This window comes from Streptomyces sp. NPDC057424 (genome assembly GCF_042803315.1).
GTDB lineage: Bacteria > Actinomycetota > Actinomycetes > Streptomycetales > Streptomycetaceae > Streptomyces.
Window position 1 is genome coordinate 1 of record NZ_JBHVCP010000051.1, and the last position, 53575, is coordinate 53575.

Here is a 53575-nt window from a genome sequence, read left to right on the forward strand (position 1 = left end):
CGTGTACACGCGCGCCCCGGAGACGGCCGCCGGGGACCCCGCTCGGGTCCACGGCCACCGGCCGGGAGCCGTCCCTCCCGGCCGGAGTCATCGGGGTGTTCAGGCCTGGGCGGCGATCCTCGCCAGCCGCTGGGCCTCGTCCCGCGTGGCGCGGGCGATGGCGTCCTCGTCGGCCGTGAGCAGCCGCCCGTCCTCGACGATCTGCCGGCCGTTCACGAAGGACGCGGTGACCGGGGCCGCAGCGCCGAAGACCAGGGCGGTCACCGGGTCGGCGATGGAGGCGTGGGCAAGCGTGTCCAGCTTCCACAGCACGAGGTCGGCGAGCTTGCCGGGCTCGAGGGAGCCGGTCTCCGTGGCCCGGCCCAGGACCTGGGCGCCACCGTACGTGCCGAGGCGCAGGGCCTGGCGGGCGTTCAGGGCGGCCTCCCGGTGTGCGCCGAGGCGGTTGATGAGGAGGGCGTTGCGCAGCTCGGTGTGGAGTTCGCCGGACTCGTTGGAGGCGGTGCCGTCGACGCCGAGGCCGACCGGGACGCCGGCCGCGAGCATGTCGGGGACGCGGGCGATACCGGCGGCGAGGCGGGCGTTGGACGACGGGCAGTGCGCGACGCCGGTCTTCGTCCGGGCGAAGGCGGCGATGTCGGAGTCGTTCATGTGGACGCAGTGCGCCATCCACACGTCCTCGCCGAGCCAGCCGGTGGACTCGAAGTAGTCGGTCGGGCCCATGCCGAACAGTTCGTGGCAGAACTTCTCCTCCTCCACGGTCTCCGAGCCGTGGGTGTGCAGCCGGACCCCGAGGCGGCGGGCCAACTGGGCGCCGTCGCGGAGCAGTTCGGTGGAGACGGAGAAGGGCGAGCAGGGCGCGACGGCGACCTGGGTCATGGCGTCGAAGGAGGAGTCGTGGTGCTGCCGCACGGTCTCCTCGGTGGCGGCCAGCGCACCGTCCAGGGTCTCCACGGCGAAGTCCGGGGGCAGGCCGCCGTCCTTCTCGCTTCGGTCCATGGAGCCGCGGGCGAGGGTGAAGCGGACGCCCATGTCGCGGGCGGCGCCGATGATCGCGCCGGAGAGGTCGCCGGAGCCCTGCGGGAAGACGTAGTGGTGGTCCATGGCGGTGGTGACACCGCCGCGGGCCATCATCGCGAGCGAGCCCTGGGCCGCCGCGCGGACCATCGGCTCGTCGATGCGCGCCCAGGTGGGGTACAGCGCGACGAGCCAGTTGAAGAGGTTGTGGTCCGTGGCCAGGCCCCGGGTGATCCACTGATAGAAGTGGTGGTGGGTGTTGACCAGGCCGGGGGTCACGAGGTGGCCGGAGGCGTCGATACGGCGTGCGACGTTCTCCAGGCCCTCGGGGGCCCTGCCCGCGCCGAGCGACTCGATGCGGTTGCCGGCGAGGACGACGTACCCGGAGGCGTACTCGGTGTCGTTCGCGTCGACGGTCGCGATCGCACAGTTCTCGATGACGATGCGCCGCTCTGCTGCCATGGTTCGTCCTTTGCGCTGAGGTGGAGAGGGCACGGCAGGACCCTGGGGGTCTTGAGTGCCGTGACCGGGAGAAGGGTCCCCCGGCCACGGGTGCCGAAAGAGGGAACGTCAGAGGTTGGTGAGGTCCACGGGGATCCGCGCCTCGCAGCCGTCCCGCAGGATCGTCGCCTCGATCAGGCCGTAGGGGCGGTCGGCGGCGTAGTACACCTCATTGTCGTTCTCCAGTCCGAACGGTTCCAGGTCGACCAGGAAGTGGTGCTTGTTCGGGAGGGAGAAGCGGACCTCGTCGATCTCGCTGCGGTGGTTGATGATCCGCGAGCCCATGTGGTAGAGGGTCTGCTGGAGCGAGAGGGAGTACGTCTCGGCGAAGGCCTGGAGCATGTGCTTCTTCACCTGCTCGTAGGACTTCTCCCAGTGGGGCATGCGCTGCTCGTCGTCGGTCCAGCTGAACCGCCAGCGGCCGGAGACCTCGGTGGCCAGGATGCGGTCGTAGGCCTCCTTCAGCGTCGTGTACTTGTCCTTGACGTAGCCCCAGAACTCCGAGTTGGTCGAGTTCATCACGACGAGGTCCTTGAGGCCTGAGACGACCTCCCACTTCTCACCGTCGTAGGTGATCTGCGTGAGCCGCGTCTCCTGTCCCTTGCGGACGAAGGAGTGCTTGACCTCGTCGGCGCCGATGAACTGCGAGTTGGCGTCGGACGCCTCGATCCGCTCCCAGGCGTACTCCTCGATGCGGATCCGGGCGGTCCTGATCGGCCCCTGCGAGGTCACGAAGTGACGGGCGAGGTGGATGCCGAACTGCTCGGCCGACTCGACGCCGTGCTCCTTGGCGAACGCGTACACCGTGTTCTTGGTGGTGTCGGTGGGCAGGACGTTGGCGTTCGAGCCGGAGTAGTGGACCTCCTCCATGTCGCCGCTCAGCGCCACGGATACGTTGAGGTCCTTGATGTGGTGGGTGGCGCCGTCCCGCGTGATCTTGACGACTCGGTTCTCGGCCTTGCCGTACTGGTTCTGTCCCAGAATCACAGGGCGGGCAGGGCGGGAATTGACGGTCATTTAGCTAGCTCCCTCGGTATACGGAGTAGCCGAACGGGTTGAGCAGCAGCGGTACGTGGTAGTGCTCGCCCGGCACGACGGCGAACGTGATCGCCACCTCCGGGAAGAACGCACCGGCACCGCTGTCCCGATTCGCGGGGGCGTCCTGCTGCGCATCGGCTTGCTGGTTCGCGGATTTCTCGAAGTACCGCTCGACGGCGAAGTCGAGCCGTACGTGGGTGGTGCCCTCCGGCAGCGCCGGGAGGTCCTTGCACCGGCCGTCCGCGTCGGTCGCGGAGCCGCCGAGCTCCTGCCAGTCCGCCGCGCGCCCGGAGCGGGCGGAGAGCTGGACGGCGACGCCCTCGGCGGGGCGGCCGACGCTGGTGTCCAGGATGTGCGTGGACACGGATGCGGTGGCGGAGGTGCTCATGCTGTGGTCAGTCCTCTTCGACGAGTCGGGCCAGGCGGATGCGGTTGATCTTCCCCAGTTCGGTGCGGACCGTCTCCCGCTCCCGCTCCGGTGTGTTGCCGATCCGTTCCCTGACGGCGTCGCGCATCTGCTCGCCGGTCCGGCCGGTGGCGCAGATCAGGAAGACATGGCCGAATCTCTCCTGGTAGGCGAGGTTCAGTTCCAGCATCTCCGCCTTGAGCGCGTCGGAGGCGCCGGCCATGCCGCGCTGTTCCCGGGCCGAGACGGGGTCACCGGGTTCGGGGCGGCCGATGGGCGGGTGGCCGGCCATCGCCTCGTCGAGGTCCGCGGCCGTCAGCTCCGCCATCGCGGTGTCGCTCGCGGCGTACAGGTCCTCGCAGGTGGCGTAGGGGCGGGCGGCCAGCAGGCGCTTCGCCCACGCCGTGGAGGCGCACGCCTCGTGGAGCGCGGTGAACGCCGCGTGCTCCTCGAGGGTGTTGAACCGGGCCAGACCCGGCGGCGTGGAAGTGGACGTCACGGGAGCCTCCGTGGCCGGATGCGGCCTTCGTGCTGAACGGGCGTGCCGATAGCTAACGCCCTCCCGCGACAGCACGTCAACAGTTTGTTGAAAATTCGGTGACGCGAAACCGGGCCGCTGCGTCGCGGGTCCGGTCAGGCCCCCTTCTCGCGGTTGAGGTAGTTGTAGACGGTGAAGCGGCTGACGCCGAGGGCGCTCGCCACGGTCTCCACCCCGTGCCGCACGGAGAAGGCGCCGCGCGCCTCGAGTATCCGGACGACCTCCTGCTTGGCCCTGCGGTCCAGATCGGCCAGCGGCATGCCCTTGCGGCGCTCCATGGCGGCCAGGATGTGATCGAGGGAGTCGGCGAGCTGCGGCAGCCGTACGGCGACGGCGTCCCTGCCCTCCCAGGTCAGGACGACGTCGTCGGGACCGGCCTCGTCGGGCGGGATCATCTCGCCGCCCATCGCGTCGACCAGGGGTTTCACGGCCGCGATGAACGGCTCGCCCCCCACGCCGCTCATGCCTCGCCCTCCTCGACCACGTTGACCTGGAGCGAGACCCGGGTGGCACCGGCCTCCAGGGTCTTGCGGAGCAGGGCGTCCACGGCGGTGAGCACCGCGTCGGCACCGCCCTCCGCGGTGTTGCCGAACGGGCCCACGTCGACGGCATCCAGCTCGGCGGCCTCCACGACCTCGCGGGCCACCACGGCGTGCGCGGGCGCCTCGTCCAGGTCGAACGGCTCGGTCGTGAACTCCACTCTCAGTCGCACGCGCTCAACCTAACGCGCGGGGCGGACTTTCCGGCAGCCCCTCTTGACAGCCTTCGCACCCCACAGGCAATCTTCCGTTAGGCAGAAATGAGATTCCGCAATACGAAATATGCACCGGGAAACAAGGAAGGGAGCGCCGCCCCGATGGGATTCGCAGACCAGCGCTTCACCGTCAACCTGTCGATCCTCTTCACGGAGCTCCCCCTCCTGGAGCGCCCCGCGGCCGCCGCCGCGGCGGGCTTCACCGCGGTCGAGCTGTGGTGGCCCTGGGTCGACTCACCCGTCCCCGAGCGGTCCGAGCTCGACGCCCTGAAGCGCGCGGTCGAGGACGCCGGCGTCCGGCTCACCGGCCTGAACTTCTACGCCGGGCGGCTCCCGGGCCCGGACCGCGGCGCCCTGTCGATTCCCGGCGAGGAGTCGGAGCGGTTCCGCGCCAACATCGACGTGGCCGCCGGCTTCGCCGCCTCCCTGGGCTGCACGGCGCTCAACGCGCTGTACGGCAACCGCGTCGAGGGCGTGGACCCGGCCGAGCAGGACGCGCTCGCCCTGGAGAACCTGACCCTCGCCGCCCGGGCCGCCGACCGGATCGGCGCGATCCTGCTGATGGAGGCGCTGAACCGGCCCGAGTCCCCGCTGTACCCGCTGGTGTCGGCCCCGGCGGCCGTGGCCGTCGTGGACCAGGTCAACGAGGTGACGGGGCTGGGCAACGCCCGCTTCCTGATGGACCTCTACCACCTGTCCATGAACGGCGAGGACCTCCCGTCGGTGATCGAGCGGTTCGCGTCGAAGACCGGCCATGTGCAGATCGCCGACACCCCGGGCCGCGGGGCCCCCGGGACGGGCTCGCTGCCCCTCGAAGACCTCCTCGACCGACTGAACAAGGCGGGCTACGACGGCCGGGTCGGCCTCGAGTACAAGCCGGGCGAGCGCCCGAGCGCCGAGGCCTTCGACTGGCTGCCCCGCTGACCCCGTACCGAAAGGCACCTCATCATGAGCAACGCACTTCCGAAGGTCGCCTGGATCGGCCTCGGCATCATGGGCTCCCCCATGTCCGAGAACCTGATCAAGGCGGGTTACCCCGTCACCGGCTTCACGCTGGAGCAGGACAAGCTGGACCGCCTGGCCGCCGCCGGCGGCACCGCGGCCGGCTCGATCGCCGAGGCCGTGCAGGACGCCGACGTCGTCATCACGATGGTCCCGGCCTCCCCGCAGGTCGAGGCCATCGCCTACGGCCCGGACGGCATACTGGAGAACGCGAAGTCCGGCGCGCTGCTGATCGACATGTCCTCGATCACCCCGCAGACCTCGGTCGACCTGGCGAAGGCGGCCCGGGATCAGGGCATCCGCGTCCTGGACGCCCCGGTGTCCGGCGGCGAGGCCGGTGCCGTCGAGGCCGTGCTGTCCATCATGGCCGGCGGCGAGCAGGCCGACTTCGACCAGGCGAAGCCGATCTTCGAAGCCCTCGGCAAGACCATCGTGCTGTGCGGCCCGCACGGCTCGGGCCAGACCGTGAAGGCCGCCAACCAGCTGATCGTCGCCGTGAACATCCAGGCGTGCGCCGAGGCCGTGGTCTTCCTGGAGAAGTCCGGCGTGGACCTGAAGGCCGCCCTGGACGTGCTGGGCGGCGGGCTCGCCGGCTCGACCGTGCTGACCCGCAAGAAGGACAACTTCCTCGGCCGGGACTTCAAGCCGGGCTTCCGGATCGACCTGCACCACAAGGACATGGGCATCGTCACGGACGCCGCCCGCAATGTCGGCGCGGCCCTGCCCGTCGGTGCCGTGGTCGCCCAGCTGGTCGCGTCCCTGCGCGCGCAGGGCGACGGCGGCCTGGACCACTCGGCGCTGCTGCGGGCCGTGGAGCGGCTCTCCGGCGCCCAGGTCTGACCCTCGTGGCCCCGAGGGGCTCTCGTACCCCGGGCGGCGCCGCCGCTGACATCTGTCCTGTCGCGCCCAAAGGGGCGGCGCCGCCCGGAACCAGCCACGCCCACCACTTCAACAAACTGTTGACGCTCCGCTCGCCCCGACCCTAGGCTCCACAAAGCGGAAACATATTTCCGCTGCTCTCTCGTACGGAAGGTCACGATGTCGCAGCGCGTGCTCACCACCGAGTCCGGCGCCCCCGTCGCCGACAACCAGAACTCCGCCACCGCCGGCGTCGGCGGCCCGCTCCTGCTCCAGGACCAGCATCTGCTGGAGAAGCTGGCGCGCTTCAACCGTGAGCGCATCCCGGAGCGCGTGGTGCACGCCCGCGGCTCGGGCGCGTACGGCCACTTCGAGGTGACCGACGACGTCACCGACTTCACCCACGCCGACTTCCTCGGCAGCGTCGGCAAGCGCACCGAGGTGTTCCTGCGCTTCTCGACCGTGGCCGACTCGCTCGGCGGCGCGGACGCGGTGCGCGACCCGCGCGGTTTCGCGGTGAAGTTCTACACCGAGGAAGGCAACTACGACCTCGTCGGGAACAACACGCCGGTGTTCTTCATCAAGGACCCCATCAAGTTCCCGGACTTCATCCACTCGCAGAAGCGCGACCCGTTCACGGGCCGTCAGGAGCCGGACAACGTCTGGGACTTCTGGGCGCACTCCCCCGAGGCCACGCACCAGGTGACCTGGCTGATGGGCGACCGCGGCATCCCCGCCTCCTACCGGCACATGAACGGCTACGGCTCGCACACCTACCAGTGGACGAACAGCCGGGGCGAGGCGTACTTCGTCAAGTACCACTTCAAGACCAACCAGGGCATCCGCTGCCTGAGCAGCGAGCAGGCGGCCCAGCTCGCGGGCAAGGACCCGAACTCGCACCAGACGGACCTGCTCCAGGCCATCGAACGGGGCGTGCACCCGTCCTGGACGCTGTACGTCCAGCTGATGCCGGCGGCAGAGGCGGCGGACTACCGCTTCAACCCGTTCGACCTGACCAAGGTCTGGCCGCACCAGGACTACCCGCTGCGGCGGGTGGGACGGCTGGTGCTGGACCGCAACCCGGACAACGTCTTCGCCGAGGTCGAGCAGGCCGCGTTCTCGCCGAACAACTTCGTGCCGGGCATCGGCCCCTCGCCCGACAAGATGCTCCAGGGCCGGCTGTTCGCCTACGCGGACGCCCACCGCTACCGCCTGGGCGTCAACCACACGCTGCTGGCCGTCAACGCGCCCCGCGCCACGACCGCCGAGAACTACGGCCGGGACGGCTTCATGGCGTCCAACGCCCAGGGCCGGTACGCCAAGAACTACGAGCCGAACTCCTACGACGGTCCCGCCGAAACCGGCCGCCCGCTGTCGGCACCGCTCACGGTGAACGGCCGCACGGGCACCCACGAGGCGCCCCCGCACACCAAGGACGACGACTTCTTCCAGGCCGGTGAGCTGTACCGGCTGATGTCCGCCGAGGAGAGGTCCCGCCTGGTCGCGAACATCGCCGGGGGCCTCTCCCAGGTCTCCCGCGACGACGTGATCGAGAAGAACCTCGCACACTTCCACTCCGCCGACCCCGAGTACGGGCGGCGCGTGGAGGAGGCGGTCCACGCCCTGCGCGAGGACTGAACTCCCTGACCGTGTCCCGTTGCCCAGGGCGACCCGGATGAGGGGTGGCCCCCGGGCACGGCACGGTCAGGGCGCGGACCGCGGCGGCTGCGAGCCAGTGCGGTGGTGAAGGGCCCGGGCCGGCTTCTCGACCTGAGGGAAGCCCGCCCAGGAGCCCGTCGCACCCGCCGCGGTCCCCGTACCACCCCTCTCCCCGAAACCCCGTCCGGCGGCGCGAACGTCCTGTCGCGCCCAGCCTCGCGCCGCCGGACGGCCAGCCCTTTCAGGGTGCGGAACCGTCCCGGACGCAGCAGCCTGAAGGCATGGCACCTCCCACCGAACATCCGCACGTCGTGGTCCACGCCCCCGCCCTGGACGGCTCCCGCCGCGTCACCCTGGGCGAGGAGCCGCTGGGCGTCGCCACCCACACCGACGACGTCGCCGAGATCCTGCGCCTGGCCGACCTGTACGTCACCGACGTCGCGGAGAGCGACCTCGTCGAGTGGCAGGGCGGCGGGCCGGACGACTGGCCGGGGCTGTCGGAGCACCACGAGGCGTGAGCGCGCCGGCGGCACCGGGTCGCACACCCCGTACGGAACCCTCACATCAACCTGTCGACCACCCGTCGCCAAACGACGAGCTTGCACAACGCGCATCACTGGCCGTGTGATGCTGCGTTCGCGTCCCGCCCCGCCCCGCTGACGCGGTGGTGGGGCAGGGGCCGTTGACGGGGCCCCGCATCGCGACAACTCCCACGCGCGGGCGCGGATGCTGCGGGAGCAGTCGAGGTGCCCCCACTCGGCGCAGGTGCGCGGTTGTGGGTGCTCCGTACAAGGCCCGCAAGGCGGGAGTGCCGGTGCTGCACGGCGGGGGCGGCTTCTCTACCCGGAAGGGATCGCGCCGCACCGGAGGAGCCGGTACGCGCGGGGGCGGCCCGTCCCCCTGGACGGGCCGCCCCTTCGTTCGCGCGTGTCAGACCTTCAGCGGCCTGATCGAGGTCGGCGCGTGGCCGGGCTCGGTGGCGAGTTCCTCGAACTCCACCACGTTGCCGATGTCGTTGGTCGTCGACATGGAGATGTTGGTGACGCGCTCCAGGATCGCCTCGACGACGACCGGGACCCGGTACTCCGCGGCCAGCTTCCTGGCCCGCTCGAAGGCCTCGCCCAGCTCGGCGGGGTCGGTGACGCGGATCGCCTTGCAGCCGAGGCCCTCGGCGACCTTGACGTGGTCGACGCCGTAGACGCCGAGTTCGGGCGAGTTGAGGTTCTCGAACTCCAGGTTGACCTGGAAGTCGATGTCGAACGCCCGCTGCGCCTGCCGGATCAGTCCCAGGTACGAGTTGTTCACCAGGACATGCACGTACGGGATCCTGTGCTGCGCGCCGACGGCGAGTTCCTCCAGCATGAACTGGAAGTCGTAGTCGCCGGAGAGCGCGACGACGGACGCCTCCGGGTCGGCCTTGGCGACGCCGAGCGCGGCCGGGATGGTCCAGCCGAGCGGGCCGGCCTGGCCGCAGTTGATCCAGTGCCGGGGCCGGTAGACGTGCAGCATCTGGGCGCCGGCGATCTGCGAGAGGCCGATGGTGGAGACGTAGCGCGTCTCCGGGCCGAAGGCCTTGTTCATCTCCTCGTAGACACGCTGCGGCTTGATCGGGATGTCGTCGAAGTGCGTGCGGCGCTGGAGGGCCGCCTTGCGCTCCTGCGCGGCGTGGGCCCACACCGAGCGGTCGGGCAGCTCACCGGCGGCCTGCAGCTCGCGGGCGACCTCGACGAACAGCGTCAGGGCGGCCTTGGCGTCGGAGGCGATGCCGTAGTCCGGAGCGAAGATCTTGCCGATCTGGGTGGGCTCGATGTCGACGTGGACGAACGTCCGCCCGGCCGTGTAGACGTCGAGCTTGCCGGTGTGGCGGTTGGCCCAGCGGTTGCCGATGCCGAGGACGAAGTCGGACTCGAGGAACGTCGCGTTGCCGTAGCGGTGCGAGGTCTGCAGGCCGACCATGCCGGCGTTGAGCTCGTGGTCGTCGGGCAGCAGGCCCCAGCCCATCAGGGTCGGGACGACGGGGGTGCCGGTCAGTTCGGCGAACTCGACGAGGAGTTCGGCGGCGTCGGCGTTGATGATGCCGCCGCCCGCGACGATCAGCGGCCGCTCGGACGCGTTCAGCATCCCGATCGCCTTCTCGATCTGGGCGCGCGTCGCGGCGGGCTTGTAGACCGGGAGCGGCTCGTAGGTCTCCGGGTCGAACTCGATCTCCGTCAGCTGCACGTCGATCGGCAGGTCGATGAGGACCGGGCCGGGGCGGCCGGAACGCATCAGGTGGAAGGCCTGCTGGAACACGCCCGGGACCTGCGCGGCCTCCAGCACCGTGACGGCCATCTTCGTGACCGGCTTGGCGATGGAGGCGATGTCGACGGCCTGGAAGTCCTCCTTGTGGATCACGGCGGTCGGGGCCTGGCCCGTGATGCACAGGATCGGGATGGAGTCGCCGGTCGCGGAGTACAGACCCGTGATCATGTCGGTGCCGGCCGGGCCGGAGGTGCCGATGCAGACGCCGATGTTGCCCGGGTGGGTGCGGGTGTAGCCCTCGGCCATGTGCGAGGCGCCCTCGACGTGCCGGGCCAGGGTGTGGGCGATGCCGCCGGAAGCCTTGAGCGCCGCGTAGAAGGGGTTGATCGCCGCGCCGGGGACACCGAACGCGTCGGTGACGCCTTCGCGCTTGAGGATCTCAACTGCCGCGCGGGCAGCGGTCATTCGAGCCATCGAGTACTCCTGCTTCGGCTGTCGGATTCGCACTCCCGTCGCGCCCCGCGGTGAGCTCTTCCGTATGATGGAAATTGTTTTCTGCTATCTGGAATGAATGTATGTGGGGTGGGCGAAGGGCGTCAAGAGACGGCATCCACCGGACAGGGCAAGGCCTGAGGGGGCACGATGGGCCACGCTGTCCCGACGCGACACGGTTCTGGAGTGGCCATGGCCGAGACCGTTCCGGTGCGCTGCCCGGCATGCCGCCGCGAGCACCGCTACACGGCACCGGCGTACCCCTGCGTCTGCGGCGCGCCGGTCGCCCCGCGACTGGACCGCGACGGCACGGCGGCGCCCGTCCCGCACCGGGTCTGGCAGGACGACTGGGTGACGGTGCGCTGCGAGTCCTGCGGACGGCGCGGGGAGTGGCCGCGCCCGGAGGTGGGGTGCGCGTGCGGGGTGGTGCTGCGGGTGGCTGTGGTGGAGGGCGGCGGCGGAAGGGCCCAAACCGACACGGGCGACCAGGATGCCGCGCCCGGCCCCGGCACCGCGGTCGGCCGGCGCGAAACCGCCGCCGTTCCCGCCGATGCCACCACCCCCACCGACGCCGCCTCCACCTCCGCCAAGCCCCCCTTCCGGTCCGTCGCCATCCGCACCGCCCTCGACACCGTCACCGCCACCGCGCTGTATCTGCGCTGGCTCGGCTACCGGGATGTCCGCCGGGCGGACCAGCGGCCCCCGTCCGGCATAGGACTGGCCGCCCGCGGCGTCCTCGCGCAGGTCGACCCGGCCGTGCGCCCGGCGACACTGCGGGACGTGGAGTGCCTGTGGCTGACGGCCATGACCGAGTCCGCGGACTGCCTCTACTTCTCCCTCACCGGATACGCGGACGACGCCCGGGCCCGCGCCGACGCCCTGGGCGTCCCGCTGTTCGTCCTGGACCTCACCGGCACACCGAGGCCGGTGAACACCCCGGCCGAGGCGCTGGCCTCCGGCGGTGCCGAGCACCGGGCCCCCTGACCTCGGGCCGCGCCGCACCGCATACTCACCGCATGCGCATCCGCCCCGCCACCCCCGCCGAACTCCCGGCCCTCCAGGACATCGAACGGGCCGCCGGGGCCCCCTTCCGCGACCTCGGCATGCCCGAGATCGCCGACGACGAGCCGCCCGCGCTCGACGTCCTGGAGCGCTACCGCCGGGCGGGCCGCTGCTGGGTCGCGGCGGACGAGCGGGACCGGCCGGCCGCCTATCTCCTCGCCGAACCCGTGGACGGCGCCCTGCACATCGAGCAGGTCTCCGTCCACCCGCGCGCCGCACGCCGGGGCGTGGGCCGCGCCCTCCTGGCCCACTCCGCCGACCGCGCCCGCGAGGAGGGCCTGACCGCCCTGACGCTGACCACGTTCACGGAGGTTCCGTGGAACGCCCCCTACTACGCCCGCCTCGGCTTCCAGCCGCTCTCCGAGGCGGACCTCACGCCCGGCCTGCGCGAGATCCGCGCGACGGAGGCCGCGCACGGCCTGGACCGCCGGCCGCGGGTGTGCATGAGAAAGCGTTTGTGAACGGGGCTCCGCCGCTGCGACCATGCGCCCCATGGGCGACACAGACCCCGGCGCGCTCACACTGCGCCGAGCCGACCCGGCGGACTGGACCGCACTGGCCGGGACGGACCCGATCGCGGCCGGGGGCGACCAGGCCCGACGAGCGGGCATCCGGCGCTGGTGCGCAGCGGGCCTCGTCACGCTGGCAGAGGCCGCCCCCGGTCCCGTCGGCTACGCCGTACTGGAATACACCTTCTTCGAGCAGGGCTTCCTCACCCTGCTGACCGTCGCACCCGGCGCCCGCCGGCAAGGAGTGGCCACCCGGCTCCTCAGCGCCGTCGAGGCCGAGTGCGCCACCCCCAAGCTGTTCACCTCGGCCAACGTCTCCAACCAGCCCATGCAACGACTGCTTCTGTCAGCGGGCTGGCAACCGGCGGGCCTGGTGCACGGGCTGGACGAAGGCGATCCCGAACTCTTCTACCTCTGCCCGCCGGAGAACCTCTCCCGCAGCTCCACCTTGCGCACCTTCCCGGACACCGTCATCGGGAAGGAGTCGAGGATCCGCACCCGGGTCGGGACCTTGTAGTGCGCCAACTGCCCCTCGCAGAAGGACCGGAGTTCCTCCAGGGCCGGCGGGTCGTCCGGGTCGCGGGCGATGACGCAGGCCAGGACCTCCTCGCCGTAACGCTCGTGCGGGACGCCGACGACCTGGACGTCCTGGATCTTCGGGTGGCCGTAGAGGAACTCCTCGATCTCGCGGGGGTAGATGTTCTCCCCGCCCCGGATGATCATGTCCTTGATGCGGCCGACGATCTCGACGTACCCGTCCTCGCGCATCACGGCGAGGTCCCCGGTGTGCATCCAGCGGCCGGCGTCGACGGACTCGGCGGTCTTCTCCGGTTCGTTCCAGTAGCCGAGCATCACGCTGTAGCCGCGGGTGCACAACTCGCCTGCTGTGCCGCGCGGTCGGGTCACACCCGTCGCCGGGTCGACGACCTTGACCTCGATGTGCGGCAGGACCCGGCCGACCGTGCCGGTGCGGTGCTCCAGGTCGTCGTCCCTCCGGGTCTGGAGGGACACCGGGGACGTCTCGGTCATGCCGTAGCAGATGGAGACCTCCGCCATGTGCATCTCGGCGACCACCCGCTTCATCACCTCCACCGGGCAGGGCGAGCCCGCCATGATGCCGGTGCGCAGGGAGGAGAGGTCGTAGGAGGCGAAGTCGGGGAGGTTCAGCTCCGCGATGAACATCGTCGGGACGCCGTAGAGCGAGGTGCAGCGCTCCTGCTGGACCGCGTCCAGGGTCGCCTTCGGGTCGAAGGAGGGGGCGGGGATGACCACGCAGGCGCCGTGCGAGGTGGCGGCGAGGTTGCCCATGACCATGCCGAAGCAGTGGTAGAAGGGCACCGGGACGCAGATCCGGTCCTGCTCCGAGTAGGCGATCAGCTCACCCACGAAGTAGCCGTTGTTGAGGATGTTGTGGTGGGAGAGGGTCGCGCCCTTCGGGAAGCCCGTCGTGCCCGACGTGTACTGGATGTTGATCGGATCGTCGCAGGAGAGGTCGTCGTACGTCGCACCGGGGGCCGCCCGTCCCAGCAGCGACTCCCAGCTCGGGTCGCCGAAGTAGACCACTTCCCGCAACTCGCGGCAGCCGCCCCGTACGTGCTCGGCCATCGCCCGGTAGTCGCTCGTCTTGTGGCTGAGCGAGGCGAACAGCAGGGACACGCCCGCCTGCTTCAGGACGTACTCCACCTCGTGGGTGCGGTAGGCCGGGTTGATGTTCACCATGATCGCGCCGATGCGGGCGGTGGCGTACTGGACGAGCACCCACTCGGGGCAGTTGACCGCCCAGACGCCCACCCGGTCGCCCTTGGCCACGCCTGAGGCGTGCAGGGCGGAGGCGAGTTCGCCCACCGCCGCGCCGAACTCCGCGTACGTCCAGCGCCGTCCGGACGGCACGTCCACCAGTGCCTCGCGCTCCGGCCAGGTGGCCACCGCCCGGTCCAGGTTGGCCCCGATGGTGTCGCCGAGCAGCGCCGCCTCGCCGGTCCCGTGGCTGTACGAGCTCACCGGAAGTCCTCCTCGCGGTACTCGGCGTCCGACCCGGCCGCCGTGGCCTCGCGCAGCTCGATCCGGCGGATCTTGCCGGAGACGGTCTTGGGCAGGTCGCCGAACTCCAGACGGCGGATGCGCTTGTAGGGGGCCAGGACCTCGCGGGAGTGCTCGAACAGGACCTTGGCGGTGTCGCGGACCGGCTCCCAGCCCTCGGCCAGCACGACGTACGCCTTGGGGACGGCGAGCCGCAGCTCGTCCGGGGCGGGGACGACCGCCGCCTCCGCGACCGCCTCGTGCTCCAGCAGCGCGCTCTCCAGCTCGAACGGGCTGATCTTGTAGTCGGAGGCCTTGAAGACGTCGTCGCTCCGCCCGATGTACGTCAGGTACCCCTCGTCGTCCCTGGAGGCGACGTCCCCGGTGCGGTAATAGCCACCGGCCATCGCCTCCGCCGTGCGGTCCGCGTCGCCGTGGTAGCCGGTCATCAGGCCGACGGGGCGGCCCGACAGGTCGAGCGCGATCTCACCCTCGGCCGCGCCCGGCGCGCCGGAGACGGGGTCGAGGAGTTCGACCCGGTAGCCGGGGCTCGGCCGGCCCATCGAGCCCGTCTTGAGTGGCTGGCCGGGGGTGTTGGCGACCTGGACGGCCGTCTCGGTCTGGCCGAAACCGTCCCGGATGGTGAGGTTCCAGGCCCGGCGGACCTGCTCGATGACCTCCGGGTTGAGCGGCTCGCCGGCCGCGACGACCTCGCGGGGCGGGGTGCGCAGCTGCGTCAGGTCGGCCTGGATGAGCATCCGCCACACGGTCGGCGGGGCGCAGAAGGTGGTGACGCCCGCCCGGTCCATCTCGGTCATGAGACGGACGGCGTCGAAACGCGTGTAGTTGTGCAGGAAGACGGTCGCCTCGGCGTTCCACGGGGCGAAGAGATTGGACCATGCGTGCTTGGCCCAGCCGGGTGAGGAGATGTTCAGGTGTACGTCGCCGGGTTTCAGGCCGATCCAGTACATGGTCGACAGATGGCCGATCGGGTACGACGTGTGGGTGTGCTCCACGAGCTTGGGCCGGGCGGTGGTGCCCGAGGTGAAGTAGAGCATCAGCGGGTCGTCCGCCCGGGTCGGGCCGTCGGGGGTGAAGGCGGCGGAGGCGCCGTAGGCGTCGTCCAGCGGCAGCCAGCCGTCCGGTACGGCACCGGAGGGGCCCGCGGCGATGCGCGTGTAGGCGCCGGGGACCTCGGCGAACTTGCCGGTGTCCTCCGTGCGCACGATGACGTGCCGGACCCGGCCGCGCTCGACGCGGTCGCGCAGGTCGGCGGGGCCGAGCAGCGGGGTGGCCGGAATGACGACCGCGCGCAGCTTCATCGCGGCGAGGGCGGTGATCCACAGTTCGGCCTGGTTGCCGAGCATGACGAGGATCCGGTCCTCGGCGCGCACGCCCCGGGCGCGCAGCCAGGTGGCGAACCGGGCCGACCGTACGGACATCTCCCCGAAGGACAGCTGCGTCTCGCGGCCGTCCTCCTCGACGAGGTGCAGGGCGGTGCGGGCGTTGCCGTCGGCGATCTCGTCGAACCAGTCGAGCGCCCAGTTGAAGTACTCGGGGCGGGGCCAGCGGAAGCCCTCGTAGGCGGTCGGGTAGTCCTCGCGGTGTTCCAGCAGGAAATCCCGCGCGTCGCGGAACAGCTCCGTCGCCGATGTCATCTGTCCTCCTGGGGTGCCGGACCATTGCCGGGCGGCTCTGAGCCATCGTGTAATCCGTGATGCAGGTCTCACTACCCCCGAACGGGGGGTGCGCCCGCACAGGAGCCGTAGTGAAGGGGCGATCAGGTGACGGCAGACGCGTCCGACGCGGCCGAGGTACGGAATGCGCTGCTGCGTCTGCGGCGGGGCACCGGCCTTCCGGTCGCCTTCGGCGGCCTGACGGAGGCCGGGCAGCAGATGCGCATCAGCGAGCTGAGCGGCACGGCGACGCACGCCCTGCGCTCGCTGCTGGTGACGTCCGGCACCGGTCTTGGCGGCAAGACGGTGGCGTTGTCCCGGCCGTGCGTGGTGACCGACTACTCGGCGTCGCGGCAGATCAGCCACGAGTACGACGCCCCGGTGGCCGTGGAGGGGCTGCGCTCGGTGCTGGCCGTGCCGGTGGTGGTGCGGCACCGGGTGCGCGGGGTGCTGTACGGGGCGCTGCGTACGGCCCTGCCGCTGGGCGGGCGGATGCTGGACGCGGCCGTCGAGGCGGCGCGGGACGTGGAGCGGGCGCTGGTCGTCCGGGACGAGGCCCGCACGCTCGTCACCGGGGCCGGAGCGGGCCCGGGGTGGGAGCAGGTGCGGGAGGCGCACGCGGCGCTGCGGGCGCTGGCCCCGCGGATCACGGACCCGGAGTTGCGTGCGGAGCTGCTCGGCGCGTGTGCGCTGCTGACGGCGGAGTCCACCGGCCCGCCCCGGGTCCGGCTCGCGCCGCGCGAGGTGGACGTGCTGGCGTGTGTGGCGGAGGGGGCGACGAACGCGGTCGCCGCGGAGCGGCTGGGCGTGACGCCGGAGACCGTCAAGGGGTACCTGCGGTCGGCCATGCGGAAGCTGCGGGCCCGCACCCGTGGCGAAGCCGTGGTCGCCGCGCGCCGGGCGGGCTGGTTGCCGTAGGTTTGTGGTGCTTTCTGTTGTGCTTGCTCACTCGAGCTGCCGAGGGGTTCCCGACCGGGTGCCGGCCTCGCGGTCCGCCGCATTCGGGAGACCGGTGAATTCGCCCGCCCGCACCCGTTGTAATTTGCCTCACCACGCCGTCCCTCCGAAATTCAAAGAGCTGTTGCCTAATATTGGCCAGGACACGACACAGGGAGGGGAGCCGTGACCGCGCGACGGGACTTCCAGGAGCCTCCCAGGAGCCGCCCCGACCTGGTCATCGGCCGGGATGATGTGTTCACGTCAGCCCGCGAACAGCTCGGCCGAGGCGGCAGTGTGCTGCTCCACGGCCCCGCCGGAATTGGAAAGTCGACGGTCCTGCGGGCGCTGGCCGCGGATTACGGCGGTGCGGAGCGGACGGTGCTGCGCTGCTCGGCGACCGAGTCCGAATCCCACCTGCCCTTCCTGGCGCTGGCCGACCTCTTCGGGCTGGTGCTGGAGGACGTGTCCGACGCGCTGCCCGGCGCCCAGCGCACCGCCCTGGAGTCGGCGCTCACCGGCCGCGGCGAGTCCACGCTCCAGCGGGACGGGCTCGCACTGCGCCTGGCGGTGCTGTCGGCGCTGCGCGCCCTCGCCGCGAAGGGCCCGGTGCTGGTGGTCGCCGACGATCTCCAGTGGCTGGATGCCGCCAGTGCGGAACTGCTCGGCTTCGCGGCCCGCCGACTGGGCGACACACCCGTGCAGATGCTGTGCGCCGTGCGGACCGAGGGTCAGGAGTACGACCGCCATCTGCCGGCGTCCCCGCCCGACACGCTCGCCGTCCGGCTGGGCCCGCTGACCGGTACCCACGTCTCGGCGCTGCTCGACCACCGCGGCTACACACCCCTGTCCCGCTCCACGATCCGCGACATCCACCGCACCAGCGGCGGCAACCCGCTCTTCGCGCTGGAACTGGGCCGCGCCCTGGCCGAGAGCCCGGCACGTCCGCGCCCGGGCGAGCCGCTGCCGGTGCCCACCTCGCTGCGGGCCCTGGTGCTGAGCCGGCTGGAGATGCTGTCGGACGAGGCGCGCCGCACCCTCCTCGTCGCCAGTGCCGGTGCCCGTCCCACGCTGGCGCTGCTGCACGCGGCCGGCCGGGAGCACGCCGAGGCCGAGACGGCCCAGGCGGCTGCCCTGGGGCTGCTGGCCACGGACCCCGAGGCACCGGCCCTGCGGTTCGCGCACCCCCTGATCTCCGCCGCGCTCTATGCGGAGGCCCCGGCGCAGGAGCGGCGGGCGGTGCACGCCGCGCTGTCCACGGCGGCCTCCGACCCGATCGAGCGGGCCCGGCATCTGGCCCTGGCGACCACCGGCACCGACCCGGACGTGGCGACCCGGCTCGCCGAGGCCGGTGCGCTGGCCCGGGACCGCGGGGCCCCCTCCGTCGCCGCCTCGCTCGGCCTGCTCGCCGCCCGGCACACCCCGGGGGACAGCACCCCGGGCCCCGACGAGCGGCGGCTGCAGGCCGCGGAGGACGCGATCACCGCCGGCGAGGCCGATCTCGCCCGGGACATCGCCCGCGACGTACTGACGCGTGCCACCGTGCCCGCCGAACGGGTCCGGGCGTGGATGGTGGTCATCGAGGCGGCCGGGCAGGCCCTCGGCGAGGTCGACGCCGTCTTCCCGCAGGTCCTGGCCGACGCGGGCGACGACCCGGGCCTCCTCGGTCTGGTCCACTACCAGCTGGCCTGGCGCGGCCTGGTCGTCGAGGGCGACTTCGCCGAGGCCCGCCAGGAGGCCGCGCACGCGGCGGAGCTGGCCGCCCGGGGCGGGGACCGGCGCACCGAGCTGATGGCGCTGTCCTTCCAGGCCTCCACCGAGACCCTGATGGGCCACCCGGACGCCCCCATGACGGTGAAGCGGGCGTTGAAGGAGCCCCAGGACCCCTACGTGGCCTGCCACCACAACGGCGCCGGGTCGGCCCGGTTCCGCTGGCTGATCATGAGCGACCAGCTGCCCGAGGCGCGGGCGACGATCACCGCGCTGCTGCGCGAGGTGCGCCGGCGCGGCATGGTCGAGAGCGAGGTGCACTTCCTGCGCTTCCTCGCCGACACGGAACTGCGCTCCGGGCACTGCGGCCGGGCCCTGGACCTGGCCCGCGAGAGCCTGCGGCTGGCCCGGGACTCCGGGATCGGCGAGGGTGCCTCGGCCATGCTCGCCTCCCTGGCGGAGGCCTCCGCCGGGGACGTCGACCGGGCCCTGGCCCTCGCCCGGGAGGCGGCGGACCACGCCGAGGTCGACGGCGACCAGATGTACCTGTCCCGGGCCCTCGCGGCGCTGGGCTACGCCCAGTTGGTGGCCGGCGACCCCGCCGCCGCCGTCCGTTCGCTGCGCCGGGTGCGCGAGCTGGAGCAGGGCCTCGGCATCAACGACCCCGGGCGCGGCCGCTGGCACGGCGACCTCGCCGAGGCCCTGGTCCGCATCGGGGAGCCCGGCGAGGCCCAGGACGTCATCGACACGACCCGGGCGCACGCGCTGCGGCTGGGCCGGCAGAGCGTACTGGCCGTGCTGGACCGGGCGGAGGCGCTGGTACGGGCGGCACGCGGCGAACACGAGGCCGCCGTCGTCCGGTTGGCGTCCGTGCAGGACCGGCTCGGCCGGCTCGGCTACGGTCTGGAGGAGGCCCGGGCCGCCTTCGCGCTGGCCCGCCTGCGCGCCCAGGCCACCGCCCTGCCCCGCACCGGCGCCAGGCCCCTGCCGGGACCGGCGTCGTACGACGAGGCCGCCCGGTTGTTCCGGCGCTGCCGCGCGCTGCCGTGGCTGCGGCAGGTCGACGCGGCCGCCACGGCCGGCCCTGCGGCGGTGGAGCCGGCCGCCGCAGCCCCGGCCGTCGCCCTCGACGCGCTGGAGGGCCTCGCCGCGATGGAGCGTCAGGTCGCCTCGCTGGTGATGGAGGGCGCGACCAACCGGGAGATCGCGGCGCGCCTGTTCATCAGCGTCAAGACCGTCGAGGCGACTCTCACCCGGGTCTACCGCAAGCTCGGCATCCGCTCCCGGGTGGACATCGTCCGGCTGGCCGCGGGCCGCCGCACGACCTGACCCACCTGGGTTTACGGGGCCCGACCGAGGGTTTTCCCTGCCCAACTCCCTTAGGGGGTTCCCTCATTGGGGGCCTTCCCCGTCCGGGCCTAGCTTGGGGGCGTGCCGCTCGCCGGACACACGGAGATCCGAACAACGGCGTCAGGGTCCCCGTGCACGACCACCCGCGCGACCCCCCACCGGCAACTCCCCAAGGAGACCCATGTTCGGGCTCAACGCTGCCAAGAAGGCCGCCGCCGTCGCCGCGGCGACCGCTGCCGCCGCCGCGACCGCGCTGCTCGCCGCCCCCACGGCCGTCGCCGCGCCCCAGCCGATCGTCGGCGGTACCACGACCACGGCATCCGCGTACCCGTTCGTCATGCAGATCACGGACGCCTCGCAGACCCAGTTCTGCGGCGGCACACTGGTCTCGCCCACGAAGGTCGTCACCGCCGCGCACTGCATGGTCGGTGAGACCACCAGCAGCGTGCGGGTGGTCGGCGGCCGCACCTATCTCAACGGCACCAACGGCACGGTCAGCAGAGTCAGCGGGATATGGATCCACCCGAGCTACACCGACGTCTCCAACGGCGACGACGTGGCCGTGCTGACGCTGTCGACGTCGATGCCGTACACCCCGGCGAAGTACGTCTCCTCCTCCCAGACCTCGGTGTACGCGGCCGGCGCCACCGCCCGCATCCTCGGCTGGGGCGACACCTCGGAGAACGGCAGCGCCTCCAACCAGCTGCGCACCGCGACCGTACCGACCGTGTCCGACTCCAGTTGCGCGAGCTCCTACGGCTCCGACTTCGTGAAGAGCGACATGGTGTGCGCCGGAAAGACCTCCGGCGGCGTGGACACCTGCCAGGGCGACAGCGGCGGTCCCCTGCTCATCGGGGGCGTCCTGGCAGGCATCACTTCCTGGGGCGAAGGCTGCGCCCAGGCCGGTTTCCCGGGTGTCTACACCCGGCTGACCACCTTCTCCAACCTGGTCACGACGCAGGTCAACTCGTGATCAGCCGATAGCTCCTGAGTACCCCTCAGGTGAAATGCCAGGGGGCGTTGCGGGCCTCCACGAGCGGCCCGCAGCGCCCCCTCTCCATGTCGTGGGGCGGCTCCTCACGTCCGTACGGCACCGAAGCGGATGCCGTAGGACGACTCCGGGTGCATGACGCGCAGCATCCGCTCCGCCTCGGTGGTGACCTCGTCCCGCTGGGCCCGGGTGAGGCGGTCGAAGGGCTCGATCACGAGTGCGTCCTCCTCCAGCCGCCACAGCCCCGCGAGGAAGCCGTCGACAAGGAGCGTGCGGTAGGCCATGTTCCCCTTCCACGAACGGCCCCGGTGCCCGGGCGGGATGACGCGGCTGCGGTCGGCGTGCGAGAGCAGCAGGTTGTCGAACTCGGGGAGGAAGCGCGGCGGCGCCGGGGTGTCCGGGTCGGGGCGGGAGGCGTCCGGCAGGTCGAAGAGTTCGACGCCGCTTGCGTCCCGGAAGGTCACGAGCTGCGGGCGGAGGCGTTCGAAGGCGTCCCGCAGGCGGGTCATTCCGGCCCAGGCCTGCATGTCCCGCACGGAGGCCGGGCCGAAGGCGGCGAGGTAGCGCAGGACGACCGCGTCGGGCGTGGGGGCCGGTTCCGCGGGCCGGCCGAGCCAGTGCTCGGCGGTCGTGAGACTGACCTGCCCGCTCCGCCCCCACAGTCCGCGCGGCGTCACCTGCACCAGCGGGAGTCGGCAGCGGGCCGCGACGGCCAGGGCCTGCGGATCGGCGTCGGGCCACTCCTGGAGCAGGGCCTCACGCAGGTGCCTCATGGTGCGGGGCTCGGTCTCGACGAGGTCGCGGGCGAGCCCGGCGAGGCGGTCCAGGTCGACACCGGCGAGTCCCTTGCGGAAGGTGACGAGCTCACGGTCCCGGGCGGGCTGCACCAGCGGTCGCAGGGTCAGGCAGTCGTCCGCGGTGTGGGTGTGGATGGTGGAGCGCATCGTGACGATCCGGACGACCTCGCGGTCCGCCATCAGCCGGGACAGCGCCTCGGGGGTGAACCCGTCGAGGCGGGCGGCGAGCGCGTAGTACGGAGGCTTGACGTTCTGCGCCTGGAGCCCGAGCAGGTGCGCGACGGCCGCCGCGACGGAGAGCCGGGCGGGGCGCAGGAGCAGCTGCCGGTCCAGGGTCGCGCGGTTGAGGGCACGCGTGCCGAGCAGGGGTGCCGTGCCGGTGACGCTCCGCTTGGTGTTCGTCATACGAGGCACGGTAGCGGGGCTTGCGGACAGGTTCTGACCGTGACTCAGGCCGTGAGCTGCCGGGGTTTCCCGCTCTCGTCGGCCGCGCGTCCTGCGTCTGCCCCGCTGCGTGATCACGCGTACGTACACCCGGCCGAGGGGCAGCCGCGACGCGCCGCCCCGTCGGCGCCGTCCGGCCCGCGGCGCCGCCGCAGCCGGTGAACCACTCCCGCAAGCCGGTCACCGCGCCGAGCCCTGACCTCGTCGCGGCAGCCCGCTCCCCGGCCGCCCTCCACCGGCGCCCCGCCGGACCGGGGTGAACCCGCCGAGGCGGCGAGCGTCGCCGAGGCGGTCCTCCACCGCGACGAGTGTCCGCGTCTCCTCCGCCGCCACTCCGGCCGGCGTCTGCCACCGCGACTCAGTCGCCGGACGTCTGCTCCCTGCGCGGCGCCTGGGACGACATCGCGGCCGCGGCCTCCGCCTTGGCGTCGCTCACCGCGGCGGCAGCCTGCTTCTCGGCCTCGTCAGCGGCCGTCGCGGCAGCGAGCGGGACCGTCGAGCCCGCGTCGAGTTCCGGAGTCCGGCCTCCGTGCGAGGGGTCGTCGGCGGTGGCCGCCTCCTCGGTGTGCGCGGGTTGGGGGGATCCCGCGGTCGACTGGTCGCCGAACGCCCTGGTGACGGTCCGGACCGCTTCGGTCAGCTCCCCCGGGATCACCCAGAACGTGTTGTTGTCACTGCTCGCCAAGTGCGGGAGCGTCTCCAGGTACTTGTAGGCCAGGACCTTCGGGTCGGCGTTGTTGCGATGGACGGCCTGGAAGACGAGCTCCACGGCCTTTGCCTCGCCGTCCGCCCGCAGGATCGTGGCTTGTTGTGTGCCCTGTGCCTCCAGGATGTCCTTCTGCTTCGTGCCTTCCGCGGTGAGGATCTTGGCCTGCCGTTCCCCTTCGGCGTGCAGGATGGCCGCCCGCTTGTCACGCTCGGCCCGCATCTGCTTCTCCATCGCTTCCTTGATGGTGTGCGGTGGATCGATGGCCTTGATCTCCACGCGGTTGACGCGGATGCCCCACTTGCCGGTGGCGTCGTCGAGGACGGCGCGGAGCCGGGAGTTGATCTCCTCACGCGAGGTGAGCGTCTCCTCCAGGTCCATGCTGCCGATGACGTTGCGCAGCGTGGTCACGGTGAGCTGGTCGATCGCGTGCAGGTAGTCGGCGACCTCGTAGGCCGCCGCCCGTGGGTCGGTGATCTGGTAGTAGAGCACGGTGTCGATGTTCACCACGAGGTTGTCCTCGGTGATCACCGGCCTGGGGTCGGACGAATAGACCTGCTCGCGCACGTCGAGTTTGGTGTTGACGCGGTCCGCCACCGGCAGCACCAGATTCAGCCCCGGTTGCAGCGTCCGGCGATACCGGCCGAACCGTTCGATGTTGTAGCGGCGCGCCTGCGGCACGATGCGCACGGCGGAGGCCACGACGAAGACCACCACGAGGGCCGCCACGAGAATGAGGATGACAACTGGATCCACAGTGCCTCCGTTGCTGTGTGTTCAGCCGTTCACGGAAGGAGGTCGCGGGGGTAGACGATGGCCGTGGCGCCCTCGATCTCCATGACATCCACCAGCGCTCCCGCCGGGATCACGAGGCTCTCGTCGAGGGCACGGGCGGACCACTCCTCGCCGGAGAGCTTGATCAGGCCGCGCGTTGCGGTGACCTCCTGCATGACCTCGGCCCGCTTGCCGATCAGGGCATCACTGCCCTCGCGGGTGAGGGGTTGACGTGCCGTCTGCCGCAGCGCGACGGGACGGACGATGACGAGACCCGCTGCCGCTGCCACTCCGAAGGCCACGAGCTGGCCGAGAAGGCCGATGCCCACGCCGGCGACCACGGCGGCGACCACGGCGGCGCCCGCCAGCAGACCGAAGACCAGTGTCAGGGTGAGAAACTCCGCGGCACCCAGCGCCGCGGCGGTGAGCAGCCATACGAACCACGGCATTGAATCGCCCTCCTTCAGGGGCCTTCTCCTCCACGCTACCTCCAGTAATGCCGGGCAGGACAGGCACGGGAGCGTGGTTTGGAGACGGTGACGCCGGGAAACGCCCGGCACCCGCTGCCCGTCCGACCGCCGGCGCGGCCGTCAAGGCGTCGGCCGAGGCCCGGCTTCCGGAACGGAGAGCCGGCAGGAACGCACGACGGCGACCACGCACGCGGGCAGGAGCGCGGCCAGGAAGCCGCTCAACCCGCTCAAGGCGTTCAGGGCGGATCCGCTTCCCTCCGCACCGCGCGGCGGCACCAGCCCCTTCACGTCGGACACGACGGCGATCACGTCACCAGGCCGGGTGCTGTGCCGACAGCCCCGCCAGATACGGACCTCGACGGGAACGCCGTCCCGGTCGGTCACCTCGCAGAGGTAGCGGCCGCGGCCCGGGGCGCCGGCGGAGCCACCCTCGACCGAGGTCACCACCACCGACTCCACACGCCCCCGTTCCGCCAGTACGATCCCCGCTGCGGCCTGGGGCGTCTGAAGGGCCAGGCAGACCGCGAGCACCCCGACGATTCCGACCAGTGCGCGCCCCGCCCGCAGACCGCACAGGTACAGAACGAGCAGGGCGGCGCAGACCAGACCGCCCTCGCCGGCGGCCAGCCCGGTGATTCCGTACCAGGCGCCGACGACCGCGCTGCCGACGATCGCACCCGCCGCCAGACACCCGGCCAGGAGGCCCTTCACGGTCAGCCGGAACGGCGGCGGCCCGACGAACTCGGCCGGCCCCCACACGGTGCTGCGCAGACGCGCCATGAGGCGTGGCTCCGCCGCCACCACGGACTGCCGTTCTCGCCGCATTGCGTGGACCCCCTTTCGTGCCCGCCCCACGCCCGCGATCCTGGTCCGCCGGGCGAGCGCTGCGCACTGCCCGGGGCCGGACGGCCACGCACGGTCCGTCTTGCCGGGATCCGGCAGCGTGCCCTGCCCCCTCACCGTTCCCTTGCATTATGCAAAACAGTCGGGAGCGGAGAAGAGGGGGCTCGGGTGCCTCAGGCGCCGCCGGCGGCCGGAACGTCCGCCGCCCAGCCCAGCGGGTGCGGCTCCGTCTCGTCGTGGGCCGGGGCCAGAGGCTCGCCCCCGGCCTCGTTGAAGGCAGCCAGCGCCTCGATGAGGGCCAGTCGCTGGGTCGGGGTGAGCCGATCCACGATCGCGGCGATCTCGGCGCGGCGGCGGGCGGTGACGTCCGCGACGGTGCGCTGCCCCTCGTCCGTGAGCCGGAGCAGGGTCTCGCGGCGATTGCCGGGGTTGGCCTGCCGGTCGGCGAGCCCGGCGGCGATCAGCCGGTCGACCATCCGCATCGCCGTGGACGGTGCCACCTGGAGCAGATCGGCGAGCGTGACGAGCTTGGTGGCCCCGCGGGTGGACAGCACCACCAGCATCCTGAACTGCGGCAGCGTCACCCGTTCCTCCACCGCGCCGAGGGAACGCGCGGAGACCGCCACCAGCAGCCGGGACGCGGTCAGCACCGACCGGGTGACCACGTCCACATCGTCCAACGTCCCCACGGGGGTCTCACGCTCCGGCATGCATCCTTTCTACCGTGCGCAAGACCCTGCTCACTCACGTGAGGGGAGCGGATTTTCCTCCTTCATGACCGTGGTAGCGCAGCAGGAGCATCGCCGCGTCGTCATGGGGCGGCCCCGCGGAGTGCTGGGCGAGGTCCTCACGCAGGGTCTCCAGGGCGCGGTGCGCATCGGCGTCCTTCAGCAGGTGCGTCCGCTCACCGACCGGGTAGAAGCGGCCGGTTTCGTCGCGCGCCTCGGTGACGCCGTCGGTGTACAGCAGAAGCTGGTCACCGGGGGCGAAGGCCACTCGATAGGGCTTCGGGCTGTCGCTCCCGTGCACCCCCAGGCCCAGCGGCAGCGCGAAGGAGTGCGGCTGCGGGAAGTCGACGGTGCCGTCCCCGCGCACGACCATCGGGGCCGGATGCCCGTAGCTGAGCAGGACCGCCTCGTGAGCTGTGCCGATCTCGGCGAGAATCGCCGTGACGAACTTCTCCCCTTCCAGCTCCCGGGCCACGCTCCGCTCCAGGCGTTCGCCGAGCCCCGACAGGTCGGGCTCGTCGTACGCCGCCTCCCGGAAAGCGCCCAGGACCACAGCCGCCGTCTCCACCGCGGCCAGCCCCTTGCCCTGGACGTCTCCGACGATGACCCGTATGCCGTGGGGCGAGGCGACCACCTCGTACAGGTCCCCGCCGATCCGCGCCTCGGCGACTGCGGAGGTGTACGACACGGCCACTTGAAGCGGCCCCGCGGTGAGCGGCACGGGCCGCAACAGCACCCGCTGGGCGACCTCCGCGATCGACCGCACACTGGCCAGCTCGTGCTCCCGGTGCGAGCGCATCACCGCCGCCGCGACACCCACCCCGGTCACCCCCGCCACGGAGGCCAGCGCGGTGTAGCCCCGGCGTCCGTCGAACAGGCCGTCGTACAGCCCGAGCCCGACGCACAGCACGAGGGCCGCGAGACCGAACGCCACCGTACGGCGCCACCCGCCGACCAGCCCTGCGAAGGCCGGGCCGAGAGACACCAGGGGCAGGAACCCGACACCGGGCCCGGCAACGATGTCCGTCACCGCCACCACGGCCATCACCAAGACCGGCGTCCAGGACAGCAGTGTCCAGCTCGGCAGCGGCTTGCGGTCGGCCATGAGTCAACTCCTGCGGTGTTGCGGCTGTCGAGAGTCGCCGCTCCGCGGACGCCCCTCCCCCGCCTTTAGACTATGCAAAGGTGGCCTCCGCGAGGAGACTCTCGTCCGGTGCCCTTTGCCCGATCGAGCAAGCGGGTCCTGCCGCTGTGCCGGTCGGCAGGGTCACCGGTCGCACTCAGGAGGCTGGGGGCCGCCCCTTCGCCCGTCCGATTGCCGCCGAGACCGAGGACGGCCGAGGGCCCGGCCTCAGGCGGGTACGCGTGACGCCACGGTGGACCGGAACGCCCGGTCGCACCGCCTCCGGGGGACTTGCCGCCGGAGACCGGCGCGAACCACTGCCGATGATTTTTTGCACTGTGCAATAATCGGACCGGGGGCGAGCCGGCGGCCGGTCGCCGTCCGCGCCCGGGAGTGACGCAGCGGCATGGTCAGGCGGCAGGGGGCGGCGCCACGGCCGTCGGCGGGCTCCCCTGACAGGATTTCGCGGCCGCCTACCAGGCGACCTCCGAGGAGGGAATGGGACGTGACCATCCCGGGGCCGGACAGCGAAGGCACGCCGGACGGATCGGACGCCACTCCGTCCCTCACCGAGGAGGTCTGGCTGAAGTTCCTGGCGGACAACGAGCGTGCCATCCACGCGTCCGCCCCCAGGGAACCCTCCGCAGCGGAACGGGCATCCTCCCGGCACCCTCGTCGCCTCGGCCCGGACCGGACGGACCGGCGGTGTCCGGGTCCGCACGACGCACCCGCTGACGCGGTGGGTGACCTCTGGCAGCAGGACGGCCCGCCGCCGCCCTGGCGGGACCTCGACGGCCCCGCCAGACTCCGGCGCATCGGCCGCGTGATCGCCACGGTCGCCGCGATCGGTGTGGCCGTCGGGGCCTGGTCCCTGCTGTCCACCACGGCAGGCACACCGGGTGAGCAGCAGGACGTCAGCACCGTGCAGGAGCTGGAGAAGCTGCCGGACGCCGTGCCCACGGCGAACCCCGCACGGCCAGGGTCCACAGCGGCCGAGTCGGCTGTCCCCATCGGGTGAAGCGCCCGCTCTCGCCGCCCGGCGAGAGGCCGTCCCTCGCGGTCCCCGAGGCGGGCTCCGGGCCGCCGGACTCACCCGGGCACGCCTGCCCGGCTGCCCCAGAGCCGCGCACAGGGCACGTCTTCCCGCGGCGGTGACGACGCCGAGCCGTGCGCGGTGCCCGTCGCGGACGAGGAGGGCACGCCGCCGCACGCCGCCGCACGAGAAGGCCGTCCGTCCCCGGACCGAAGTGATCCGGGTCGGGCCGGGGCGGCGCGGGCCGGTCAGGGGTACGGGCGGTCGGCCGGGTCCGCGAGTGAGGTGCCGGAGGGCATTCCTGGCGCGGGGACGCAGGAAAGGCAGGGCAGCGAGGCCGGCCACGAGTCGTCGCGCCCGGCGCACCCGCCGCCGTGGGGGTCCGCCGACGGGTGATCGTGCCGGCCGGCGTGGGGCCGGGAGCGCCTGGTGGGGTGGACGCGGCGCACGTCAGTCCCCGCGGTGGGTGGACGCGGCGCACGTCAGTCCCCGCTTCCGTCCGGCGCCGGCCGTGCGGCGTGCCGGGCCGTGGAAGGGGCGATCGGGCTCCGCGGGTGGGTCGCCCGGGTGATCGCCGACTCGACGGATACGATCCGGTCGGCCAGCAGGCCGAGCGCGGAGACGGCACGCGCGAGCTGGTCGTCCCCGGGCCCGCCGAGGGCCTGAGTGCGGATGCAGGCCGCTTTCACCTCGGTCCAGCGGGTCGCCTGCTCAGCCGTGAGGGTGCCCCGCAGTTCGGCCAGCTTGAGCAGATTCGCCTCCGCGCCGCTGGTGAGGGTCTGGGCCTCCGCCGTGTAGTGGTCGTCGATCAGCGCGGACAGCTCGCTGTCGTTCATGACGGGCTGGATGCGCTGGGCGATCTTGTTCATGCTGCGGTAGGAGCCCTGGAGCCGGAAGGGCGGTTCCGTGCGGGTCGTGTCCGACTGGGCCGCCGAGGCGATGTAGGCCGCGTTCACGGCCAGGACCGTCTCCCGGACGGTGAGCAGATGACGCAGTACCGCCAGGATCCGCTCCAGCTCCAGAGGGCCGCAGGGGTGACTCAGACGGTCCGCGCGAGCTGCGGGGTCGCCCTGAGCGAGGCGGATCAGCAGGTCGAGGTCGGCGCGGTCCCGTCCGGCGAGCGGCGCGAGGACGGGGTGGGCGGTCAGGGCGTTCTCGATGAAGCTGAGCGCGAAGGCGTCGTCCTTGCCGGTCAGGACGTCGCCCAGGTTCCACACGTCGGCACGGTTGGCGAGCATGTCGGGCACCTGGAAGCGGCTGCCGGACTCGGTGTAGGGGTTGCCCGCCATGCAGACGGCGAACCGTTTGCCGCGCAGGTCGTAGGTGCGCGGCTCGCCGTCCCGCACCCCCTCGACTCGGCGGGTCGCGTCGCACAGCGGGATGAACCTCTGCAGCAGTTCCGGCGAGGTGTGCTGGATGTCGTCCAGGTAGAGGAGGGTGTTGTTGCCGGCCTGCAACGCGAAGTTGATCTTCTCGACCTCCCGGCGGGCGGTGGCGTTCGGTGCATCGGCGGGGTCGAGCGAGGTGACCGCGTGGCCGAGTGCCGGGCCGTCGACCCGCACGAGGAGCATGCCGAGCCGGTCCGCGACGTACTCCATGAGTGTCGTCTTGCCGTAGCCGGGCGGGGAGATGAGCAGGAGCAGGCCGCCGGTGTCGGTGCGTTTGGACTCACCGGTGGTGCCGAGCTGTTTGGCGAGGCTGTCGCCGACGAGCGGGAGGTACACCTCGTCGATGAGCCTGCTGCGTACGAACGCGGACATCACGCGGGGCTGGTGGTCGTGCAGGCGGAGGCGGGCGCGTCCGGCGTCCACCAGCGCGGTGCGGCGGCGCTGGTAGGCGCGGTGGCCGGGTACGTCGTGGGCGCCGAATCGCCGGGCCCGGGCGAGGAGTTCGTCGACCCGGACCGTGAGGGCGCCGCCGGTGACGCGGGGGTGGACGCCGAGGAGGCCCGTGACGGTTTCCGTGAGCGGTGCGTCGGACTCGTAGCGGGGCAGGCCGGGGCAGAGTTCGGCCGCCACCGCCTCGGCCAGGTCGCCGGGGGTGAGGACGGAGCCGGTGGCGGTGGTGTACGCCGTCAGCCACGCCTCGACGAGTTGCTCGCGGGCGGCCGGGTCGGTGAGGGCGGCGAGGTCGTCGTCGTACGCCGGCGTGTCCACCGTGTGGCGGAACTTGTCCAGCAGGGTGCGGGTACCGGCGCTGATGACGAAGCCGTCCGGGGCGCCGGTCAGTTCTTCGAAGAGGTACGCGGCGGCGGCCGGGCCGCCCGCGGCGGCCGCAAGCTCCCGCTGGAAGTCGGCGAGCGCGGGCGCCGGACCGAAGGTGTCGCGGGCCCGGGCGAGGGACACCGCGCGACGGGTCCAGCTCCGCCGCTCCTCGGCGGTCGTGCCGTGCGCCCAGAACAGCTGGGCGGCGGCTCGCGCGGCCGGCTCGTGGCGCAGCGGGCCGGCGCCCTCGTGCAGACGCAGCAGAGCGGTGAGGATCGCCGTCGCGTCGTGGTCGTGCACGCCCCGCTCGTAGCCCTCGTCGTACGCCGTCTCGGCGGCCTGCCGTACGAGGGCGGGCAGATCCGCCTCCGCCAGGGCCTGGGGGCCGTGCTCGTCCAGCAGGCGGACGGCGAGGTACTCGGCGCGGTAGGTCCCGGGCGACTCCGAGGGCAGGGGACGGTCCCAGTACGGGCGGGTGGCGGTGAAGTCGGGGTCGGTGACCGGGGAGCGGTAGTCGGTTCCGGTCAGGGCGAGGGCCAGGCCGTCGCCGTGCGGGACGAGGGTGAGGTCGAGCGGCTGGGTGCTGACGGCGAAGCGGTGGGTGCCGAGACGGATCGTGCGGCCGTCGTCGGCGTACAGGTCGGTGCGGTCGCGCAGGGCGCGCAGCGCCTCCTGGCGGGCGTCCTTGAGGTGGCCGTCCAGTTCCTCCGCCCTGACATGGTCGCCGAGTTCGCGCAGCTCGTCGGCGATGCGGCGCACCTTGGCGGGCATCGGGTCGGAGGTGAAGTACGTGGCGACGGCGTCCGAGTCCCTCTGGTCGACGGCCCGGCGGGCGACGGTGCGCAGGACGCGCGTCGCGGAGTCCACCAGGCGCTCGGCGCGGCGGGCGCGGGCGTCGGCGAGGGTCTGCTTGCGGGCGGAGAACGCCTCGTGTACCTCGTCGCGCTTGTCGGCGAGGAGGCCGAGGGCGTCGTCGGACTCGGCGAACCGGGACTCCAGGTTCTCCACCTGCACGAGCAGGCGGGCGAGTTGCTCGTCGCATGCCCCGGGGCTGTCCGCGGCGGCGAGGGCACCGGTGACGGACTGGCCGAGCAGGGCGAACTCGGCGGCGAACTCGGCTCGTCCCTCGTGGTCGAGGAGTTCGCGGCGCCGGGTGCCGAGAGCGGCGCGGGCGCGGTTGACGCCGCCGAGGACCTCGGCGACGCGCTCCAGGATCGCGGTGCGGACGGTGGTGTCGGCGATGTCGAGGCCGGCGACGAGCTCCGTCACCGTGCGCAGCCCGTCGGTGAGTTCGTCCAGGCGGGCGGCGACGGGCGCGGCATCGGCCACGGTGGCGATCGCCCCGGCGTCGGCCACGAGCCGCTCGACGTCAGCGTGGTGGCCGGCGAAGGCGTCCTCGCGGGCGAGGTGGGTGACGGCCCGTTGCCCGAAGTCGGTGAGGTGCGACTCGGCCTCGGCGGCGAGGTGGTCGATGCGGGCCGTGTCCGCGTACCGCGTGTCCTTGAGGGCGAGCAGATGGCCCTGCGCGTGGCGCAGTTCGGTCAGGCCTGTCACCCAGTCGGCAGCGCTGCGCGGGGCCTCGCCCCGCAGCCGTCGTACGGCCTCGGTGATCCGCGCGGCGGCCTCGGCGAGTGCGTCGGCGGCCTGCCGTGTGAGGCTCTGGACGTTCCGGAACTCGGCCAGGACCTGCTCCGCCGTGTCGCGCACCTGAGCCAGCGGGGTGTGCAGGTCGCCCAGTTCGGGATCGGCGAGCCAGTGGTGGGTGTCCGCCGCCCGGACACAGGCGGCCACCAGCGCCTCGTACATCTCGCTCGTGGGAGTCGTCCCCGCGACGGCGTCGGTGAGGGAGAGGCAGTCCGCGATGCCACGCACGAGGTCGGCGTTTCCGACGCGGGCCAGGGGGCCGGTTCCGGTGCGCCGGGCGGCGGCGTGGGTGTCGGAGACGTACGGGGAGCTCCACAGGTGGACGGGGTGGACGCGCTGCGGTTCGTCGGTGCCGAAGCGCAGGGTCACGAGGGCGCCGTCGTCGAAGAGCGCCCAGCCGCGGCAGGACAGCGGGGTGGCGGCCTCCTTGCGGATCGTGTTGTACGGCAGCAGCAGGCTGCGGCCCTGCCCGTGTGCGTGGAAGGCGTAGAGGACGTCCTCGCCGTTCGGTGAGCGGATCTCCCGCTCGAACTCCAGGCCCGTCGTGTCGAGTTCGTACGTCTTGTGGGCTCCTGTGGCCAGGCAGTAGCCGCCGGGGAAGACGATGCCCTGGTCCTCGGGCAGCCGGCGGCACGCCCGGCCGATGCCGTCGAGGCGGACGACGGTCCGGGTCAGGGTGTTGAAGACCAGGTGGCGGTCGGTGTCCTCCTTGTAGGGACGGACACGCAGCAGGACGAGGGGGCCCACGCGGGCGTACGCGATGTCCGCGTCGGCGAGGGACTGCAGCGGCTCGTCGACGGGCTCGGTGTGGACGCCCTCCGCCGACTCGGTGTCGTCGTCGACCTTGACGGTGAGGGCGCCGCCGACCGTGGAGACGAACACCTCGTCTCCGACGCGGACGTGCGGGTGCCGGCCGAGGACGTGGTCCTCGCGGGTGCTGTGCGTCCACACGACGTCGTGGGACGGTGGGAGGACGTGGTCGCGATCGCCCCGCGCGTCGAGGAACGTGACCTGCCCGTCGTCGGACAGGGCCCAGCGCAGCACCCTCGTGTCGTCCGCCTTCTCGCCGGTCTGGAAGACGGCGAGCAACTTGCCCTCGATGCGCCGGAGCCGGAGGAGCCGGGCCTGGCGGAAGTAGCGGTGCACGGCCGCGAACTCCCGGAGGAAGGCCGGGTCGTCCAGCAGACCGGGCACGGCGTCGTCGGGCAGCCTATTCAGGTCGCGGTCGTACAGGGCCAGGACGTCGCCCACGCTCGTGCCGGCCTCGCGGCCCGGGAACGCGGTGCTGCCGAAGAGCAGCGCCGCGCCCACGGCGACGACGTCCCGGGGCTTCGCGGCGCGCTCGGTGAGCAGGCGTTCGGTGCCGGCGAGTTCCACCCGTGTCGAGCCGAACTCCGTGGCGCGGCGGGCGTTGAGCGCCTCGGTGCGGCGGGCGAGTTCGGCGGTCTGCGCGGTGAGGCGGTCGCGCAGCACCTCGTACGTGCCGGTGTCCGGGCCGATCGTCATGGCATGCCTCTCAGGAAGTCGGTGAGCGCGGTCCGGAGCCGCCGTCCCCTGTGCGGCGGCTCCGGAGCGAGGGGGGGCGGGTCAGGCGTGGGCGGCACTGCCGTTGAGGGCGGTGAGCGGCTTGTCCGCCAGGCCCAGCTCGCCGGCCCGGTCGAGCAGCTGCTGGAGCTGCCCCGAGTCGGCCCCGCCGGTCTTCATCAGCTTCATCAGCAGGGCCGAGACGGTCAGGTTCTGCACGTCGGCCGTGGAGAGCGAGCCGAGCATGCGGCTCAGGTCGTCGGTGAAGCTGGAGGTTCCGTCCAGCCAGGGCCCGGCCAGCGCCTGCGCGGTCGCGGAGTGCTGGACGAAACCGTCGACGCCCTTGCCGAGCGCGATGGAGGACATCAGCCGGTCGAAGAAGACCGACTCGCCGCCGACGATGTTGATGTCGGCGCTCTCCAGCCCGGTGGCGAGCACCGTCGCCTGTGCCTCGGCGACCTGCCGCTGGACGTCGAGCCCGGCGAGGCGGATCTCCTTGTCCGCCTCGACGCGCAGCCGGTACTCCTCGTGGCCGCGGGAGGCGTCGTCGAGCGCGGCCATGGCGGAGGCCTTCTGGGTCAGGCCCTCCGCCTCGGCCTTGAGCTTCTCGCCGATGGCCGCCGCCTCCGCGAGCGCCCGGGCCTGTGCGCCTTCCGCTTCGGCCCGCAGCCGGGCCTCGGTGGCGGCGGCCTCCGCACGGCCGGCCTTCTCGATGACGTCCGCCTCCTTGTCGCGGACCTGGACGGCGGCGAGCCCCTCCGCGGCGGCCTCGGCCTGGATGCCCTCGGCGAGCCGGAGCTTGGCCTGCGCGTCGAGGTCGGCCGTCTTCAGCCGCGCCTCGGCCAGCGTCAGTTCCTCGGAGGCGCGGTGTGTGGCGGCTTGCTCGGCGGCCTCCGCCGCCTTGATGTCCTTGACCAGCTTCTCCTGCGCCTCCGCCTCGGCCGCGATGATCACGGCCTGCCGCTGCCGCTCCGCCTCCTCCACGGCCCGCAGCTTCTTGATGGACTCCTCCTGCTCGGCGACCGTGCGGTCCACGGCGACCCGCTCGCGGATGACCTCGGCGATGTCCCGCTTCTCCGCCTCGACCTCCTTCTCTGCGGAGATCCGGGTCAGCTGCGTCTCCCGTTCCCGTGCGATGACTTCGAGGAGCCGGTCCTTCTCGATGCGCTCGCTCTCGACGGCGATGACCCGCTCACGGTTCTTCGCGGCGACGGCGATCTCACGGGCCTGGTTCTCGCGCTGCACGCCGAGCTTCTCCTCGGTGGCCAGGAAGGCCGCCTGTGCCCGCAGCCTCTCCTCCTCCACCACCCGCGCCGTCTCGGCCTCTTCCCGGGCCCGTACGGTCGCGATCTCCCGCTGCTGCTTGATCTCCGCGTCCGTCTGCCGGCGTTCCAGTTCCAGGATGGCCTCGCGGGCGTCGACGTTCTGCTTTGTGATCTCCTTCTCCTCCGTGCGCTGCGCCTCGTTGGTGCGCACGTGCTCCACGGCCGTCAACTCGGTGATCTTGCGGATGCCCTGGGCGTCGAGGACGTTGGCCGGGTCGAGCTGGGAGACCGGCGTCTGCTCCAGGTAGTCGATCGCCGCGTCCTCCAGGTGATAGCCGTTGAGGTCGACGCCGATGACCTCGATGATCCGGTACCGCAGCTCCTCGCGCTTGGTGTACAGGTCGGTGAAGTCCAGTTGCTTGCCCACGGTCTTCAGCGCCTCGGAGAACTTCGCGTGGAACAGCTCCTGCAGCGTGTCCCGGTCGCTCGCCCGTGTGGTGCCGACGGCCTGCGCGACCTTGATGACGTCCTGGACGGTCTTGTTGACCTTCACGAAGAACGTGATCCGGATGTCGGCGCGGATGTTGTCGCGGCAGATCAGGCCGTCCTTGCCGGTGCGCGTGATCTCGATGGCCTTCACCGAGATGTCCATCACCTCGGCCTTGTGCAGCACGGGCAGGACGACCTGCCCGGTGAAGGTCACGTCGACCTTCCGCAGCTTGGAGACGATCAGCGCCTTGCCCTGCTCCACCTTGCGGAACAGCCGGGAGACGACGAGGAGGGTGAACAGGGAGACGGCGACGAGCACGCCGACGCCCAGGAGGATGGCATTCATGGCATACGTCCTTGAGGCGTGAAGAAGTTGACGCGTGAAGAGGAGGGCCGGCGAGGGCCGATGACTCCACCGCTCAGACGGCGTGGTCCAGGTGGTCACGTGCCCCGCCGCGATCGGGCGGCCCGGGTTCATCGGGGCAGAGGCGGTGCAGAGGGCGTACGAACAGGCGGGTCAGTCGCCATGCGGCGAGCAGCGCGGCGGCCGGCAGGGCCATGCGCAGCAGCCCGGTGGCGGGTGACGGTGGCGCGTACACGGTCAGCAGGAGGATGCCCCCGACGCTCAGCAACCAGGCCGCGACCGCCAGCAGGGAGACGGCGACCGCCACGGGGACGCCCCCCAGGCCCCAGGCGCCGAGGTCCGCGTCCGCATCGAAGCTTCCGGCCGAGGTGAGGCCCACGGCGACGAGGCCCCAGAAGCACATCGCGACGACGACGGCGGTGGTCAGGAGGATCGTGGGCGGGCCGGTGGCGACCGACAGCAACGTCCGCATGCCGTACCCCCTCTTCCGTCCGCACCGTCCGTGCACCCGCTCGGCGTCGCACCGCTCGCTCAGGGTCCTGGTGCCGGACACCTGCCGGTGTCCGGCACCGGAACTCCCCGTAGTGCTCCCCGCAACCCATGCTGCACTGCCCGTGCACGCCCGCGCATTGCCGGTTCCCGGCAGCATTGGCTAGGGTCTGTATGCCGGTCAGCCGCTGAGAGACCGTCAGCGGCGCGTCAAGAAGCGGGGGCGATGTGGTGGAGCGGGAGATTCCCGATCAGTATCTGGACGGCTATGCCCAGATCCTGGCCGAGGCCTCGGCCACCGGCCGCCGCCTCACGCGGGCGGAACTCGTCTCTCGCCGGACCCTCGGGGAACAGGCGGCCGACGCCGGCCACGGACTGCGCACCCTGATCAGCGCCCACCTGACCGCCACCCGCGCGGCCTGGCCGGCCGACCCCTCGTCGGCCGACGGCGTCCTGGCCGCGGTCCAGCAGGCCATCGACGCCTTCGCCGAAGGCTTCGAGCGCGCGCAGCGCCAGGCCGTGCGCCAGGAAGAGGCGGCACGCCGCGAGTTCATCGATGACCTCCTCTACGGCCGCAGCGACCTCGGACGCCTCGCGGAACGCGCGGAGCGCTTCGGTCTGCGTCTCTCGCACGCCCATGCCGTCGCCGTGGCCGAGGGTCCGGCCGCCTACGAGGAGGGCGATCCTGTTCCGCGCCAGGTGGAACGCGCCCTCATCTCGCGCTTCGGCGACCGCAGCATCCTGCTCACCACCAAGGACGGCCGGCTGCTGTGCGTCGCCCCCGGTCACCAGGACGAGGTCCTCACCCACTTCGCGAAGCAGGCCCATGCCGCCACCGACGGCGGCCGGGTGGCCATCGGCCGCCCGCAGTCCGGCCCCGGCGGGGTCGTCCACTCCTACGAGGAGGCACTCAACGCCCTGGAGCTCGCCGAGCGCCTGGAGCTGGAGGACCCGGTGCTGCGAGCCGCCGACCTGCTTGTCTATCCCGTCCTGACCCGGGACCGTCTGGCCATGGCCGAGCTCGTCCGCGAGGCCCTCGGCCCGCTCACCTCGGCCCGCGGTGGCGCCCTGCCGCTTCTGGAGACCCTGACCGTGTACTTCGACTCCGGCTGCGTGGCGGCCGAGGCGGCCCGCCGCCTCAGCCTCAGCGTGCGCGCGCTGACCTACCGGCTGGAGCGCATCCACAAGCTCACCGGCGCCAACCCGGCCGATCCGGCCCACCGGTACATGCTCCAGACCGCGGTGATCGGCGCACGGCTGCTGGACTGGCCGGCGCAGGAGCTCTGAGGTGACCGGACCCGCATGCTGACGAGCCCCCGGGAGCGCGGGCCCTCGACGACGCCCGACCTGGTTGTTAGGCCCATCGCGCCCCCGGGTACTCAGCAGGGCATTCCCGGAAATCGCACCACACGCTCCACTCGGGAGATTTCGATGCTCCGACTTCCTCCGCGACGACATCCCGCCGCACCCCACGCGTGACAGCACCGGAGGGACGGTGGAGGGAATGGAACGAGGTGCAGACCCGACGCGGTCGGCTCTGATCGTGATCGACATGATCAACACCTACGAGCACGAGGACGCCGAGCTCCTCGTGCCGTCCGTCGAGCCGGTCGTGCCCGTGCTGACGGAGCTGCTCGACCGGGCCCGGGAGGCGGACGCTCCCGTGATCTACGTGAACGACAACTTCGGGCGGTGGCGCTCGCACCACGGAGAGCTGCTGGACGCGGCCCTGTCCCAGCGGCACGCCCGCCTGATCGAGCCGATCCGGCCCGACGAGCAGTCGCTCTTCGTGGTGAAGGCGCGCCACTCGGTGTTCTTCGAGACGCCCCTGTCCTACCTCCTGTGGAGCCTGGGCGTCGGGCACGTGGTCCTGACCGGCCAGGTGACCGAGCAGTGCGTCCTCTACTCCGCCCTGGACGCGCACATCCGCCACCTGGAGGTCACGGTGCCGAGGGACGCCGTCGCCTCCATCCACCCCCACCTGGCGTCCGCGGCCCTGGAAATGATGGAACGCAACATGGGCGCGCGGATCATCACGGCGAAGGAGACCGACTTCACGCGCCGTGAGACCTGAGGCTTCCTTGCATGAGCCGGCTGCCGCGGGTGCTCGAACGCGACCGGTCTCGTCGCCGTCGAGCCCCACCCGTACGACCGGCGGATACGCACCGTGCGGCCGAGCGAGGCCGGGGGTCGGAGCGTGCTCTGCCCGACGAGCGCAGCGACGCACTCGCCACCTCGCTCCTCGCCCCGCTCGACGCCCGGCAGCGGGAGCGCAGAGGGCGGTCAGGTCGTCGAAGCGGGGGGGCCGCGTCAGGTGCGGAGGGGGCTGTCATGGGGGCAGCGTCTCGCGTCGGGTCCGGTTTGTTGCGGTTCGGCACACCCGTGCCCGCCTTACGGAGTCATGACGTACGGCCGCGTTCCCGTGGGGCGGCGCCGGTGGGCGCCTAGCGTGGCCGTATGCGCGTACTGGTCACCGGCGGTGCCGGGTTCATCGGGTCCCATGTGGTCGCCGCCCTGCGGGAGCGGGGGCACGAGGCGATCGTGTTCGACATGCGGAAGGATCCCGCGTCCGACGTGCGGGATCCCGCGGCGGTGGGCCACGCCCTGGCCGGCGTGGACGCCGTGTGCCACCAGGCCGCGATGGTCGGGCTCGGCAACGGGGTCGCCGACGCGGCGGACTACGTCGCGCACAACGACCTGGGGACGGCCGTGCTGCTCGCCGCCATGGCGGAGGCGGGTGTACGGCGGCTCGTGCTGGCCGGGTCGATGGTGGTCTACGGGGAGGGGCGGTACGGGTGCCCCCGGCACGGGGTCGTGCGGCCCGGGCCGCGTGCCGTCACCGACCTCGACGCCGGCCGGTTCGAGCCGCCGTGTCCGGTGTGCGGGGCGGATCTCGTCCCCGATCTGGTCGGCGAGGACGCCCCGGCCGATCCACGGAACGTGTACGCGACGACCAAGCTGGCCCAGGAGCACCTGTCCGCCGCCTGGGCCCGCTGCACCGGGGGGTCGGCGGTGTCGCTGCGCTACCACAACGTGTACGGGCCGGGCATGCCCCGCGACACCCCCTACGCCGGTGTCGCCTCCTTCTTCCGCTCGGCGCTCGCCCGGGGCGAGGCCCCGCGGGTGTTCGAGGACGGGCGGCAGCGCAGGGACTTCGTGCACGTACGGGACGTGGCCGAGGCCAATGCGGTGGCGCTGGAGGCGGCGGCCGCACCGGGTGTGCTCACGGCGTACAACACCGGCAGCGGCGACCCGCACACCGTCGGGGAGATGGCCCGTGCGCTGGCCGCCGCGTACGGCGGGCCCGAGCCCGTCGTCACCGGCGAGTACCGGCTCGGGGACGTCCGGCACATCACCGCTGACTCCGCGCGGCTGCGGGACGGGCTGGGCTGGAAGCCGGCAGTCGGGTTCCAGGAGGGCATGACGGAGTTCGCGCGAGCCGGGATGCGGGACGCGTAGGAGCTGTCCCGCCCCCTGGGGGCCGCTCGCGAAAGACCGGTGGTGCTGCCCGTGTTACGAAGCGGCGGCGGGCAGCACCACCTCGAAACGGCAGCCGCCGGGGATGTTCCGTACGGTGGCCCGGCCCTGGTGCGCCTCCACGATCCCCCGGACGATGGCGAGGCCGAGACCCGCGCCGGCCGGGGGCGTCCGGGCGTGCGTGCCGCGCCAGCCGGTGTCGAAGACGCGCGGCAGGTCCTCGGCCGGGATGCCGCCGCAGCCGTCCGTCACCGACAGCACCACGCCCTCGGTGGAGCGTTCCGCGGTGACGGCGACCGTGCCGTCGGCCGGGGTCCGGCGGATGGCGTTGACCAGCAGGTTGCCCAGCACCCGGCTCATCTCCTTGCCGTCCACCTCCACCGGCACCGGCTCGATACGGCCGCCCACCAGCCGCACCCCGTGCTCCCGGGCGAGCGGGTCGGCTCCCGCCAGCGCGTCGCCGACCAGGTCGTACAGCGAGATCCGGCTGGGCGCGAGGGCGAGCGCGCCGGCGTGGATGCGGGAGAGCTCGAAGAGGTCGCCGACCATGTCGTTGAGGCGCTCGACCTCGGTACGGATCTGCCTCAGATAGCGGCCGGGGTCGGCGGCGACACCGTCCTCCAGGGCCTCCGACATGGCGCGCAGACCGGCCAGCGGGGTGCGCAGGTCGTGTGAGATCCAGGCGACGAGTTCACGCCGGGAGGTCTCCAACGCGCGTTCCCGCTCCCGGGATTCGGCGAGTCTGGCGCTGGTGGCGGCCAGTTCGCGGCTCAGGTGGTCCAGTTCGGCGGTCGTCGGGCCGAGGGGGGCGGAGAAACTTCCGCCGTCGCCGAAGGAGCGTGCGGCCACGGCGAGTTCGCGGCTGCGGGCGACGACCCAGCGGCCCAGCAGCAGCGCGGTGGCCAGGGAGACGACGGCAGCCATGGCGACGACGGTCGTGACGACGGTCAGGTCGTGCGGCGACAGGAACATCGCCCAGGCGACGGCGAGCGTGCCCGCGAGCATCGCGACGACGCCGACCGTCGCGACCACGGCGATCGAGGCGGTGAGCGAGCGGCGCCGGATCAGGCGCAGCGCGGCGGCTCCGGCCAGGCCGGTGGCCGCGGCACCCGCGAAGGCGTACAGGGCGATGAGGAGGGTGTCGTTCACGATCCGGCGTCCTCTCCCGTGGGTTCGAAGCGGTAGCCCACGCCCCACACGGTCTGGATCAGCCGGGGCCGGGCCGGGTCGTCCTCGACCTTGCCGCGCAGGCGGCGGACGTGGACCGTGACGGTCGACAGGTCACCGAAGTCCCATCCCCACACCTCGCGCATCAGGTCCTCGCGTCCGAAGGCCCGCCCCGGGTGCCGCAGGAAGAAGGACAGCAGGTCGAACTCGCGGAGGGTGAGGGCGAGTTCGGTGCCGTTCTTGGTGGCCCGGCGGGCTGCCGGGTCGACGGTCAGACCGGCCGCACCCAGCCGGTGCCCGGGGACGGCCGGCCGGCTGCGGCGCAGCACCGACTCCACGCGCAGCACCAGCTCGCGGGGGCTGAAGGGCTTGGTGACGTAGTCGTCGGCGCCGACCTCCAGGCCCAGGATGCGGTCGTCCTCGTCGCCCCGGGCGGTGAGCATGATGACGGGCACGGGGCCGTGGCCGCGGATCCGGCGGCACACCTCCAGACCGTCCATGCCGGGCAGCATCAGGTCGAGCACGACCAGGTCCGGCCGGCGCGCGGCGGCGCGGGTGAGGGCGGTCGGGCCGTCGTCGGCGCGGTCGACGGCGTAACCGGCGCGGTCCAGGTATCCGGCGACGACCTCGGCGACGGTCGGATCGTCGTCGACGACCAGGATCCTGGGAGGCCCGTCCGCGGTCCTTGGGGGCTCGTACGGCTGCTGCATGCCTCCAGCCTGGCACCGCGCCGCCACCGCCGGGGACCCGGGCACCACTCCGGCCTCCGACGTCCGCGTTTCGTAAGGAGCGATAGCCCGGTATGCCCGGTTCGCGTTCGTAGGGTGAGACCGTGACGACGACACCTTCGGACGTCGACGTGGTGCTGCCCTGCCTGAACGAGGCCGAGGCCCTTCCCTGGGTGCTCGAACGGATTCCGCCGGGCTGGCGCGCACTCGTCGTCGACAACGGTTCCACTGATGGCTCGGCTCAAGTCGCCCGCGCATGGGGCGCGACCGTGGTGCACGAGCCGCGACGGGGCTTCGGCGCGGCCTGCCACGCCGGGCTGACCGCTGCCACCGCCGACGTGGTGTGCTTCTGCGACTGCGACGCCTCCCTCGACCCGGGGCTCCTGGTCCCCTTCGTGCGCGAGGTGCGCGACGGCACCGCCGACCTGGTGCTCGGACGGCGGCGTCCGCAGGGACGAGGCGCCTGGCCGCCGCACGCCCGGGCCGGCAATCTCGCGCTCGCGCGGATGCTGCGCCGTCGCACCGGGCTGCGCCTGCACGACCTCGGCCCCCTGCGTGCCGCCCGCCGGGAGCCGCTGCTCGACCTCGGCCTCAGCGACCGGCGCAGCGGCTATCCGCTCCAGATGGTCGTCCGGGCCGCCGACGCGGGGTGGCGGATCGCCGAGCACGACGTGCCGTACCTGCCGCGCACCGGGGCCTCGAAGGTGACGGGCACATGGCGCGGTACCTGGCAGGCCGTCCGGGACATGAACCGCGTGCTGGCCGAAACACCCGCGCACGAAGGAGGAACCCTCCGTTGACCACGCTCCTCGTCATCGCCAAGGAGCCGCGACCGGGCCGGGTGAAGACGCGGCTCACGCCGCCGTTCACGCCCGGGCAGGCGGCCCGACTGGCCGAAGCCGCCCTCGCGGACACGCTGCACGCCGTGGCCGCCACGCCCGCCACCCGGCGTGTCCTCGTGCTCGACGGTGCCCCCGGCCCCTGGCTGCCGCCCGGTTTCGACGTCGTGGCGCAGTGCGCGGGCGGTCTGGACGAGCGGCTGGCGGAGGCCTTCGCGCACTGCGCCGGCCCGGCCCTGCTCATCGGCATGGACACCCCGCAGGTGACCCCGGAGCTGCTCACCGTGGACTTCGCCGACTGCGATGCCTGGTTCGGCCCGGCGGAGGACGGTGGCTTCTGGGCCCTCGGCTTGGCATGTCCGGACCCGGCCCTGTTGCGGGGTGTACCCATGTCGACGCCGGAGACGGGTGCCGTGCAGCGGGAGCGGCTGGTCGCCGCGGGACTGCGCGTGCGCGACCTGCCGCGGCTGCGGGACGTCGACACCGCCGCCGACGCCCACGCGGTCGCCGCGCTCGCCCCGCGAGGGCGCTTCGCGGCGCGGCTGGCCCGGTTCCCGGCGGCCGGGGAGCCTGTCACCGGACCGGCCTCGCGCCCGGTCGGCCCCCGGTGAGCGCCCCGCCGGCCACCGCCCTGGCCTGGGCCGCAGCCGACCCCTACGACGCCGCCCTGCGCGCCGGCCGCGGCCCCCTGTTCCTGCGGCGTACCGACGGCTGGCTGCTGCCGCTGGAGGTGGAGCGCTGGTGCGCCCGGGCCGACCCGGTCGACCGGGACGTACTGGACCGCTGTGAGGGGGCCGTGCTGGACGTGGGGTGCGGTCCGGGGCGGCTGGTGGCGGAGCTCGCCGCCCGTGGGCGGGCCACCCTCGGGATCGACGTCAGCGAGGCCGCGGTGGAGCACACCGTCCGGCTCGGGGGCCAGGCGCTGCGGCGGTCGGTCTTCGAGCAGCTGCCCGGCGAGGGCCGCTGGGACACCGTTCTGCTCATGGACGGCAACATCGGCATCGGCGGCGACCCGCGTGCCCTGCTGGAGCGGGTCGCCGGGCTCCTGCGCCCCGGTGGTCTGCTGATCGCCGAGACCGCCCCCACGGACGTCGACGAGCGGGTGCGTGTCCGCATCACCGACGCCCACGCCACCACCGGCGACCCCTTCCCCTGGGCCCGGCTCGGCACCCGGGCGCTGCTCGGGTACGCCCGGGACTGGGAGCAGGCCGGTCAGTGGGCGGACGGCGGACGGCGCTTCGCCGCCCTGCGCAGCCGCAGCGCCAGCAGCAGCGCCGAACCTCCGAACAGGGCCGCGGTGATCAGCAGCCAGCGCGTGAGGAACACCTCCGGCGGCAGGCCGGTGCCGGACCGGTAGCGCTCCTCCACCATGCCGCTGATCAGCGGGAACCACACGAGGAGCAGCAGCCCGGAGAGGGCGGCCGGTACGCGCGCGTACATCGTCCACTCCCGGCGGCGGACCGCGCCGAGCCCCCGTACCAGCGCCCGGTCCGCCGCCGCGTACAGCGGCAGCAGCACGAGGTCGTGCAGCAGTGCCGCGCCCACGACCCACAGCGCCACGCCGAGCCAGTCGCCGGCGAGCAGGCGCACCCCCGCGTAGGCCGCGAGGGCGAACGAGCACGCCAGCAGCAGAAGTTGCAGAGGGCTGCCGAGGGCGAAACGTCCTCGCATCACAGGTCTCCGAACGTCATCCGGGCCACCCACTTGGTGTTCAGCACACCGGGCGCCGCGGGCACGATGATCCGCGCCGGGTGGCCGTGGTCGGGGGACAGCTCCTCGCCGTTGACGTACAGGGCGAGCAGGGAACGCGGGTCGGCCACCTGGTTGGCGCGCAGGGCGGCCTTGCGGAAGGCTCCGCGTCGCTGGAGGGACTCGACGAAGACGTCCGGTGGATCGTCCTCGTACCCCACGAGGGCCGCGAGGTCGCGCAGCCTCACCCCGCGCCACCACTGGTCCGGCGTGGACCACCCCTCCACGCAGGCGATCGGCAACGCCGCGCTGTACAGGGGAAGCCCGGCGAGCTGGGCGCGGCTGAGCCGGACCGTTCCCGAACGCCCCGTCACGACGAGCCGCCAGGCGTCCTCGGAGGCTTCCGCCGCGTCGATCCCGGCGTACGCGGCGGTCTTGTTGATCTGGAAGCCGTTCGGGCCGCTGCCGGGTTCCGCCCCGCCGTGCGGGGCGAGGAGTGCGGTGCGGCGCAGCGGGCCGCCGAAGTTCTGCCCCACGGTCGTGGCGAACAGCAGCAGCGAGCCGCCCCCGACGAACCACAGGGCGCCGCGCCGGGAGACGGTCGGCTCGGCGGGACGCGGGGACACCAGGTCGTTCCTCTCCTCCCGCAGCTTCCGCAGATTGCGCAGTGCCGTGGGCCCCTTCAGCAGCGCGTGGGCCACGAAGGCGGCGAAGAACACCCAGGCCCCGTAGAAGTGCAGGGGGTAGAACGAGCCCGGGAAGACGTAGTCGAGCTGGACGTTGAGGACGCCGGTCACGAACTCGAACAGCCCGCCGCCGACCAGCAGCAGCAGCGAGATCCGCTCCAGGGCGTGCGCGAGGGAGCGGGCCGGCGGCAGGGCGAACAGCCTCGGCACGACGGACCACAGCTTGGCGAGCAGGACGGGGATCAGGGTGATGCCGAGGGTGACGTGGACGCCCTGGTTCAGCCGGTACAGCCAGTGCGGGTTCGTCGGCCAGGCGAACAGGTAGAAACCGAGGATCCCCTTGTCCGGGGTCTTGTCGTTGACCGGCGACAGGTCCGGGTTGTAGGCGGCGTACGAGACCAGCCCCGTCACGAACAGCACCGTGATGCCGACGAGCAGGACGAGGCCCAGCACCGAGGTGAACCGGGGGCCGCGCAGGGGACTGCGCCAGAAGCCGGGGGACGTGGGAAGCCGCGGATCGCGTGGGTCGTCTCGCATGAGCCGACGGTAGGCCTCAAGCACCCCGCGACAGGGTGCGCGACCCATGACGAAACGCTGACATCGGGCCCGGTCGGCGGCCCGCGGCCGCCCGCGCGGCCTAGCGTGCCGGTGTGATCCGCACCCTGCCCTCCCCCGAACGGACCCGCGAGTCCGAGCCCACCGGCCGTCTGCGCCGCGATCTGTACGCCGCCGGGGTGGCCGCGCTGCTCGTGGCGGTGTCCGTACCGGTCGGCCGCCACATCCAGGACACCAGCCGGACGCTGTTCGTCGACTGGCCCCCGCTGCTGGCGTCCTGGGGGCCGCACGTGGGCCCCGGCACTCCGGCAGCCGTCCTGGTCGCGGTCGCCACCGTCGCCCACGGTCCCGCGCTGGCGGCCCGTCTCCCCTGGCATGCCCTGCTCCCGGCCGCCTGGAGCACGGCCATGGCGTGGATCTTCTCCCTCGCCCTGGTCGACGGCTGGCACCGGGGCATCGCCCGCAAGCTCACCACCCGCTACGAGTACCTGCAGGTCATCGACCGCTTCCACGACATCCCGGCAGCGTTGCAGGGCTTCACCCAGCACATCCTGCTCGACTCCCCCGACAACTGGCCCGCCCACATCGCCGGGCACCCGCCCGCCGCAACCCTCACCTTCGTGCTGCTCGACCGGATCGGGCTGCGGGGCGGGGGCTGGGCCGGGATGTGGTGCATCACCGTCGGGGCGACCGCCTGCGTGGCCGTGCTGGTCACGATCCGCGCCCTGGCCGGCGAGGCACTCGCCCGCCGCGCGGCCCCCTTCCTGGTCCTGGCCCCGGCGGCCGTGTGGATGGGCACCTCGGCGGACGCGTACTTCGCGGCGGTGGCGGCGTGGGCGGTGGCGCTGCTGGCGCTGGCGGTCACCCGGAAGTCCCTGGGGTGGGCGGGAGCGTCCGGGCTGCTGTTCGGCCTGACCTGCTACCTGTCGTACGGCCTCACGCTCGTCGCGCTGATCGCGGCGGCGGTGCTGGTGCTCGGCCACCAGGGGATCCGGGAGCGCCCGGCCCTGCTGGCACCGCTGCTCGCCGGGCTGGCCGTGGTCCCCACGGTGTTCACGCTCGCGGGCTTCGACTGGTGGGAGGCCTACCACCTGCTGGTCACGCGCTACGGCCAGGGCGCGGGCGGCATCCGCCCGTACGGCTACTGGGTGTGGGCCAACCTGGCCTGCGCGGTGCTCATCACGGGACTGGCGACGGCGGCGGGACTGCGGCGGGCAGGGGCCCTGCTGGTGCGGCGGCGCGCCGCGCCCCGAGCCGGCGTCCGCCTCGCGTTCCTCGTGTCGGCGGCGCTCCTCGCCCTGCTGGTCGCCGACCTGTCCGGCATGAGCAAGGCGGAGACGGAACGCATCTGGCTCCCCTTCGCCCTGTGGCTGCTCCCGGCATGCGCGTTCCTCACCCGCCCTCGCGCCTGGCTCACCGCCCAGGCGCTGCTCGCCCTGCTCCTCAACCATCTGCTGCTCACCGGGTGGTGAGCGCTGTCAGGCGGCGGGACCGGCTCCGGGCACGGCGTCGGTGTTCTCGTCCGGGGCCGGGCGCAGGTGGGCGGTGATCTGCTTGCCGGTGCCGAGGGACGCGACGGTGACTTCGCTGCTGACCGTGTGCACCACGTGCATGCCGTGGCCGCCGAAGCGCCGCCCGTCGCGCTCTCTGACCACCGGCTTCTCGGAGGAGGTGTCCCACACGGTGATGGCCAGTCCGTCGCCGGACAGCCTCAGGATCATCCCGCAGGGGCCGGGAGCGTGCCGGATCGCGTTGGTGACCAGTTCGCTGACGACCAGTTCGGCATCGATCGCCAGCGGGGCCGGCACGGGTGTGCGGCCGGTGCACGGTACGTGCGCCAGGAACGCGCGCAGGGCCCGGCGCGCCTCGACAGCGCAGGCTGCGCTCTCAGCCCAGACCGTGCCGCAGTGCAGCGTGGCCTGCTCGTCCGCGCCCGGCTCATCTTCCGCCTGCTTCATAAGCGGGATGACCATATGGGACTCTTTCGTTGTTGTTCGTGTTGCTCAGTGGCTTTCGGTCGGTCGTCTACCCCGGCACGGAGCGCGCATACTGCCCGCGACCCGTCGTTGTGATGTGCTCCGCGCCGCCGGCCCGGGCGGCGATCCCGGCCGAACGGGCGGGAGAGCGAGGTCACAGCCAGGGCGAGGGCAAGGTCACAGCCGCTCCCTCTGCTGCTCGTTCGTGTCCGTGACCTAGCATCCGAGCATGACGGTCCTGCCTGACGACGGGCTTGAGCTGGCCGGCGAGTTCCCTGACGTGCCCCATGAGCAGTGGCAGCGCCTTGTGGCGGGTGTACTGCGCAAATCGGGCAAGGACGTCGAGGGGGCCGAGGCCGAGGAAGCCCTGTCCACCGCGCTGGAGGACGGGTTGCGCACCCGCCCTCTCTACACCGCCCACGACTCCGCGCCCGAGCCGGGTTTCCCCGGTTTCGCCCCCTTTGTGCGCGGCGGCCGCGCCGAGGGAAGCACGGTCGGAGGCTGGGACGTACGGCAACGGCACACGGTGGCCGACCGTGACGCGGTACTCGGGGACCTGGAGAACGGCGTCACCTCCCTCTGGCTGACGGTGGGGGAAGGCGGCATCGCGGTGCCGGACCTCGGCCGGGTCCTCGACGGCGTGTACCTCGATCTGGCACCCGTCGTCCTCGACGCGGGACGCGACGCCGAGCCCGCCGCGCGGGAGCTGCTGCGGATCCACGAGGAGCGGGGGGTCGCCCGGGAGGCGGCGCGCGGGAATCTCGGCGCGGACCCGCTCGGACACGAGGCCCGCACCGGACAGCGGTGCGATGCCGCGCCGGCGGCGGAGCTCGCGCGACGGTGCGCCGGGGAGTACCCGGGGCTGCGGGCACTGACCGTGGACGCGCTGCCGTACCACGAGGCCGGTGGTTCGGCCGCCCAGGAGCTGGGCTGCTCGCTGGCCACCGGGGTGGCGTACCTGCGGGAGCTGACCGGGGCCGGACTGGACGTCGAACAGGCCTGTGCGCAAATGGAGTTCCGGTACGCGGCGACCGCCGACCAGTTCCTCACGATCGCCAAGCTGCGGGCCGCGCGCCGGCTGTGGGCCCGGGTGGCCGAGGTCTGCGGGGCGCCGCGCGCGGGGGCGCAACTCCAGCACGTCGTCACCTCGCCGGTGATGATGACCCGCCGCGACCCGTGGGTGAACATGCTGCGGTCGACGATCGCCACGCTGGCCGCCGGCGCGGGCGGGGCCGACGCGGTCACCGTGCTGCCCTTCGACCATGCCCTCGGCCTGCCGGACGCGTTCGCGCGCCGGATCGCCCGCAACACCTCCACGATCCTCATCGAGGAGTCGCACCTGTCCCGGGTCATCGACCCGGCGGGCGGCTCCTGGTACGTGGAGCGGCTCACCGACGAACTCGCCCACGCGGGCTGGGAGTTCTTCCAGCGGATCGAGCGGCTCGGCGGCATGGCCGCCGCCCTGCGGTCGGGAGACGTCGAGCGGGACCTCGCCGCGACCTGGCAGGCCCGCACGGCCAGGCTGGCCAAGCGGCGCGAACCCGTCACCGGTGTCAGCGAGTTCCCGTTCCTCGCGGAGAAGCCGGTCGTCCGCGCCGACGCACCCCGGCCGCGCTCCGGCGGGCTGCCGCGTGTCCGCCGTGACGAGGCGTACGAGGCGCTGCGCGCCCGCTCCGACGCCCATCTCGCCGCGACCGGCTCCCGGCCCCGGATCTACCTCGCCGCACTCGGCCCGGCCGCCGCGCACACCGCCCGTCTCACCTTCGCCTCGAACCTCTTCCAGGCCGGCGGCATCGAGCCGGTCACGGAGGGCACCTTCGAGGAGAGCGGCGCGACGGAGGCCGTGCTGTGCTCCAGCGACGCGCTGTACGCGGAGCAGGCCGAGGCCACCGTCCGGACCCTGAAGGCCGCCGGTGCACGGCAGGTGTTCCTCGCGGGCCGTCCCGGGGAGTACCCGGGTGTCGACGCGTACGTCTTCGCGGGCTGCGACGCCGTGGCCGTGCTGTCCGCGACCCTCGACCGCATGGGAGTGTCCTGATGTCCGCCCCTTCCGGCCCGCCGGTTCCCGACTTCTCCGGGATCGAGCTGGGCACCCCTGCCCCCGACGGCGGCGCCGACGAGTGGCGTACGGCGGTCAAGAACGCGTCCGGCGGAGACGACCTGCTCTGGGAGACCCCGGAGGGCATCGCCGTCAAGCCGCTCTACACCGGCCGTGACCTGGAAGGCCTGGACTTCCTGGACACCTACCCGGGCGCGGCGCCGTATCTGCGCGGCCCGTACCCGACGATGTACGTCAACCAGCCCTGGACCATCCGCCAGTACGCCGGCTTCTCGACGGCCGAGGAGTCCAACGCCTTCTACCGGCGCAACCTCGCGGCCGGCCAGAAGGGTCTGTCGGTCGCCTTCGACCTGCCCACGCACCGCGGCTACGACAGCGACCACCCGCGCGTGACCGGCGACGTCGGCATGGCGGGCGTGGCGATCGACTCGATCTACGACATGCGGCAGTTGTTCGACGGCATCCCGCTGGACAGGATGACCGTGTCGATGACGATGAACGGTGCCGTGCTGCCGGTGCTGGCGCTGTACATCGTCGCCGCCGAGGAACAGGGCGTGCCGCCCGAGAAGCTGGCCGGGACCATCCAGAACGACATCCTCAAGGAGTTCATGGTCCGCAACACCTACATCTATCCGCCGAAGCCGTCGATGCGGATCATCTCCGACATCTTCGCCTTCACCTCGCAGCGGATGCCCCGCTACAACTCCATCTCCATCTCGGGCTACCACATCCAGGAGGCGGGTGCGACAGCCGACCTGGAACTGGCGTACACGCTCGCGGACGGCGTGGAGTACATCCGGGCGGGCCGTGAAGCGGGCCTGGACGTGGACGCGTTCGCACCGCGGCTGTCGTTCTTCTGGGCGATCGGCATGAACTTCTTCATGGAGGTCGCCAAGCTGCGGGCGGCGCGCCTGCTGTGGGCGAAGCTGGTGAGGCAGTTCGACCCGCAGAACGCCAAGTCCCTGTCCCTGCGCACCCATTCGCAGACCTCGGGCTGGTCGCTGACCGCGCAGGACGTGTTCAACAACGTGACGCGCACCTGCGTGGAGGCCATGGCGGCGACGCAGGGGCACACGCAGTCGCTGCACACCAACGCCCTCGACGAGGCGCTCGCGCTGCCCACCGACTTCTCGGCGCGCATCGCCCGCAACACGCAGCTGCTGCTCCAGCAGGAGTCCGGCACGACCCGCGTGATCGACCCGTGGGGCGGCAGCGCGTACGTGGAGAAGCTGACGTACGACCTGGCCCGGCGGGCCTGGCAGCACATCGAGGAGGTCGAGGCCGCGGGCGGCATGGCCAAGGCCATCGACGCGGGTATCCCCAAGCTGCGCATCGAAGAGGCCGCGGCCCGCACGCAGGCCCGGATCGACTCGGGCCGTCAGCCGGTCATCGGCGTCAACAAGTACCGGGTGGAGACCGACGAGCAGATCGACGTCCTGAAGGTCGACAACTCGTCGGTGCGGACGCAGCAGATCGAGAAGCTGCGGCGGCTGCGCGCGGAGCGGGACGAGCGGGCCTGCCAGGACGCGCTGGACGCGCTGACCCGGGCCGCCGGCGGCGAGGGCAACCTGCTGGAGCTGGCGGTGCACGCGGCCCGCGCGAAGGCCACCGTGGGTGAGATCTCCGACGCCCTGGAGAAGGTGTACGGCCGGCACTCGAGCCAGATCCGTACGATCTCCGGTGTGTACCGCAACGAAGCAGGCGAGTCCCCGTCCGTGGACCGCACCCGCGCGCTGGTGGACGCCTTCGACGAGGCCGAGGGCCGCCGCCCGCGCATCCTGGTCGCGAAGATGGGCCAGGACGGCCACGACCGCGGCCAGAAGGTGATCGCCACCGCCTTCGCCGACCTCGGCTTCGACGTGGACGTCGGCCCACTGTTCCAGACGCCCGCCGAGGTGGCCCGGCAGGCCGTCGAGGCGGACGTGCACATCGTCGGCGTCTCCTCGCTGGCGGCCGGCCACCTCACCCTCGTCCCGGCGCTGCGCGAGGCGCTGGCCGAGGAGGGGCGCGAGGACATCATGGTCGTGGTCGGCGGGGTGATCCCGCCGCAGGACGTGCCGACGCTGCTTCAGATGGGCGCGGCGGCCGTCTTCCCGCCCGGGACGGTGATCCCGGACGCGGCGTACGACCTGGTCAAGCGACTGTCGGACGGCCTCGGGCACGAGCTGTGATCGATGTCGACGCGTATGTGAAGGGCGTGCTCGACGGGAAACGGGCGATCATCGCGCGCGCCATCACGCTCGTCGAGTCGACCCGGCCGCAGCACCGGGCGCCGGCCCAGGAGCTGCTGACCGCGTTGCTGCCGCACAGCGGCCGGGCCCGGCGGATCGGCGTCAGCGGAGTGCCCGGCGTGGGCAAGTCGACGTTCATCGACGCGTTCGGCACGCTGCTGACCTCACTCGGGCACCGGGTGGCGGTGCTGGCCGTCGACCCGTCCTCCAGCCGTACGGGCGGTTCGATCCTGGGTGACAAGACCCGGATGGAGCGCCTGGCGGTGGACCCGGCTGCGTTCGTGCGCCCCTCCCCCACCGCGGGCACCCTGGGCGGGGTCGCGAAGGCCACCCGCGAGTCGATCGTGGTGATGGAGGCGGCCGGCTACGACGTGATCCTGGTGGAGACGGTCGGCGTCGGCCAGTCCGAGACGGCCGTCGCGAACATGGTCGACTCCTTTCTGCTGCTCACCCTGGCCCGCACGGGCGACCAGCTCCAGGGCATCAAGAAGGGCGTCCTGGAGCTGGCCGACGTGATCGCCGTCAACAAGGCGGACGGACCGCACGAGCGCGATGCCCGTGCCGCCGCGCGGGAACTGTCGGGCGCACTGCGGCTGATGCACGGCAAGGACGCGTTCTGGACCCCGCCGGTGCTGCACTGCAGTGCCCGCGAGTCGACCGGCCTGGACACGGTGTGGGAGCGCCTCGAACAGCACCGCTCCCTGCTGGACTCCACCGGCCGCCTCACCGCCAAGCGCCGCGACCAGCAGGTCGACTGGACCTGGACCATGGTCCGCGACGAACTCCTGGGCCGGCTGCAGGCCGACCCGGCGGTTCGGGCCCTGGCGCCCGCGCTGGAGCAGCGGGTCCGGGCGGGCGAGCTCACCCCGACGCTGGCCGCCGAGCGGATCCTCGGCGCGCTCGGCAGCGGCTCCGAGGCGGCGGATTCCTGAACCGGAGGGCAACCGGAACGGCGATTTCGCATACCCGGCTTGCATGACTATGCAAAGTGATACATACTCTTTCTATGTCCAAGGTCCTCACCTCCCTGCCCGCCGGCGAGCGCGTCGGCATCGCCTTCTCGGGCGGTCTCGACACCTCCGTCGCGGTCGCGTGGATGCGCGACAAGGGCGCCGTCCCCTGCACCTACACCGCCGACATCGGCCAGTACGACGAGCCCGACATCGCCTCGGTGCCCGGCCGTGCCAAGACGTACGGGGCCGAGATCGCGCGTCTGGTCGACTGCCGTGCCGCGCTGGTCGAGGAGGGCCTGGCCGCACTGACCTGCGGCGCGTTCCACATCCGTTCGGGCGGGCGCGCGTACTTCAACACCACCCCGCTCGGCCGTGCCGTCACCGGCACGCTCCTGGTCCGGGCGATGCTCGAGGACGACGTCCAGATCTGGGGCGACGGCTCGACCTTCAAGGGCAACGACATCGAGCGGTTCTACCGCTACGGTCTGCTCGCCAACCCGCACCTCAGGATCTACAAGCCCTGGCTGGACGCGGCCTTCGTGACCGAGCTCGGCGGCCGCAAGGAAATGTCGGAGTGGCTGCTGGCCCACGGTCTGCCCTACCGCGACAGCACGGAGAAGGCGTACTCCACGGACGCCAACATCTGGGGCGCCACGCACGAGGCCAAGACCCTGGAGCACCTGGACACGGGCGTCGAGACCGTCGAGCCGATCATGGGCGTCCGGTTCTGGGACCCGACGGTCGAGATCGCCGCCGAGGACGTGACGATCGGCTTCGCCGAGGGCCGCCCGGTGTCGATCAACGGCAAGGAGTTCCCCACCGCCGTCGACCTGGTCATGGAGGCCAACGCCATCGGCGGCCGGCACGGCCTGGGCATGTCGGACCAGATCGAGAACCGGATCATCGAGGCCAAGAGCCGCGGCATCTACGAGGCCCCGGGCATGGCCCTGCTGCACGCCGCCTACGAGCGGCTGGTCAACGCGATCCACAACGAGGACACCCTCGCCCAGTACCACACCGAGGGCCGTCGCCTCGGCCGGCTGATGTACGAGGGCCGCTGGCTGGACCCGCAGGCGCTGATGATCCGAGAGTCGCTGCAGCGCTGGGTCGGCGCCGCCGTCACCGGCGAGGTGACGCTGCGGCTGCGGCGCGGTGAGGACTACTCGGTCCTCGACACCACGGGCCCGGCGTTCAGCTACCACCCGGACAAGCTGTCCATGGAGCGCACCGAGGACTCCGCGTTCGGCCCGGTGGACCGGATCGGCCAGCTCACCATGCGCAACCTCGACATCGCCGATTCCCGCGCCAAGCTGGAGCAGTACGCCGGCATGGGTCTGATCGGCACCGGCAGCCCCACCATCGGCGCCTCCCAGGCCGCCGCGACCGGGCTGATCGGCACGATGCCGGAGCTGCCGCAGGGCGGCGCCCAGGCCATCGCCTCCCGGGGCGAGGTCTCGGAGGAGGACGCGTGGCTGGACCGCGCCGCGATGGAGTCCGGCACGGACTGACCACCCGGCGGCAGTACCACGAAAGGCCGGATCGACATCGTCGATCCGGCC

44 protein-coding genes are annotated in these 53575 nt (G+C 72.4%); 22 read left to right on the forward strand and 22 right to left on the reverse strand.

What is annotated here, in order from left to right; all coding sequences use genetic code 11:
• Positions 1 to 99: 99 nt before the first annotated feature.
• The 6 genes from ACFU3E_RS30170 to ACFU3E_RS30195 all read right to left on the reverse strand — a co-directional run bounded on the left by ACFU3E_RS30170 (position 100) and on the right by ACFU3E_RS30195 (position 4212).
• Positions 100 to 1479 carry an 8-oxoguanine deaminase gene (locus ACFU3E_RS30170; RefSeq protein ID WP_384165143.1) on the reverse strand — a complete coding sequence of 460 codons (1380 nt, stop codon included), beginning with the start codon at positions 1477 to 1479 and terminating at the stop codon, positions 100 to 102.
• Positions 1480 to 1587: 108 nt separating this feature from the next.
• A complete protein-coding gene (gene pucL, locus ACFU3E_RS30175) occupies positions 1588 to 2535 on the reverse strand; it encodes a factor-independent urate hydroxylase (RefSeq protein ID WP_384165146.1) in 948 nt (315 codons plus the stop codon).
• Positions 2536 to 2539: 4 nt separating this feature from the next.
• On the reverse strand, positions 2540 to 2944 hold the full coding sequence (gene uraH, locus ACFU3E_RS30180) for a hydroxyisourate hydrolase (protein WP_384165149.1): 405 nt from the start codon (positions 2942 to 2944) through the stop codon (positions 2540 to 2542).
• 7 nt (positions 2945 to 2951) lie between these two features.
• Complete coding sequence (gene uraD / locus ACFU3E_RS30185) at positions 2952 to 3461, reverse strand: 2-oxo-4-hydroxy-4-carboxy-5-ureidoimidazoline decarboxylase (protein WP_384165153.1); 510 nt, start codon at positions 3459 to 3461, stop codon at positions 2952 to 2954.
• Positions 3462 to 3595: 134 nt separating this feature from the next.
• On the reverse strand, positions 3596 to 3964 hold the full coding sequence (locus tag ACFU3E_RS30190) for a helix-turn-helix domain-containing protein (RefSeq protein WP_384165156.1): 369 nt from the start codon (positions 3962 to 3964) through the stop codon (positions 3596 to 3598).
• Positions 3961 to 4212, reverse strand: coding sequence for a hypothetical protein (locus ACFU3E_RS30195; protein WP_384165159.1), 252 nt, complete (start codon positions 4210 to 4212; stop codon positions 3961 to 3963). Before ACFU3E_RS30195 ends, ACFU3E_RS30190 begins: the two co-directional genes overlap by 4 nt.
• 144 nt (positions 4213 to 4356) lie before the next feature.
• On the opposite strand from ACFU3E_RS30195, the gene ACFU3E_RS30200 reads away from it, so the two are divergent.
• From ACFU3E_RS30200 to ACFU3E_RS30215, 4 genes are all read left to right on the forward strand, one after another.
• The gene (locus tag ACFU3E_RS30200; RefSeq protein WP_384165162.1) at positions 4357 to 5178 is read left to right on the forward strand and encodes a TIM barrel protein; all 822 of its coding nucleotides are present in this window, start codon (positions 4357 to 4359) and stop codon (positions 5176 to 5178) included.
• A gap of 24 nt (positions 5179 to 5202) precedes the next feature.
• Positions 5203 to 6096 carry a 2-hydroxy-3-oxopropionate reductase gene (locus ACFU3E_RS30205; RefSeq protein WP_384165165.1) on the forward strand — a complete coding sequence of 298 codons (894 nt, stop codon included), beginning with the start codon at positions 5203 to 5205 and terminating at the stop codon, positions 6094 to 6096.
• A gap of 198 nt (positions 6097 to 6294) precedes the next feature.
• Positions 6295 to 7752: a catalase gene (locus tag ACFU3E_RS30210; protein ID WP_384165167.1), complete on the forward strand. Its 1458-nt coding sequence runs from the start codon at positions 6295 to 6297 to the stop codon at positions 7750 to 7752.
• A 302-nt stretch (positions 7753 to 8054) separates the two neighbouring features.
• The gene (locus ACFU3E_RS30215) at positions 8055 to 8291 is read left to right on the forward strand and encodes a hypothetical protein (RefSeq protein WP_031134159.1); all 237 of its coding nucleotides are present in this window, start codon (positions 8055 to 8057) and stop codon (positions 8289 to 8291) included.
• Between the two features lie 412 nt (positions 8292 to 8703).
• On the opposite strand, the gene gcl is transcribed toward ACFU3E_RS30215, so the two are convergent.
• Positions 8704 to 10488, reverse strand: a complete 1785-nt coding sequence (gene gcl / locus ACFU3E_RS30220) for a glyoxylate carboligase (protein ID WP_384165170.1) — start codon at positions 10486 to 10488, stop codon at positions 8704 to 8706.
• 210 nt (positions 10489 to 10698) lie between these two features.
• Between gcl and ACFU3E_RS30225 the strand changes: the two genes are divergently transcribed.
• Genes ACFU3E_RS30225 through ACFU3E_RS30235 form a run of 3 tightly spaced genes read left to right on the forward strand, consistent with a single transcriptional unit; the run spans position 10699 to position 12594 of the window.
• Positions 10699 to 11490 (forward strand): hypothetical protein, encoded by a 792-nt coding sequence (locus tag ACFU3E_RS30225; RefSeq protein ID WP_384165173.1) that lies wholly within the window; start codon positions 10699 to 10701, stop codon positions 11488 to 11490.
• 32 nt (positions 11491 to 11522) lie between these two features.
• The gene (locus ACFU3E_RS30230) at positions 11523 to 12029 is read left to right on the forward strand and encodes a GNAT family N-acetyltransferase (RefSeq protein WP_384165176.1); all 507 of its coding nucleotides are present in this window, start codon (positions 11523 to 11525) and stop codon (positions 12027 to 12029) included.
• Between the two features lie 31 nt (positions 12030 to 12060).
• Entirely contained in the window at positions 12061 to 12594 is a 534-nt protein-coding gene (locus ACFU3E_RS30235) for a GNAT family N-acetyltransferase (protein WP_384165179.1), read from the forward strand.
• Here ACFU3E_RS30235 and ACFU3E_RS30240 read toward each other — a convergent pair.
• On the reverse strand, positions 12486 to 14078 hold the full coding sequence (locus ACFU3E_RS30240; protein WP_384165182.1) for an AMP-binding protein: 1593 nt from the start codon (positions 14076 to 14078) through the stop codon (positions 12486 to 12488). The two genes, ACFU3E_RS30235 and ACFU3E_RS30240, sit on opposite strands and share 109 nt — an antisense overlap.
• Positions 14075 to 15754, reverse strand: a complete 1680-nt coding sequence (locus ACFU3E_RS30245) for an AMP-binding protein (RefSeq protein WP_384165185.1) — start codon at positions 15752 to 15754, stop codon at positions 14075 to 14077. The genes ACFU3E_RS30240 and ACFU3E_RS30245 overlap by 4 nt, the downstream gene beginning before the upstream one ends.
• 126 nt (positions 15755 to 15880) lie before the next feature.
• On the opposite strand from ACFU3E_RS30245, the gene ACFU3E_RS30250 reads away from it, so the two are divergent.
• From ACFU3E_RS30250 to ACFU3E_RS30260, 3 genes are all read left to right on the forward strand, one after another.
• Complete coding sequence (locus ACFU3E_RS30250; RefSeq protein ID WP_384165189.1) at positions 15881 to 16690, forward strand: response regulator transcription factor; 810 nt, start codon at positions 15881 to 15883, stop codon at positions 16688 to 16690.
• A gap of 204 nt (positions 16691 to 16894) precedes the next feature.
• The gene (locus ACFU3E_RS30255) at positions 16895 to 19747 is read left to right on the forward strand and encodes an ATP-binding protein (protein ID WP_384165192.1); all 2853 of its coding nucleotides are present in this window, start codon (positions 16895 to 16897) and stop codon (positions 19745 to 19747) included.
• Between the two features lie 202 nt (positions 19748 to 19949).
• Entirely contained in the window at positions 19950 to 20741 is a 792-nt protein-coding gene (locus tag ACFU3E_RS30260; protein ID WP_384165195.1) for a S1 family peptidase, read from the forward strand.
• A gap of 104 nt (positions 20742 to 20845) precedes the next feature.
• On the opposite strand, the gene ACFU3E_RS30265 is transcribed toward ACFU3E_RS30260, so the two are convergent.
• From ACFU3E_RS30265 to ACFU3E_RS30290, 6 genes are all read right to left on the reverse strand, one after another.
• Positions 20846 to 21961: a winged helix DNA-binding domain-containing protein gene (locus tag ACFU3E_RS30265; protein ID WP_384165198.1), complete on the reverse strand. Its 1116-nt coding sequence runs from the start codon at positions 21959 to 21961 to the stop codon at positions 20846 to 20848.
• A gap of 397 nt (positions 21962 to 22358) precedes the next feature.
• Positions 22359 to 23462: an SPFH domain-containing protein gene (locus ACFU3E_RS30270; RefSeq protein WP_384165201.1), complete on the reverse strand. Its 1104-nt coding sequence runs from the start codon at positions 23460 to 23462 to the stop codon at positions 22359 to 22361.
• A 29-nt stretch (positions 23463 to 23491) separates the two neighbouring features.
• Positions 23492 to 23929, reverse strand: a complete 438-nt coding sequence (locus ACFU3E_RS30275; RefSeq protein ID WP_384165204.1) for an NfeD family protein — start codon at positions 23927 to 23929, stop codon at positions 23492 to 23494.
• Between the two features lie 141 nt (positions 23930 to 24070).
• Positions 24071 to 24775, reverse strand: coding sequence for a hypothetical protein (locus ACFU3E_RS30280; RefSeq protein ID WP_384165207.1), 705 nt, complete (start codon positions 24773 to 24775; stop codon positions 24071 to 24073).
• A gap of 191 nt (positions 24776 to 24966) precedes the next feature.
• Positions 24967 to 25503, reverse strand: a complete 537-nt coding sequence (locus ACFU3E_RS30285; protein ID WP_384165210.1) for a MarR family winged helix-turn-helix transcriptional regulator — start codon at positions 25501 to 25503, stop codon at positions 24967 to 24969.
• Positions 25504 to 25537: 34 nt separating this feature from the next.
• Positions 25538 to 26626 (reverse strand): PP2C family protein-serine/threonine phosphatase, encoded by a 1089-nt coding sequence (locus ACFU3E_RS30290; RefSeq protein ID WP_384165213.1) that lies wholly within the window; start codon positions 26624 to 26626, stop codon positions 25538 to 25540.
• Positions 26627 to 27149: 523 nt separating this feature from the next.
• On the opposite strand from ACFU3E_RS30290, the gene ACFU3E_RS30295 reads away from it, so the two are divergent.
• Complete coding sequence (locus ACFU3E_RS30295) at positions 27150 to 27662, forward strand: hypothetical protein (protein WP_384165216.1); 513 nt, start codon at positions 27150 to 27152, stop codon at positions 27660 to 27662.
• A gap of 497 nt (positions 27663 to 28159) precedes the next feature.
• On the opposite strand, the gene ACFU3E_RS30300 is transcribed toward ACFU3E_RS30295, so the two are convergent.
• The 3 genes from ACFU3E_RS30300 to ACFU3E_RS30310 form a co-directional block, all read right to left on the reverse strand.
• Positions 28160 to 33031, reverse strand: coding sequence for a DNA repair ATPase (locus tag ACFU3E_RS30300; RefSeq protein ID WP_384165219.1), 4872 nt, complete (start codon positions 33029 to 33031; stop codon positions 28160 to 28162).
• An 81-nt stretch (positions 33032 to 33112) separates the two neighbouring features.
• Positions 33113 to 35149, reverse strand: a complete 2037-nt coding sequence (locus tag ACFU3E_RS30305; protein WP_384165222.1) for a flotillin family protein — start codon at positions 35147 to 35149, stop codon at positions 33113 to 33115.
• Positions 35150 to 35222: 73 nt separating this feature from the next.
• A complete protein-coding gene (locus ACFU3E_RS30310; protein ID WP_384165225.1) occupies positions 35223 to 35639 on the reverse strand; it encodes a hypothetical protein in 417 nt (138 codons plus the stop codon).
• A 245-nt stretch (positions 35640 to 35884) separates the two neighbouring features.
• On the opposite strand from ACFU3E_RS30310, the gene ACFU3E_RS30315 reads away from it, so the two are divergent.
• From ACFU3E_RS30315 to ACFU3E_RS30325, 3 genes are all read left to right on the forward strand, one after another.
• On the forward strand, positions 35885 to 36943 hold the full coding sequence (locus tag ACFU3E_RS30315) for a PucR family transcriptional regulator (protein ID WP_384165227.1): 1059 nt from the start codon (positions 35885 to 35887) through the stop codon (positions 36941 to 36943).
• Positions 36944 to 37160: 217 nt separating this feature from the next.
• On the forward strand, positions 37161 to 37730 hold the full coding sequence (locus tag ACFU3E_RS30320; protein ID WP_384165230.1) for a cysteine hydrolase family protein: 570 nt from the start codon (positions 37161 to 37163) through the stop codon (positions 37728 to 37730).
• A 383-nt stretch (positions 37731 to 38113) separates the two neighbouring features.
• Positions 38114 to 39115, forward strand: a complete 1002-nt coding sequence (locus ACFU3E_RS30325) for an NAD-dependent epimerase/dehydratase family protein (protein WP_384165233.1) — start codon at positions 38114 to 38116, stop codon at positions 39113 to 39115.
• 54 nt (positions 39116 to 39169) lie between these two features.
• On the opposite strand, the gene ACFU3E_RS30330 is transcribed toward ACFU3E_RS30325, so the two are convergent.
• Together ACFU3E_RS30330 and ACFU3E_RS30335 are read right to left on the reverse strand one after the other, a co-directional pair.
• Positions 39170 to 40282: a sensor histidine kinase gene (locus ACFU3E_RS30330; protein ID WP_384165236.1), complete on the reverse strand. Its 1113-nt coding sequence runs from the start codon at positions 40280 to 40282 to the stop codon at positions 39170 to 39172.
• Positions 40279 to 41010 carry a response regulator transcription factor gene (locus ACFU3E_RS30335; RefSeq protein ID WP_384165239.1) on the reverse strand — a complete coding sequence of 244 codons (732 nt, stop codon included), beginning with the start codon at positions 41008 to 41010 and terminating at the stop codon, positions 40279 to 40281. Before ACFU3E_RS30335 ends, ACFU3E_RS30330 begins: the two co-directional genes overlap by 4 nt.
• 122 nt (positions 41011 to 41132) lie before the next feature.
• On the opposite strand from ACFU3E_RS30335, the gene ACFU3E_RS30340 reads away from it, so the two are divergent.
• From ACFU3E_RS30340 to ACFU3E_RS30350, 3 genes are read left to right on the forward strand one after another with little or no spacing between them, the layout of a single operon-like run.
• A complete protein-coding gene (locus ACFU3E_RS30340) occupies positions 41133 to 41828 on the forward strand; it encodes a glycosyltransferase family 2 protein (protein WP_384165242.1) in 696 nt (231 codons plus the stop codon).
• Positions 41825 to 42478 (forward strand): DUF2064 domain-containing protein, encoded by a 654-nt coding sequence (locus ACFU3E_RS30345; RefSeq protein ID WP_384165245.1) that lies wholly within the window; start codon positions 41825 to 41827, stop codon positions 42476 to 42478. The genes ACFU3E_RS30340 and ACFU3E_RS30345 overlap by 4 nt, the downstream gene beginning before the upstream one ends.
• On the forward strand, positions 42475 to 43224 hold the full coding sequence (locus tag ACFU3E_RS30350; RefSeq protein WP_384165248.1) for a class I SAM-dependent methyltransferase: 750 nt from the start codon (positions 42475 to 42477) through the stop codon (positions 43222 to 43224). The genes ACFU3E_RS30345 and ACFU3E_RS30350 overlap by 4 nt, the downstream gene beginning before the upstream one ends.
• A 313-nt stretch (positions 43225 to 43537) precedes the next feature.
• Here the strand turns inward: ACFU3E_RS30350 and ACFU3E_RS30355 are convergent, their stop codons facing one another.
• Positions 43538 to 44779, reverse strand: coding sequence for a molybdopterin-dependent oxidoreductase (locus tag ACFU3E_RS30355; protein ID WP_384165251.1), 1242 nt, complete (start codon positions 44777 to 44779; stop codon positions 43538 to 43540).
• 116 nt (positions 44780 to 44895) lie between these two features.
• On the opposite strand from ACFU3E_RS30355, the gene ACFU3E_RS30360 reads away from it, so the two are divergent.
• Positions 44896 to 46269 (forward strand): hypothetical protein, encoded by a 1374-nt coding sequence (locus ACFU3E_RS30360; protein ID WP_384165269.1) that lies wholly within the window; start codon positions 44896 to 44898, stop codon positions 46267 to 46269.
• A gap of 6 nt (positions 46270 to 46275) precedes the next feature.
• Here the strand turns inward: ACFU3E_RS30360 and ACFU3E_RS30365 are convergent, their stop codons facing one another.
• Positions 46276 to 46770 (reverse strand): ATP-binding protein, encoded by a 495-nt coding sequence (locus ACFU3E_RS30365; protein ID WP_384165254.1) that lies wholly within the window; start codon positions 46768 to 46770, stop codon positions 46276 to 46278.
• A 232-nt stretch (positions 46771 to 47002) separates the two neighbouring features.
• Between ACFU3E_RS30365 and ACFU3E_RS30370 the strand changes: the two genes are divergently transcribed.
• The 4 genes from ACFU3E_RS30370 (at position 47003) to argG (ending at position 53524) form a co-directional block, all read left to right on the forward strand.
• The gene (locus ACFU3E_RS30370) at positions 47003 to 48811 is read left to right on the forward strand and encodes a methylmalonyl-CoA mutase family protein (protein ID WP_384165257.1); all 1809 of its coding nucleotides are present in this window, start codon (positions 47003 to 47005) and stop codon (positions 48809 to 48811) included.
• Complete coding sequence (gene scpA / locus ACFU3E_RS30375; RefSeq protein ID WP_384165260.1) at positions 48811 to 51003, forward strand: methylmalonyl-CoA mutase; 2193 nt, start codon at positions 48811 to 48813, stop codon at positions 51001 to 51003. The genes ACFU3E_RS30370 and scpA overlap by 1 nt, the downstream gene beginning before the upstream one ends.
• The gene (meaB, locus tag ACFU3E_RS30380; protein ID WP_384165263.1) at positions 51000 to 51995 is read left to right on the forward strand and encodes a methylmalonyl Co-A mutase-associated GTPase MeaB; all 996 of its coding nucleotides are present in this window, start codon (positions 51000 to 51002) and stop codon (positions 51993 to 51995) included. Before scpA ends, meaB begins: the two co-directional genes overlap by 4 nt.
• Before the next feature lie 74 nt (positions 51996 to 52069).
• A complete protein-coding gene (argG, locus tag ACFU3E_RS30385; protein WP_384165266.1) occupies positions 52070 to 53524 on the forward strand; it encodes an argininosuccinate synthase in 1455 nt (484 codons plus the stop codon).
• Positions 53525 to 53575: the final 51 nt, after the last annotated feature.

Excerpts from the sequence above, each read along its gene's own strand:
- ACFU3E_RS30210 (WP_384165167.1), top strand. The coding sequence starts at position 6,295 with ATGTCGCAGCGCGTGCTCACCACCGAGTCCGGCGCCCCCGTCGCCGAC.
- ACFU3E_RS30370 (WP_384165257.1), top strand. The coding sequence starts at position 47,003 with ATGACGGTCCTGCCTGACGACGGGCTTGAGCTGGCCGGCGAGTTCCCT.
- ACFU3E_RS30290 (WP_384165213.1), bottom strand. The coding sequence starts at position 26,626 with ATGGCCGACCGCAAGCCGCTGCCGAGCTGGACACTGCTGTCCTGGACG.
- ACFU3E_RS30265 (WP_384165198.1), bottom strand. The coding sequence starts at position 21,961 with ATGACGAACACCAAGCGGAGCGTCACCGGCACGGCACCCCTGCTCGGC.
- ACFU3E_RS30280 (WP_384165207.1), bottom strand. The coding sequence starts at position 24,775 with ATGCGGCGAGAACGGCAGTCCGTGGTGGCGGCGGAGCCACGCCTCATG.
- ACFU3E_RS30275 (WP_384165204.1), bottom strand. The coding sequence starts at position 23,929 with ATGCCGTGGTTCGTATGGCTGCTCACCGCCGCGGCGCTGGGTGCCGCG.
- ACFU3E_RS30325 (WP_384165233.1), top strand. The coding sequence starts at position 38,114 with ATGCGCGTACTGGTCACCGGCGGTGCCGGGTTCATCGGGTCCCATGTG.
- ACFU3E_RS30365 (WP_384165254.1), bottom strand. The coding sequence starts at position 46,770 with ATGGTCATCCCGCTTATGAAGCAGGCGGAAGATGAGCCGGGCGCGGAC.
- ACFU3E_RS30300 (WP_384165219.1), bottom strand. The coding sequence starts at position 33,031 with ATGACGATCGGCCCGGACACCGGCACGTACGAGGTGCTGCGCGACCGC.
- ACFU3E_RS30225 (WP_384165173.1), top strand. The coding sequence starts at position 10,699 with ATGGCCGAGACCGTTCCGGTGCGCTGCCCGGCATGCCGCCGCGAGCAC.
- ACFU3E_RS30355 (WP_384165251.1), bottom strand. The coding sequence starts at position 44,779 with ATGCGAGACGACCCACGCGATCCGCGGCTTCCCACGTCCCCCGGCTTC.
- ACFU3E_RS30170 (WP_384165143.1), bottom strand. The coding sequence starts at position 1,479 with ATGGCAGCAGAGCGGCGCATCGTCATCGAGAACTGTGCGATCGCGACC.
- ACFU3E_RS30235 (WP_384165179.1), top strand. The coding sequence starts at position 12,061 with ATGGGCGACACAGACCCCGGCGCGCTCACACTGCGCCGAGCCGACCCG.
- ACFU3E_RS30230 (WP_384165176.1), top strand. The coding sequence starts at position 11,523 with ATGCGCATCCGCCCCGCCACCCCCGCCGAACTCCCGGCCCTCCAGGAC.
- pucL (WP_384165146.1), bottom strand. The coding sequence starts at position 2,535 with ATGACCGTCAATTCCCGCCCTGCCCGCCCTGTGATTCTGGGACAGAAC.
- ACFU3E_RS30305 (WP_384165222.1), bottom strand. The coding sequence starts at position 35,149 with ATGAATGCCATCCTCCTGGGCGTCGGCGTGCTCGTCGCCGTCTCCCTG.
- ACFU3E_RS30285 (WP_384165210.1), bottom strand. The coding sequence starts at position 25,503 with ATGCCGGAGCGTGAGACCCCCGTGGGGACGTTGGACGATGTGGACGTG.
- ACFU3E_RS30310 (WP_384165225.1), bottom strand. The coding sequence starts at position 35,639 with ATGCGGACGTTGCTGTCGGTCGCCACCGGCCCGCCCACGATCCTCCTG.
- ACFU3E_RS30260 (WP_384165195.1), top strand. The coding sequence starts at position 19,950 with ATGTTCGGGCTCAACGCTGCCAAGAAGGCCGCCGCCGTCGCCGCGGCG.
- ACFU3E_RS30200 (WP_384165162.1), top strand. The coding sequence starts at position 4,357 with ATGGGATTCGCAGACCAGCGCTTCACCGTCAACCTGTCGATCCTCTTC.
- ACFU3E_RS30320 (WP_384165230.1), top strand. The coding sequence starts at position 37,161 with ATGGAACGAGGTGCAGACCCGACGCGGTCGGCTCTGATCGTGATCGAC.
- ACFU3E_RS30245 (WP_384165185.1), bottom strand. The coding sequence starts at position 15,754 with ATGACATCGGCGACGGAGCTGTTCCGCGACGCGCGGGATTTCCTGCTG.
- argG (WP_384165266.1), top strand. The coding sequence starts at position 52,070 with ATGTCCAAGGTCCTCACCTCCCTGCCCGCCGGCGAGCGCGTCGGCATC.
- ACFU3E_RS30215 (WP_031134159.1), top strand. The coding sequence starts at position 8,055 with ATGGCACCTCCCACCGAACATCCGCACGTCGTGGTCCACGCCCCCGCC.
- ACFU3E_RS30335 (WP_384165239.1), bottom strand. The coding sequence starts at position 41,010 with ATGCAGCAGCCGTACGAGCCCCCAAGGACCGCGGACGGGCCTCCCAGG.
- ACFU3E_RS30205 (WP_384165165.1), top strand. The coding sequence starts at position 5,203 with ATGAGCAACGCACTTCCGAAGGTCGCCTGGATCGGCCTCGGCATCATG.
- ACFU3E_RS30190 (WP_384165156.1), bottom strand. The coding sequence starts at position 3,964 with ATGAGCGGCGTGGGGGGCGAGCCGTTCATCGCGGCCGTGAAACCCCTG.
- gcl (WP_384165170.1), bottom strand. The coding sequence starts at position 10,488 with ATGGCTCGAATGACCGCTGCCCGCGCGGCAGTTGAGATCCTCAAGCGC.
- uraH (WP_384165149.1), bottom strand. The coding sequence starts at position 2,944 with ATGAGCACCTCCGCCACCGCATCCGTGTCCACGCACATCCTGGACACC.
- scpA (WP_384165260.1), top strand. The coding sequence starts at position 48,811 with ATGTCCGCCCCTTCCGGCCCGCCGGTTCCCGACTTCTCCGGGATCGAG.